The organism is Acinetobacter sp. ANC_7503, from assembly GCF_056780035.1.
In genome coordinates, this window is sequence record NZ_JBWYJA010000007.1 from 57672 (window position 1) to 115342 (window position 57671).

Below are 57671 nucleotides of genomic sequence, written 5' to 3' on the forward strand. Positions count from 1 at the left end.
AAGAAGTTCGTGCTGGTATGGAATGTGGTCTTGCAGTCAAAGGCTATAAAGACATCAAAGTGCTCGATAAAATCGAAGTCTATGATGTTCAATTAATTAAACGGAGTCTTTAATGGCGGGTAGTCAACGTCTTAAGCGTATGGCGGACACGGTTCAGCGTGAATTGTCTGAACTTATCCGTCAGGAGCTGAAAGATCCACGCTTAGGTGGTCTTGTGACCATCTCAGCGGTGAAAGTGAGCCCAGATTTAGGCTATGCTGAAGTTTATGTTACTGTCATGGGGCGTGAACTTGGTGATGAGCAAAGTGAAGCAGCAAATAAAGATACTCTAGATGTTTTAAATAAAGCATCAGGTTTTCTGCGTCATGAGCTGAGTCGTCGTATTAAGACACGTATCACACCTCGTTTACGTTTCCATTATGATAAAACTAATGCATACGGAAACTACATGTTTGGTCTAATTGCTGAAGCTGTGAAGGACTTACCTCCAGCTGACGATAAAAAAGACGAAGAGTAATTTCAAACAAAAAGCCACCTTAGGGTGGCTTTTTTTATCTTAATGTTTTTATATAAATTAAAGCCATAAAATAAATGCTACATTCAATTTTGAATTTGCGTATACAATATTTTTAATTAAACAAATACAAATAAATAATGAGGTTGATGTCATGCAAATTTTAAAAAAATCAGCTGTTGTGCTCGCATTATCAAGTACCTTGCTTTTCACAGGTTGTGGGTACAATACACTTCAAGCGAAAGATGAAGCGGTGACTGCATCATGGTCTGAGGTACAAAACCAATACCAGCGTCGAGCAGACCTTGTTCCGAATTTGGTGAATGTAGTTAAAGGATATGCAAAACATGAAGAACAAGTTTTAACTGAAGTCACAGAGGCACGTGCAAATGTTGCAGGGCTCAAAGTTGATAAAGAAGTCCTTGAAAATCCTGAACTATTCAAGCGTTATCAAGAAGCGCAATCACAAATGACAAGTGCATTATCACGTTTGCTGGCAGTGACTGAAAACTATCCAGATCTTAAAGCAAATGAGCAATTCCGTGATTTGCAGGTACAATTAGAGGGTACAGAAAACCGTATAGCAGTTGCGCGTAATCGCTATATTTCTACCGTCCAAGATTACAACACCTATGTTCGTCAATTCCCACAAGTCATAACTGCAAAAGTCATTGGTATGGATGCAAAAGAAAACTTTAGTGCCGAAGCGAGTGCACAAAAGGCACCGAATGTTTCTTTTGATTAAATCAATGATTAGAAGTTAATGAATATGAGCATGAGAACACAGCATCTTAGACACAATAGTATGAAATTGATTTCATGGCTATTTGTCTTTGTGATGACCTGTACATTGCAAACGGTTCATGCAGAAACTGCAACAGCAGTAGATCATGAGTCTGACGCGATTGTGCTGGGAAAAGTGATTCAACCCAACTCAACAAATCCATCATCAAGTGCTCAGCAAAATAAACCAACACCAGTATCTCCTGTTACTGTTTCAAATGATATGCAGGAAGGAGACTCACGACGTCAACTTCCTACATTAAATGAACCTGTGATAGATCAGGCGAATATACTTTCTCCTCAAGAAAAGTCGGAGCTTGATACAATAATTCGCGGTCTATATAGCGAGGGTAAGGCTCAAATTGGGATCGTCATCGTTCCAACAACTGGTCAGGAAGGTATCTTTGATTTTGCAATGCGGACTGCACAGACTTGGGGGTTGGGTTCTGCTCAACAAGATAATGGCTTGTTAATCGCGGTGGCGATTAATGATCGAAGATTACATATCGCAACAGGTTATGGATTGGAAGGAGTGATTCCAGATATCGTTGCGAGTCGAATCATTCGCGAACAAATCACCCCTTATTTTAAAGCCAATGAATTTGGACAGGGTTTAATTGCAGGGGTCAGAGAAATTGAACGAATTGTTAACCTTGATCCTGAAATTGCCCAACAGGCTGCTGAAGAGTTGAAACTTAGACAAGAACAAGCCTTAAAAGCGCAATATGCAAAAGAAAAGACATTTAACACGGTATTATTTATTTTGATCGCTGGTGTGATTGGTTCTTTTATCATTGGTAATCGTTTAAGTGCTTCGGTCGCGGGTGTTACTGCTTTTGCTGCGAGCATGATTTATGGTTCAGGGATTTTAATCAGCTTGATTGTGGGTATCGGAATTTTCTTTTTATTATTTACATCCATCGCACAGTTGATTTTCCAAGCATTTTTATCTGGCGGAGGACGCGGCGGCAGTGGCGGTCGAGGCGGATTTGGCGGTGGTGGATTTAGTGGCGGTGGTGGTGGCTTTGGTGGGGGAGGTGCGTCAGGCTCATGGTAACAAAAACTGAAACGACAGAAATTATCACTGAACCAAAGTTGCAACAAGCATCTCAACCGAGCTTCAAGCGCTGGATTAAGCACTTTTGTTATTTGCCTGCATCTAAACGTTATTTTTCCAAGATGGACCAAAATGCAATTGCAGAGGCAGTGAAACAAGCGGAGCAAGGTCATGTTGGTGAGATTCAAGTGGTCATAGAGGGATATATTCCATGTGCCTTGGCTTATTCAATGAATACTCGTCAGCGCGCCGAACAACTTTTTGCTGAATTGGGTGTGTGGGATACAGAGTTTAATAGTGGTGTACTGATATATTTAAATCTATGTGAACAGAAAGTTGAAATTGTGATTGATCGTGGGATTCAAAACGCAACAACGCAACAAGATTGGCAAGCAATCTGTGATCACATGATTCGTGAGCTTAAAAATAAAAATTATAAACAGGGTGTTATTGTTGGTGTGATGGAAGTCGGCGAAATTTTGAATCGTTTTTATGATGATAAAGTGCAAGATTTAGCAAATGAGCTCAGTAATCAGCCAATTATTTTAAATTGATTTAAGAAAAGTGACAAAAAATGTCACTTTTTTACATAAATTAACATTAAAAATAAATTTGAAAAATATTTATTGGCAACCTTGAAGCGTTATCCGAAAATAGCATCAGTTAGTTAGCAACAACAAAATCTATTTTGGGGATAGGTTGTTAACTTTGAACTTAAAAATTAGGAGAGATGTTATGAACGCTCAAAAAGGTTTTACTTTAATCGAGTTAATGATCGTTGTTGCAATTATCGGTATTCTTGCTGCGATTGCGATTCCTGCTTACCAGAATTATATTGCACGTTCACAAGTTACAGATGCAATTAGTTTAGCTTCAGGTTTAAAAACTCCTATCGTTGAGGTTATGAGCCAAACAGCTGTATGTCCAGATAATAGTGATGAGACAAAAGCTGCTGGTCTAGCTTTAGAAAACACAATCTCTAGTAAATATGTAGCGAAAGTTACAACTGGTGGTACTGCACCTGCTTGTACTATTACAGCTAAATTCAAAAAAGATGGTGTCAATGCTGGTTTATCTGAAGGATCTATTACACTTACAGCTGTAGACAATGGTGGTTCTACAGATTGGAAATGTACTACAACTGATATTGATCAAAAATTCTTACCATCATCGTGTGTAAAATCTTAATTAGTACATGTCAAAAGAGCATCGTTTGATGCTCTTTTTTTTATGACTAAATTGTTGGTTATGAGTATTATTGTATTTTTATATTTAGTGGTAGTGCTATTAGGATTTCATTTGGGTTGGGTCGCGAATCCATATGATGAGTCTAGGGTGCTACAAATCATCTTAATTGTAGTTTTAAGTTTTTGTTATCTTGTTAAAAAAGATAAAAAAGAAGTCACTTTAGATAAAACATTGCTATTTTTTTTTATTCTCATAGCTTTATGGTTGGCGGTTGGAAACTGGTTTCGAGTTGTAGATTTAATTCTATGGTTAAATTTAGGCTTATTATTTTTTATTTTTAAAAAATTTGATTTTCATTCAAAAGTAACTAGAAATTCACTCATTTTATTAATTATTTTAGCTTTATTTATTCATTTTTTTATACCATTAGTGTTTTATGACTTTATAGTGAATGGGAAACTTTATAGTTGGCAAATGAATTCAAGTTCAATTCGTATATTGAATAGTGTGATCGTTCCGTTTTTTTGGTTAAGTTTTTTTCTTAAAAGAAAAAATAAATATATCAATGTTCTCTATCCATTCATTTGCTACTTTTTTGGATTAGGCTTGTTCGTTGATGGAGCTAGATCAGCTTTATTGAGTCTAATCATACCTCTAGTTTTGTTGTTCATTTTAAATCAAGAATATAGAAAAGAAGCCTCTAAAACTTTTATCTGGTTATTCTTTGCATTTATGACCTACCAAAGTGTCTATTACATTTATAATTTCCTTCATGAAGTTGATCGGTCATTGAATATAGCAAGGTACTCAAGTTCACACCGTTCTGAAATGTGGACTTTTATGTTTGAGCAATGGAAGAAAAATCCTTTATTAGGAACAGGTGGGGGCTATTTAGCACAAATTCAGTATCAATATGGTCATCATATCCATAATGTTTATTTGAGATTAGTTTTTGAATGGGGGATATTGGGCATTATCGCGCTGGTATGGTTAGGGTATCATTTTATGCGATTATTGAAATCTAGCGTTGATGTTGTGCTCAAAATGGGTGTTTTATCAATTGCAATTGATGCGATGTTCTCAGGCAATTTTATTTATCCGGTTTCTCAAGTGATCTGCGTACTTTTTATTGCATTAACTTTTAGTCACATGAAGACACAAGTAGTGACTAATTCGAAATATGTAATTAAAGAAAAATACCTTTTTTTGCCAATTTTTATTCTCTATTGCCTAATGATTATGACACATCTTGGTTCGGATATTATTTGTGTGGGGTGTGGAAGTGCTGAAGGTCGAGCAGCCCCATTTTTTTGGGAACATGGCGGTAGTACAAAATTGGAAAGAGTCGAATAAATTTGACGCTTTCAATTTAATAAATGATTTAAGATAGCTCAAACATTTTTTAAACCTTGTTATGAAATACTTTGTTCTTGCGATTTTTTCGTTAGTGATGGCTTGGCTCCTCCCATACCATCGCTCGCCTTGGCCAACTTTTGGCTCAGAAATACTAACTTTTATTGCAGCATCATTTTTATTGTTAGGCTTAGCAAAGTTTAAACTAAACATACCAAAACCACAGCTCCTGTTGCTGCCTTTCTTAAGTATTCCACTTATTCAATTTATTTTCGGACAGAACATCTATTTCAGCAATGCTTTATTTAGTTTTGCTTATATTCTGTTCTTTATGTTGATGGTGATTGCTGGATATCAACTTTGCCTCGAGCAGAAAAAGAGAGAACAAGTATTTAAAATTACCTGTTTAACATTTGTTTCAGTCGGAGTTATCTCAGCTATATTTGCTGTGCTACAGTGGTTGGATATGCATACCTTCTTTTCAGGTATTATTTATTCATTTAACGGCAATCGCCCGTATGCGAATTTAGCTCAGCCGAATAATTTAGCGACATTACTCATTCTAAGTTTATTAAGTAGTATTTATCTATTTGAAAAGAAAATAATTTCTAGTTTTTTTCTTGTGCCAATGTCTTTAATCACACTGTTTGGTGTGGTGTTAGCACAATCTCGAACAAGTATTATCGTTTGCGCTTTTATTGTGATCTATTGGTTAATCAAACAAGTCAAAAAACAGAATCGATTTTCTCATATCCATCTCGCATTATGGGTTGGCTTATTTATATTACTTTCATCCAATTTAGCATCTCTTAATCAATGGCTTTTTGCTGTTACAGATACTCAAACTGCTGTTCAAGGCTCAGCAATAGTGGCAAAAGGTGCAGGTGATATTCGTCTAGATATGTGGCAACAAATGTTAGCTGCGATTCTGCATCAACCATGGTGGGGGTATGGATGGAATCAAACAGGCTTAGCGCAATACTATATTACCGATACTTTCCAAGTTTCACTTTGGTATAAAAGTGCACACAACATGATTCTAGACTTATTAGTCTGGAATGGATTGATTCTAGGTGGGTTTATTCTTCTGTACTTTACAGCTTGGCTACTTTGGCTCAATAAAGGGGTGAAGGATAATATCTCGATCATTGCAACATTAATGGTATGTGCAATCCTCATTCATGGCATGTTAGAGTTTCCTTTGCATTATGCTTATTTTCTACTTCCAGCAGGTTTCTTACTGGGCATCATTCAGGCGCAATATAAAAATTTGCCTTCAGTAAAAATGAATGGTCGAGTGTTCGCAGTGATTGCTCTTATCACGATTGTGGGAGCTTTAGTTACGACACGGGATTATTTTTTATATAAAGAGCAAAGTGTACTCGCATCAAAGACTGAAGCTTTAACAGTAGATCAACAACACACCATGCAAAAGCAAATTTGGTTGATTACTCAATTTAAAGAGCGTGTGTGGTGGATTGGACTAGATCCTAAAACTGAAATGACAGAACAACAACTTGCTGATCTAGAGCGAATGGTTGCAAACTTGGCATCAAAATATGATTTACATAAGTATGCACAAGTGTTGGCTTTTAATGGTATGGAGCAAGAAGCGAAGCATCAACTATGGATTTTAGAAACATTGCATAAGCAACATATTGAGTATGATGACTTATTGAAATAAAAAAATCCCCGAAAGGGGATTTTTTTATTTCAATCATTAAATTTGGCTTTGAATATAATTCTCTACACCAACTTGATCGACAAGATCGAGTTGAGTGGTCGCCCAATCTAAATACTCTTCTTCTTTTTCTAAAATCTCTTGTACTAAATCACGCGTAACGTAATCGAGTTGTTCTTCTGCTAATTTCACAGCAGTTTGTATCGTTTCAATGTTTTCTTTTACTTTCCGAACATCGCATTGCAGCACTTCGATTGTGTGTTGACCAATATAGAGCTTACCCAGATGTTGAAGATTTGGAAGACCTTCTAAAAATAAAATGCGTTCAATGATTTTATCTGCATGCTTCATTTGGCGGATAGATTCTTTATATTCCGCTGAACCGAGTTGTTCGATGCCCCAATCATTAAACATGCGTGAGTGTAAAAAATATTGGTTGATGGCTGTAAGATGGTGGTAAAGCACCTGATTTAACTGATGAATAACGTCACGGTTGCCTTTCATGATCTTAGCTCCAAACTCAAAATTCAGCCTATCATAGAAGGCTATCGATAGAGATTATCTTAACCCAACTTGCTAAAGTCTGACGAGTAATTTATTGAACAGCAAATGAAAATCGCAATCAAATACACTTTTTCAAAAAATAACCCCGCTGAGTCAAAGCGGGGGGAGAAATTGGAAATCTGAATTATAGTTATAGAATGAGTTCTTATTATTTTTAGCACATTCTGAATTAAGCGGCGATTGAAATTCTGGCAGCTATTTCAGCAAGTTCTTCATTAATAATACTGCGTGCTTCAGGAACACAGCGTCCGCAACAAGTGCCTAGATCAAGCAAGTCACGAATTTCACGATAAGATTCAGCGCCATTTGCCATAGCATCTTTAATATCTTGATCTGTAATTCCACGACATAAACAAACGTACATTTCTGCTCAACCACAAGGATAAATGCGATAGTTGATATTATTGATAATTATTATCGTTTGTCAATGAAATTCATTTAAAAATGCTGTTTAATTCATCGATTTTCTAGATAAAAAAATACCACCTCATAGGTGGTATTTTTTAAGATATTGAAATTATTTAGAAATAATCACAACACCATCCATTTCAACCAGTGCCCCTTTAGGTAAACTTGCAACGCCTAATGCTGCACGCGCTGGATACGGCTGAGCGAAATATTCACCCATAATTTGGTTTACCAATTGAAAGTGAGATAAATCAGTGAGGAAAATATTCAGTTTGGCAATATCAGCTAAAGAACCACCAGCAGCTTCACAAACTGCTTTTAGATTATCAAATACACGACGAATTTGAGCTTCAATGCCCTCAACCAATTCCATGCTATATGGATCTAATCCAATTTGTCCTGAAAGATAAAGTGTATCGCCGACAAGAATGGCTTGAGAGTAAGTACCAATTGCAGCAGGTGCATTTTCAGTATGAATGACTTGGCGGGACATCTATTTCTCCATTATTCAAATCTAGCTTCATCATAAAGGATGAACACTATAGGTGAAAGCTCTAATCTGTATTTGTTTAGCAGGCTTGTGAGACTTCTTCAACTGCAAGAGGAGCTGACATGCGTGAAATACGCGGAAAACCAAATTGCATGCGGAGTTCACGAATGATTTGCGCAATTTGCTGACGACTATGAACAACAATACTCAGATAGGTTTTTGATTCGTATTGTCGAACGGACTCGATTCCGATTTTTGATTTACGACAGATATAAATCAGTTGTGAAATTTGCTCATCACTTAATAATAGATCGATACACAAGTAAGCATTGAAGTTGATTTCTGATTCACCTTCATCTTTCCAGTGCAACGGCATAATATTTTCAGGGTGTAACTGTTGTTCGTGTAGAAGGTTCTTACAGCGAGCACGGTGAACAATAAGACCGCGGCGAGATAAATGTCCCTGAATAGGATCGCCTAGCACTGCATTACAACAATGGGCATATTTTACATCTACACCATCAGTACCTAAGATCAGGCGACTTGATGCTTGATCTTGATGATGATCTTGAGCAAAGAGATGGTTCGCCACAAGTTGTGGGAGCAAATCACCTACAGCAATTTGTTCAAAAAGTTGATTCTTGCTTGGAATATGGCGCCATTGTAATAGTTCAGTCCAATTTTGATCGGTTAGATCATGAATAGAGGTATTAAATAACTTTAATGCACGATTTAAGGCTTGTTGACCGACAAGGCGCTGTTCATCAATATCTTGATCTCGCAAAATATTTTGAATAGAGCGTCTGGCTTTTTGAGTGTTGATAAAGCTCAGCCAATCCGGGTTGGGTGAAGCGAGAACATCTGTAATCACCTCAATGACTTGACCACTTGAGAGTGGTGTAGAAAGCGGTTTGATTTCACCATCAATTTTACAACCGACTGCATGGTTACCTAGGAATAAGCTCGCAGAGTAAGCGAAATCTACTGCTGTCGCTCCTTGTGGTAACTCATGTAAGTGACCTTGAGGAGTATAGACCCATATTTTTTCTTGATGTAGATAATCTAATAGATCATTAAACGTGGTCTTTGCACAGTCGCCACCGACTAAGGTATGCAAATTCTGCATAGATGCTTGAATGGCAGATCGGCATGTTTGAGGAGCATTTTCACCTAATACCACCCCAAATCGCGCAGCCTTACGCATAAGTTCAGTTTGTATGGTGAGCGAAAGCGTTGTTTTCTCGCCTTTCAAACGCAGCATTAAGGATTGATTGCCACCTGGAAGAGGGCGGCGGATATGATCTTGGTAATTTAAAACTTGGAAGTTATCTTTTAACAACTCAACTAAACGATCGCAATCGGCAATGGTCTGGAGAACGATTTCAAACGCATGACTATGTGTGAGTTCTTGAAGGTTAATTTCGTTTTTAACAAAGTGGCGTAGCAATTCAATGTTATTGTTTTTCTTTTTAATCCGCCCAGGAATATTGGAGTTTTCCAAGAGGTCACTCAAATGCTTTTCCCAAATGGCTTGGTATTTACAGCGTTGAGGTTTGGTTTGCGCCAAAGCATCTTGAACATCATTGAACATATCTAAATCAAGATTTTGATAGCAGAGGTGTTCAAGGTTGTCAGCCATTTCATTCATGCCGACCAAACGCGCCATTGGCACGAATATATCAAAAGTTTCTTGCGCAATACGGGCACGTTTATCCGGTCTTAAAGCTTCCAAAGTCGTCATATTGTGGTAACGGTCTGAAAGTTTAATGATGATCACACGAGGATCTTGTAACGTGGCTTGTAGGATTTTTCGGAATGAGGCTGCTTTATTATATTCTTTGTCACTAGAGTGGCTTAATTTCGTAACACCATCGACCAGCTCAGCCACTGTTTTGCCAAATTTTTCAGTAATGTCTTCTTTGCTAAAGTCGGTATCTTCAATGACATCGTGCAGTAGTGCTGCCATCAACGTTTCTGGGTCTAGGCGCATATGCGCCAGAATACAACTTACGGCTATCGGATGCAGAATATAGGGTTCACCGCTTTTGCGTGTAATACCATCATGTGCCATGTCAGCATAATCGCAGGCCACAAGCACTCTGTCGACGTCCTTTTCAGATAAATACGCGTCGATGATGACTTTTAGCTGTTGCTTAGCTTGGCTGACCAATGGGCCTGGCATACTACACCTTTGAATCCGTGGAAGAGAGTAAAAAGTAAAAGACTTTACTAAAAATTCATATTGCTACAATGCTCTATTTTTAAATAGAGAATAGCTCTAATTTTTTTAACAAATTTTTTCAATTTTGTCGAATCATTCTCTAAAAAAATTCAATAAAAAAGCCTAGTCACTGGACTAGGCTCTTTTAAATGCAGGTCTTAAAGCTTATTGGAAAGAAAAACCATCTAAGTTTAAGTTATTTGCAGAAAGTGCTAAATCTAAGCTAGACGTTTGATAATCTTGCTCACGCTGTTTCAAGATATCTTTAGTGACATGACCTTCAGCGATTTCACGTAAAGCAACCACTGTTGGTTTGTCATTGTCCCATTCTACAGTTGGTTCGATACCTTGACGAGCAAGTTGACGCGCGCGTTTGCTTGCCACTAGTACAAGCTCAAAGCGGTTGTCTACATGGTCTAAACAATCTTCAACGGTTACGCGTGCCATAAGAGTTCTCGTATGTATGAAATTTTTTAACAGACTGCGCAGTATAAAATGCTTTGTCTATAGACTCAAGTTTAATCACGAATTCGGTGTGATTAATTTTTGAATTAAATCTTTATGTCGGTGAGCCTGTTGTGATAATGAAAGACGGTTCGCATTAATGACAGACTCAAGATCATGTAAAGCTTTATTAAAATCATCATTCAAGATGATGTAATCGAAGTTTACGTACTGTTGCATATCTTCTACCGCACAACTTAAGCGATGTTCAATCACTTCAACAGAATCTGTACCGCGGTTTGATAGGCGTTGGCGAAGATCAAATTGAGTAGGTGGAAGAATGAAAATTTGTTTTGATTCAGGAAAAAGTTTGCGAACCTGTTCTGCACCTTGCCAATCAATTTCAAGTAAAACATCATGACCCTTTGCAAGTTGTTCTTTTACAGTCGCTTGTGAAGTGCCGTAGTAGTTACCGAAAACTTCCGCGTATTCGATGAAACCACCTTGATTCACTTGCTCAATGAAAGATTCTTTGCTGGTAAAGTGATAATGCACACCATCTAATTCACCAGGGCGTTGACCTCGAGTAGTGTGTGAAACAGAAACGTGTAAATTGCTTACGCGCTCAAGTAGGGCTTTAACTAATGATGTTTTGCCAGTTCCAGAAGCAGCTGAAACGACAAACAAGAGACCCGACATGATATTTTTCCTGATATGATAAAATATCTTCTCTATTTTAGAGCAGAGTGCTTTTAAACTAAATAGCAATTCGCATTTGTTTTAAAAAATATTCTGATTCATTGACCAAATTTTAGCGATCGTTTGAGGGTCTTATGGAAATTGTTTTAGCTAATCCACGTGGTTTCTGTGCTGGTGTAGACCGCGCTATTGCGATCGTTAATCGTGCACTTGAAAGCTTTAATCCTCCCATTTACGTTCGTCATGAAGTGGTACATAACAAATTTGTTGTGGACGATTTACGCCAACGTGGTGCAATTTTTGTAGATGAATTAGATGAAGTTCCTGATGACAATATTGTGATTTTTAGTGCACATGGTGTATCAAAAGCTGTACAACAAGAAGCTGAGCGCCGTGGATTAAAAGTATTTGATGCCACATGTCCTCTCGTGACAAAAGTGCATATCGAAGTAACAAAATATGCGCGTGAAGGGATTGAAGCTATTCTGATTGGTCATGAAGGGCATCCAGAAGTTGAAGGCACCATGGGTCAATATGATCTAAAAAATGGTGGTGCAATTTATCTGGTTGAAGATGAAGATGATGTTGCTGCTTTACAGGTGAATAATCCTAATAAGTTAGCATTTGTCACTCAAACGACACTTTCAATTGATGATACTGCAAAGGTCATTGATGCATTGCGTGCTAAATTCCCAGCGATCCAAGGGCCGCGTAAAGATGATATCTGCTATGCAACTCAAAACCGTCAAGATGCGGTCCGTGATTTAGCGACTCAATGTGATGTCGTTTTAGTTGTTGGTTCTCCAAACTCTTCGAACTCTAATCGTCTTCGTGAATTGGCAGAGCGAATGGGTAAGCATGCTTATCTCGTAGATAATGCGGATGAGCTGAAAAAGGAATGGTTTGCTGAAACCACTAAAATCGGTGTTACTGCAGGTGCTTCAGCACCTGAAATTTTGATCAAACAAGTGATTCAGCGTCTACAAGATTGGGGCGCTACGTCACCACAGGAATTAAATGGGCGAGAAGAGAACATAACCTTTAGCTTGCCTAAAGAATTGAGAATTCAAGTTACTCAAGCTTAATAATGAATTATCAATGACATAGCAGGATAAGTGAACAGATTGCAAAAGCGTGATCTTATCCTCATTTTAATACCATTTGTCATAACTGTGTTGGTTTTATAATTATAAAATATTACTTTTGTAACATTAATAAATAAATACAAAAGTTTGAATATGAAAGACTTACAACGGGGCTTTACCATTATTGAGCTGTTGATTACCACAATTGTGCTATCAATCACAGCAACCATGGCTATTCCATCTTTTAAAAATATTGTTGCGCAATATCGCCTAAATTCAGATGTGCGTGAATTATCAAGCGTGCTGATGATGGCGCGTAATCAAGCAACATTGTTAAGAAAAGATGTGACTGTAGATCTTAAGTCGAATCAATCAGATAGCAGTACAATCTTTCATTGGACACCCAAAGCGCAAAATAAATTGACTTCATCACAAGAAAAAGTCACATTCTGGATGGATGGGGGAATTTCTGACTTTACATCTGACATAAATTTTTCTATTTGTAATAAGGTGTTAGGTGTTTCTAAAACGATAGCAATTACAAGAATGGGAACACAATATTTAAAAGCAGAGGGGACATGCTAATGCGTGCTGCGCAACAGGGGGTAGGAATGATTGAAATTCTAGTTGCCTTATTGGTTTTGGCCATTGGGGTATTGGGGTTTTCATTTTTACAAATGCGCGCAATTGATGCTTCACATGAAGCAATGTCTAAATTACAAGCCATGAATTTAGCGCGTGACTTATCTGAGAAGATACGTGCGAACTCAAATGCTTATACTCAGTATCAAGCCAGAATAAATGCAGAAACACAAACAACTACAGCCAAATCATGTGTGCAAAAAGGAACGACGAATCCATGTGTTCAAGCAGCCGATTTTGCCCATTATGATGCTGCTCAGATAATAAAAAATGCCAATGATCTTGGTATGAGTATCAAAATGCCGAATTGCCAAGTCAGTAATAATTTGCAATCTCGCCGATGCATTTACGTAGCCTGGGGAAAAACAAAACCTATCGATGATGCTTCTGCAAAAGATGCATGTACCCATGGTGGAAGTTATTTACCAAAAGCGCAATGCATCGTTATGGAGCTTTATTGATGCAGCATCTTAGGTATACACAAAAAGGTTTGACGCTAGTCGAGCTTATGATCGCTTTGGTGCTTGGATTATTGATTACCGCTGCTGCGGTACATCTGTTTTTTACAGGGCAGATGGGATTCACGATGCAGAAAGGGATGTCGGAGGTTCAAGATAACGGCAACTTTGGTCTGCGCTTTCTTACTTATGAAATTCGTAAAGCAAATTATGGTCAAGTAAATATCATTAATGATCGTTTGACGCATGGTGGCATTGTTATCACTTCAGCGCAGTCTCCAGTGGTGCCTACATCTGGTGATTTGGCATTTAATGCGACCAATATTCCCGTCAATATTTCACGAAATATTCCAAATACGGAGGTTGTGCCTGTATCGCAATCTGGTATGCCGAGTAATATAGAGTTGGTTTCAGCTGAATCTTCACAACCTGCTCAAGCGGGAATGAGCGACCAATTGGTCATGCAGTTTTATGCTGATACACAAGGTGTGGATTGTGAAGGTAATAATTACGATGCTGGACGATATATTGTTCAACGTTTTTTTCTACGTAAAGATGCAAATGCAAATATTCAAAAAGAACCACACGATGCATTGGTCTTGGCCTGTGAAGCAGGGTGGTACACGCGTAACAGCACTCAAATTTTAAAAAATTTTAATAATAAACAGACTGTCTTTGGAACAACGAATGGTGAAATTTTGATGCATCGTGTTGATCACTTTCACTATCTGTTGGGGATTTCTAATGAGGATAATACGGCACAGCAAAGATATATAAGTATTGAAGATTATAAAAAGCTCAATGTTTATCCACGTCCACGCATCAATTCAATACAGGTCGGTTTATTAGTAAGGTCATCTGAGAATGTAGGTCAAAATCAAGCAATTTCTCCTCATCAAGAATTTGAAGTTCTTGATCAAAAAGTAAAATTAAAAAAAGCACAAAAAACCGTCGCGACTAAATTTATTCGACAAGTCATTACACAAACGATCGCGATTCGAAATGGTATGAGTGTGATGGATTCAGCGGAGGGCTTATGATTCAACATCAACGTGGTGCAACGCTGATTGTGGTACTGATTATGTTAGTTCTGCTCACCATTATTGGTACTTGGGCGATTCGACAAAGTATGGTGAGTTTGAATATCACCACCAACAGCCAAGCGCAACAATTGTTAATGCAATCTTCCGATACTGTTTTTTATCGATTGGGGCATGGCGGCTATGCTGCCTCCAGTGGTAACCCTCTGAGCTTAATTGGTTACTCGATTCAGAATGAAGGTGACGAAGTCGTATTCTGTTTTAGAAACCAATCCAATAGTGCGATGTTTAATGTTTCCAACAGTAGTGTATTGCGTTGGAATGAAGCAATGAGTGATGTCTCAGTCGATGGTGTTTCTGGGTTTTGTTCCTTATCAAACGATGGGGATTATGCCAGTGCTCGTAAGGCGCAATTAACTCAGGTGTCTGTAATCGTAAGCCCTCCATCAGACAGTGATCATGATATCCCACTTTCAAACGCAAACGTTGGAACTGACACTGAAAGTATAGGACAACCTTCTGATACTAAAAAAATAACAGTCTATTCAACATCGCTCTTACCCGCATTGTCTTCGACAGATTTAACGGATGAAATCCATCTTTGTTTGCGCCGACCACATACAGCACCATTGGTGGGTAATGCACAAACCATTTCATCTTGTTTAAAGGATATTGGTGTGCCGTATAACACCCAAATTCAAAGTTACATTTTTGATGCTTATCAGCGCGCTGAATCTTAATGGGGATGTGTTGTGAATAAAAAGATAAAGAATCATTTTACAAAAAAGATGATTGCGCAAAGTATTGCAGTCGTGATGGCATTGGGTGCGATCCCAATGCAAATGAACGCCAGTGATCTACAAATTTATCAAAATCCTGTAGCAAAAAATAATCCGATTATCATGTTGGCGATTGATAACTCGATGAGTATGAGTGCAGTAGATGCAACTTATAAAGGTCAAAGTGTTAGCCGTTTAAATGCCTTAAAAAACTCATTGGTAGATGCCTTAAATGCAAAGGACTTATCAGGAAATTATCGTATTCCAGATAATGTTTATATTGGGGTGTCGGTGTTTACGTCAACGGGTGAAATAGGGACAACAGAAGATTGGTTAAGCTATGGTGAAAATGCTCGTTCATCTAAAATCTTACTAGAAGCAAAACAACTTACACCTGCTCACCGTACGGATTTAATCAATAAAATTAATAGTATTGGAGCCGTAGGTAGTACGCCCACACCACTATTACTCTCAGAAACTTATGCGTATTTACTAGGAAATCGTACCTTTGGGGCTAACCTAAAAGGCATCGATTTACTTCCTTCATCTAAATATTCTAATTATAGCCGTGGTTTATCTGGAGCATCATTTGCGCCAGCGGACATTCGCAAAGCGGATGGTAGTTATAGAGCGCCACTCAACAAGTTGAATAACAGTGATGCCCAATGTAGTACGCAAGGTGTTTTTTTCTTAACAGATGGGGCGCCAGTTGGTTTGAGACCAAAGACGGTACTCCCTGTCATGCAAAATGCGTTGGCAGATGACAGCTTTACTTGTGAAGGCTCGCCCTTAAAAGATGTCTATTACAATTACGGTAATGCCAAAGGTGCCAGTGGTGCCGCGACCTTCAATGGTGAGTTTAAGGAAATGGCGACGCAGCCATATCGTTTTTATGAAGATGATATTGGTAATGCTGTGTCAGCCAATCAAACCACCTGGCAAAACCGTAGTTCATGGGCTTGCGTAGGTAAGATGGTTCAGCGTTTGGCAAATCAAACACAGATGACCAGCGATGCGAATCAGAAGCGTGTTTATACATCTACTGTAGGTTTTGGTCCCTTATTCCAAAAGCATCCACGAGAAACCTGTCGTGATTATGACAATGACGGGCTATACGATCATTGTACTTTTGATAGTAGCTATACAGGTTCTGGAAATGACATTTCCAATAGTATGAATGCTCAAGCATTAAAACAGTTGGGGAATGTGATTGGTAAAGGGGATACCTACGGGACTCGCCAAGAAATTGGGGGGTATACCCAAGCGACTTCTGGTGAAGATATTCAGAATGCATTAAATACCTTCTTGGTTGCGGTCTCTCACGGTAACTTTGAGGCTGCTAGTTTTGGTACTTATGTGGTGCCATTTGACCGTTTATCAACAAGTTCAGCATATCCTTATGTGTTCGCACCGCAGTTTCAACCACAGGTGAGCACAGCAAATTCGGTATTGGCTTCCACACATCAATTATGGTTAGGGAACTTAAAGAAATACAGTATTAACGCTCAAGCTGTGATGATTGATCGTGCGGGGAAAGAGGTACTTGATCGATCAGGTGCAATACGAACCAATACGCAGGATTTTTGGAACAATACTGGAATAGATGATGGTTTGAGTGCAATTCAAGGGGGCGTGTTCTCTCGGATTGCCACACCTTCACCGCTAGCAGGTGTTACTGCTGCAGACAAAATAAAAACGCGTCCGTTATTCACCAATGCGACGATTGCCACAACGGGTGATCAAGCAAAACAATTGGTAGGTTCTGAGAATGGACAACTGACGAAATTAACGACACAGAATGTGCTGGCCGCGACCTATATTGATTCAACCAAGTCGGGGTGGCGACAAAATGTATATCAACCCTATTTACTGTCGGCTTTGGGTTATCGACTTGATAAAAACTACTTAAGTAGCTTACCTGCTGGATACATTTGGAATGATCTAAATAAGGTTAAAGATCTTAAGGTGATGCAGCAAATGGGAGGCGTTGTTCACTCGGAACCATTGTTGGTGACGCTCGAAGCAAAATATAACGCGGGGTCTGGTACTATATTAGCGAATACCCGTAATGCGACTCATCGAAAAGATTACGTGGTATTTGGGACGATGCAAGGATTATTGCATGTTGTGGATCAAGAAACTGGTGAAGAGGCATTTAGTTTCTTACCTCATGAAATGGTTCAAGATCCAAGTCGACGAGACGCGTTACTTGAACAGTCCAATACACTATTGTCATCTGCGCATCCTATTTATGGCATGGATGGATCATGGACTTCAGATGTTCAATATAAGATTGATCAGAACAACAATAAGTTTATTGCTGCGAAAGCCAACATTTATGGTGGTATGCGCATGGGTGGGCGTAGTTATTATGCCTTGGATATGAAAAATCCGAACCAACCTGAATTACTTTTCCATGTTGATCCAAGTTCTGGAACGATAAAGAGTAAATCAACATCAGTGAGCGGCACAAATCAATCAGATGCCTTAAAAGCTATGGGATATAGTTGGTCTAAACCTACCATTGCTAAAATTCGTTTTGACGGCAAAGTTAAAACGGTCATGATTGTGGGTGGTGGCTATGATATGGCTTATGAAACGGATGGTTATCAGCCTCAATCTGCATTAACTGGTCAACGAGCTAATCAAGGGGCGGGCGTCTATATTTTTGATGCTGAAACGGGCGAATTATTGTGGAATGCACGCTATGGCAACCAATCGAATCAAACCAGTGTTGATGTTAAGCATGCTGAGATGAAATATAGTGTGGTCAGTCAAATTAAAGCATTTGACCGCAATACGGATGGTTTGATCGATCACCTATATTTTGGTGATTTAGGTGGGCAAGTGTGGCGCGTCGATCTCAATAATCGTCTTGGAACGAATACAACCGCGTTTGGACGAGTGACACGTCTTGCTGATTTTAGTGCGTATCACCAACGTTTTTATGAAATGCCTGCTTTGACCATCCATGATCTGAATGGTGAGCGATTTGGTGCGGTGAGTATTGCGTCAGGAAATCGCAGCTTTCCTTTAAATACCAGCAATATTTATGACAATCGAGTCTATGTGTTACATGATTATGACTTGGCACAACCGAATTTATTTCAAGCGAATTTTGCTAAAACACAAAACCTTACCGAAGCTCATTTAACTGCATGGTCTAATTTATCAGGTACAACAGTGCCACATCTGATGAACCGTAATAAGCGTGGTTGGTTCTATGTGCTGCAACGAACAACGTCTAAAAACGAAACAGCGAATACTGGTACAGTTAAAGCATTAAATGGTTATATTGCGATCGCAAATAGTCAAAGTCATTCAGATTTATATGTGTCTTTATACAATCCAAATGATGCGTCGTCACAACAACCGAACCAATGTACTGGGGGCATTAAAGGAGCAAGTCGTACCTTAAAGCTTTGCTTGCCGTATGGTGTTTGTGGAGATGCTGGATCAACGTCTAATCTTCAAAATAAAATTGTGGCAGAAATCTCAGACACTAAGTCTGATGGGATTAGTAAGCTAAACAGCGTACCTATTGTCCAGAATGGTAAAAAGAAAACGACTTTGCTGGGCGGTGGTTATACCAACTACATCACAACCAAAGTGCTGAAAGCTTATAACTGGTTTGAGCGTCAGTAGGTGGTTACCATGAATCAAAAAGGTTTTACGCTGATTGAGTTGATGGTTGTTGTAGTGATAATTGCCATATTGATGACAATCGCAGTGCCATCTTACCAAAGTTATTTAAAACGTAATGCTGCTGCACAGGCTCAGCAAGAAGTATCCAAAATTATTGAACAACTTGAACGCTATAAAAGTCGTAGTTTTTCCTATCGAGGTTTTGATGCGAAGTATATTTACGATCAAGATACTTCAATGACGAGTATTTCCCTGCCTGATGCGAAGAAACCAAAATATGTGATTAGTATTGCCGATATCAGTGAAAAAACACCTAAAACCTTATTAAGTTCAGATCAGGGCTTGGGACGGGCATGGGGGATTCGAGCTGTACCAACGCAGACAGGCTATGATGCGTTTTTGGCGACGAGTCAGGGTATTCGTTGTAAAACAGAATATTTGGTGGAAAATGACTTAAAAGAAGTCAATGCATATACAGGATGTGGTGCAAATGCAAAACAATGGTAATTCAGGATTTACTTTAGTAGAGATTATGATTGCAGTGGTCATCATTGGAATTTTAGCCATGATTGCCTATCCGTCCTACCAAGAATATGTTCGTAAAACTAAACGTGTCGAAGTAAAAACCACATTGGCAGATATTGCAGCTCGACTTCAGCACTATCAGGTTGCGAATTACAGTTATATTAAACCGGATGGCAAAGCAGTCACGTTGGCTGAATTGGGATTTCAGACCAATGCGCAAAATCGAGTTGAAGTTCCGTATTATGATCCTGTCTATACGGTTGGTATATCAGATGTAACCAACAACAGTTGGGTGTTGAGTGCAGTGCCTGTGAGTGGAAAATTGATGCAAACAGATGGTCACTTTGTCATAAATGAAGCCAATGAAAAATGTTGGGTGAAAGCAGCTTCTTGTACACCTTCTTCAAGTACAAACTGGGATGGAAAATAAATTTAAATTCAAAAATGTGGATAAATAATTTTTGAGCTTTCAATCGGATCAAAGTTCACGTAAAATACTGCCCTCTATGAAAGGGGTTTGAAATGTATCGATGGTCGGTGCAGGGATAATCCGTAAAAACTATAAGGTTCTATCATGGTTGTTATTCGTCTTGCACGCGGTGGTGCTAAAAAACGTCCGTTCTATCAAATCATCGTGACTGATAGCCGTAATGCACGTGACGGTCGTTTCATCGAACGTATCGGTTTCTTCAACCCTACAGCTCAAGGTAAAGCAGAAAAACTTCGTTTAGATGCTGATCGTTTCGCTCACTGGGTTGCTCAAGGTGCTCAACCTTCTGAACGTGTTGCTTCATTAGCTGCTCAAGCTAAAAAAGCTGCAGCTGCTGTTTAATACGGTAGAAGCTAGCCCATGACACCAACACAGAATGTTCCCGAAGATCGTATTCAGATTGGACAGCTACGTTCAGCTTATGGATTAAATGGGTGGCTCTGGGTCTATTCCAACACAGAACCTATGAGCAACATATTTGACTATCTGCCTTGGTACATCGAGACCAAAGCAGGTTGGCAAATTGTAGATGTGAAACGTTGGAAGCCACATGGTAAAGGCTTAGTTGTTTCGCTGAAAGGTGTGAGTGATCGTACTGCAGCAGACAATTTAGTTGGCGCAAATATCTGGATTTCTAAATCGCAACTGCCTCAACCAGGCGTGGACGAGTATTATTGGTCTGATCTAAAGGGTCTAACAGTGTTAGGTCTGGATGATGAAGAGCAAGAAGTCAATCTTGGTCAAATCCACGAATTGTTTGAAACAGGTGCTAACGATGTGATGGTAGTTCGCGCAACTGCTGACAGTGTCGATGGCGAAGAGCGAATGATTCCATGGCATAAAGATGTGGTGCAACGCGTTGATCTCGAAACTGGTCGTATCTATGTCAATTGGGGCGTAGATTACTAATATTTTCGGAAATACGGGAGTCTGCGATGTTTTTTGCAGTCATTACGCTTTTTCCTGAAATGTTTGAAGCGATTACAAGTTTTGGTATTAGCGGTCGCGCAGCGAAACGCGATTTAATGCAAATTCATTGTATTAATCCTCGTGATTTTGCAACAGGGAACTACAAACGAGTGGATGAGCGTCCATTTGGTGGTGGTCCTGGTATGGTGATGATGGCTGAGCCATTGGCAAAAGCAATTCATCGTGCCAAAGAGCTTGCAACGCAAGCAGGTGCTGTTCATGTACCTGTGGTGTATATGTCGCCACAAGGTAAAACCTTAAATGAACCTTCAGTACAAGATTTCGTGCAATATGACGGATTAATTGTATTGTGTGGTCGTTATGAAGGTGTTGATGAGCGTTTGATCCAAAAATATGTTGATCAGGAATGCTCCATAGGGGATTACGTTTTATCTGGGGGAGAACTGCCTGCGATGGTTTTATTGGACAGTATTATTCGGAGACTTCCGGGTGCAATGTCTGATGAACAATCACACGTTCAAGACTCATTTGTAGATGGTTTACTCGACTGTCCGCAATATACAAAGCCTGATCATTTTGAAGGTTTGGATGTGCCTGAGGTACTAAAATCAGGTCATCATGCAAATATTGAAAAATGGCGTTTTTTGCAGCGCTATCAACGAACGCTTGAACGTCGACCTGAATTGGTTGAAAAAGTTGAGTTGACTAAGCAGCAAAAGAAATGGCTCAAAGATTCGCAAAAATAAATCTTTTAGATTTATTTAAGCAAATATGACCTCAAGCATATTGCTTGAAGTATTAAATAGGCTCTTTATGCATTGAAGCGGTCAAGCATAAAGGGAAAGTCAATCGGGTCTATGCGCCTTAGCCTCTAGCCCCAGTGGATATCAGACCTCTTCTGACCCACACATATTGGAGATACCCCATGAGCGGTAAGCATCCTTTAGTACAAGCTGTAGAAAATGCTCAGCTTAAACAAGACATCCCAGCTTTTGCACCAGGTGACACAGTAGTTGTCCAAGTAAAAGTAAAAGAAGGCGACCGTGAACGTTTACAAGCGTTCGAAGGCGTTGTAATCGCTAAGAAAAACCGTGGTTTGAACTCTGCGTTCACAGTACGTAAAATTTCTAGCGGTGTTGGTGTTGAGCGTGTTTTCCAAACTCATTCACCAATCGTAGCTAAAATCGAAGTTAAACGTCGTGGTGACGTTCGTCGTGCTAAACTTTATTACCTACGTGAACTTTCTGGTAAAGCTGCACGTATTCGTGAAAAGTTACCAGCTCGTAAACAAGGTTAATTTTAGCCTTGCTTCGAAGCAAAAAAATGCGCCTTTTGGCGCATTTTTTATGATCAAAACTTACAAACCTTGAATCTTCAAACGATTGGCATGTTGTCTAAAGATTGATACTGGATCAGGAGCAAAGAAGCCTTTAAGCCCAAGTATTTGATTGACTTCATCAAAATGATTTAAGTTGTAATTATCACGAATTACTTTGCCGTATTTAGCACTACAAATAGGCACGAGACCATCGTGATTGCGTTCATTAGGCATAATCGCTGTCCCTAAGACAGCAATTGCGGTATCTGAAATATCGAGAACATTGGTCACCTTTGAAGAACCAATCCAAGAATAATGATATACGCCGTTAGCCGTTTGTGATGAACCGTTAGAATTACAGTCTTTCGGGATCGCAGCAGAAGGGAACTTTTGATTAAATTCTAAAGAACCTTTTACAGAAAGATCATACATGGATTGTTCGTAATTAACGCTAAGACTTGGATTACCTTCCATAATTGAAATTGCAGGTGCCAAAATATCACCAATAACTAATTTTGCTACACTATTAAGCACTTTACTATTTACGAAAGTATCTCCTAGGGGAGAGCCCTTAATACTGCCTGCAACAGCAGTTAGAGAAGCAACTTTCTTAGGAGCAATGGCTTCAACGTAACGTACAGTAGGTCCTCCATGACTATGGCCGATCAAATTGACCTTGTCTTTACCCGTAATAGCTAAAGCTGTTTCTACTTGTTGTAACAGCTGCTCACCACGAACCACAGTTGATTCGACAGGAGACATTTGAGCGACAAAAACACGTGCACCATTTCGTGCGAGGTCAGGGGTAATTTGATAGAACTGATCTAAACCGAAATGTTCTGTACCAATGCGGCTAAAACCTAATGCAAAGCCATGGGCCATAACAATAGGGTACTTAGTTTGCGCATAATTGGTATTTACGTATTTAGCTTCGACATCGATCAGGCCGGAAGCATATGTAAGTTGAGATAATCCTACCAGACTTAGCAGAAGTGCTGGGATCATTTTTTTTGTTTTCATTTTTTCTTCCTTAAAAAGACAATATTTATTGTCAAAAAATATTGTAAAGAAAAACTAAACAAAAATAAGATAAATCCGACTAAATGTTAATCATTATTAAACTGAAAGAAAGGGTGAAAAGCTCACCCTTTGTGTTTAGGTTTTATAGCCCTTGGAGTTTAAGTCGATTTGCATGCTGACGATAAACATCTACAGCGCTTGGTGCAAAAATGCTTTTTAAACCGAGTAGATGGTTAATTTCATCTAAATGATTCCATTTATAATTATCACGAATGACCTTGCCAAATCGAGCGGAGCAACGCCCTACAATTCCATCTCCATCTTTTTCAGCCAAAAGAGAAGAAGCTAACATGCCATAATCAGATGGATCTAAAGCGGTATTAAATGGAGAGTTACCCATAAATGAATAATAATGAGTATTGTTGACACGATAAGCCCCTTCACCACATTGGGTTGTAGGTACACCATTTGGAAAATTCTGACTAAATTTGAGAGATTCTTTCGTTCCTAAACTTTGTAGGGCTGCTTTAGCATCATAAGGAAAGACTTTTGGATCAAGACCAGATGCGAATGTAATCACTGGCGATACCAGATTGTCAAAAATCGCGCGAGCAGGTGCTTCTAAAATATTACCTACCAGAACACCTTCTAGTATATCAGCCATTCTTGCTCCTTGATTTCCAGAAGCAATTGTCGTAACAGATGCGACATGATCAGGTATAACACCTGCAATATATCGAACAGTCTGACCACCATGACTATGTCCGATTAAATTCACTTTTTGCTTACCGGTAATGGCAAGTATCTCTTCAACTTGACTCAGTGCTTGTTCGCCTCGCACTTCACTTGAGTTCATCGTTGAAACACGTGTTTGCCAGATGTTTGCACCATTTCGAGCAAGATCAGGAGTGATCTGATAAAAGTAGTCAACACCGACCATACTACCAAAGCCAAATAAGCCATGGGCAAGCACAATAGGGTATTGGGTTTGTGCATAATTTGATTTAGGTGTTTTGACGGTATGGTTAACGGCTAAATCTTTAATTTGCGTTGAGGCTTGTGCAACAGGAAGAAAACATGAACCTATGCATAGGCTCATGACTATTTTTTTTAGTTTCATTTTCGATACTCATTCAGTGATTCGTTTATTTTTATGATTCAGGCGATATCCATCGCCATAATTTAAGATACTAAAATTGTGACTTAAGTCTACAAAAAAGAGATAAAGTGCAAATTTATTGATATAAATTGGATGGGTGACTCATTTATAGGATAGATATGTCATGCTAATGAGGGCTATTTAAACAGTCTGGACCCATCTAGAGATGAGTGCAGACAAAAAAATATATTAGAGACCTTGTTGTTTAAGGCGATTTGCATGTTGACGATACATCGAGACTGGATCTGGCGCAAAGACACTTTTTAAACCAAGCACTTGATTGACTTCATCTAGATGATTCCAATTGAGATCATCACGGATGGTTTTACCGAATTTCGCACTACAGCGTGAAACTAGTCCATCATTCTCTTGACCACCGTCAATTAATAGACTGGTAATTTTTAAAGCTGAGTCTAGATCAAGTGGGTTTGTGGCCGTTCCGATACCCGTAAAGGAATAGTTATATATTCCTTGTTCACGATATAAACCTTCAGAGCATGAGTTTTGAGGAACGCCTATAGGATATTTTTGATTAAATATTGCTGATCCTGCTAAGCTCAAACTATTGGCTCCCGCAAGTGAGTCATGAGGGAAGGATGCTGGATCAAGTCCCTGTGCCCAAATAATAGCTTTAGACAGTAGATTGACTACAGCCACAATAGGTGTTTCAAGGATTGGTGCTGTATCACGAATTTTTAATATAAAATCAGACACTGGTGAGCCTTGATGTGGCGCCCCAATCGCTGTCATTGATGCGACTAATTCAGGTCTTACACCTGCGACATATCGAATTGTGGGCCCGCCGTGAGAGTGACCGATTAGATTGACCTTAGGCGATCCAGTGAGTGCAATGACTTCTTCAACTTGATGTAAAAGTTGCTCACCCCGAATTTCTGATGAGTTAAATGGCGATACACGGGAAGCCCATACATTTGCACCGTTACGGGCGAGATCAGGTAAAATTTGATACCAATAATCTACACCGAGTGGATCAGTGCCAATACGGATAAAACCAGACATTCCGTGACTAAATACGATTGGATACTGGGTTTTTGCATAAGTAGTTTGAAATTTTGAAGTCACTTGTTCAGGTGCTGTAGCAGCGTAACTCGTGCCAATTAAACATGCGAAAGAGAGGCATGTCCCCAAAATAAATTTTCTCATCTCTATTCCTTAGATGGATTGAAATACTCGACAATTTCCGTTGTCACAATAAGAGTATAGCGAAGCAAAAGGAAAGAAAAGTGGATTTAAACTTTAGGGAACAATTTTTAAGATAAGCCTCCATAATTTCGTGATGAGCGTATGGAGGCTTGAGAAGATTATAGTCCTTGAAGTTTCAAACGATTTGCGTGTTGTCGATAAACCGATACTGGATCTGCTGCAAAAATGCTAGTCATCCCCATCATTTGATTGACCTCATCTAAATGATTCCAACGGTAATCATCCCGAATCGTTTGTCCGAAGCGAGCACTGCAAACTGGGACTAAACCATCATTTGCACCTTCCTTAGATACAATGAAAGATGCCGCTTGCATTGCATAATCCGATGGATCAAGGGCATTGGTAAACGGTGTATTACCAGTAAATGAATACATACGCATGCCATTGACTTGATATGCACCCTCACCACATTTTGTGGTTGGTACACCCGCAGGGAAACGTTCTGTAAATGCTAATGAGCCTGCTGTAGATAAACTTTTAGCCGAGGCAAGCGAATCATGTGGCAGGCTTTTCGCATTTAATCCTTGTGCCCAAACAATTGCTCCCGAGACAAAATTCATCGCTGTCGCAAGCACAGTATCAAGTCCTGTTCCTTCTGAACGCAAGATAAAGTCTGCCATAGGTGATCCTTTATTCACACCAGCGACAGTGGTCATGGATGCCACATGTTCAGGAATTGTTCCACCAATATAACGTATTGATGGTCCACCTTGACTATGCCCAATTAAGTTCACTTTTTGTGCGCCAGTAATGGCTAAAATATCTTCAACTTGTTGAAGCAGTTGCTCTCCACGAATTTCGTTGGAGTTGAATGGAGATACTCGTGTAGGCCAGACATTAGCACCATTACGCGCTAGATCTGGCAGGATTTGGTGCCAATAATCTAAACCAAAGCTCTCTGTACCAAGACGGACAAATCCTGTTAGTCCGTGTGCAAATACGATTGGGTATTTAGTTTTTGCGTAGGTATTGTATTTGCCAAGTGTCGAGGTTACAGGTTTCACTTCTAATGCAGAAGCATTAGATAATTGAGTCGTTAAGCAAGCTGCAGACGTAAGTAGGCACGCCATAATTTTGTTGTATTTCATCATCATCCTCAACTTTTTATTATCAAACCCTAATCCTAGAGTTAAATTGATTATAGTGATGTAAATCACATTTTAAATATCGAATAGATGAATGGTAAATTTTTAAGGTTAAAAAAGAGAGGTAGATTTGATCAATGAACTATCTTGATGAAGATTTGAATCTGCTTTCAAATCCAGCCTAATGAATTTGAAAGCAATTACTCAATTAAAGAGCTAGAGATTTAAAGTCCTTGTAATTTAAGGCGGTTGGCGTGCTGTCTATAAACTGCAACTGGGTCAGGAGCAAAAAATCCTTTAATTCCGAACAGCAAGTTCACCTCATCTAAATGATTCCACGGAAAGTCATCACGAATAGTTTTACCAAAATGGGCACTACAAACTGGAACGATGCCATCATTTTTTCCTGCTTTATGAACCGACAAACGGTCAAGTAGAACCATGACAGGGTCACCTAGATCCAAGGCATTCGTAAAAGGCTTGTTTCCTGTCATTGAATATAAATGAATTCCTTTTTCTTGATAAGCACCTTCGCCACAGTGGGTTAATGGTAAACCGAGAGGGAATTTTTGATTAAACAAGGCAGTTCCTTCAACAGATGTACTCACACCAGCGGCCATCGCATCATGTGGAAACGTATCAGCAGGAAGACCTTGCGCCCACATAATGACTTTACCAAAAGTGCTGATGAGAACATTCAGTAGCTCTGATGTTCCTGTTTTATCTGCGATTTTTAATACATCTGACGCGATGATTGTACCTTTGTTGGCACCGGCTACAGTCATCACCGATGCAACATGTTCAGGCATTACACCTGCGGCATAACGAACAGAGTTTGCACCATGACTATGACCAATCAGATTGAGTTTGTCAGCACCAGTAATCGCCATGACTTCTTCAAGTTGTTGAACATATTGTTCACCTCGGACTTCAGAAGAATTGAAAGGAGACATTCTAGCCGCCCATGTGTTTGCACCGTTTCTCGCTAGATCAGGTAAAATTTGATACCAGTAATCCATGCCTAGACTTTCAGTGCCCAAACGTATAAATCCAACCATCCCATGAGCGAATACAATAGGATATTTCGTTTTGGCATAGTCAGATTTGACACTTGAGACTTTGATCTGTTGAGCTTGAGTAGCATAAGTTGTCGTAGATGTTAGACATAGCGCTGTCACCAGCGAGCCTAGAATGTGTTTTATTTTCATTATTATTCCTAGTTTTTAGTGAATCTATGATGTTCTTCCAGATGAACATACAGAAGACCTTAAAAGATGTTATTGAATGCAACAAGATACAAAAAATGCCAATTTAGCTTGCCGAATTAACATATAAAAAGCAAAAAAGAATCAAAAGTTGAAATAATTAAAGGATTTAATCATTAGCAAATGTGTTCAAAAAGCATTATTTAAATTTTGTCGAGAGTCGCTGATGGTCGGAAAAGCTATTCTGATGAATAGCTTTCCATTTAACTGCGCTATTTTGTGCGTCTAGAGTCCTGTCAGTTTCAAACGATTGGCATGCTGGCGATAAAGTGAAATAGGATCTGGGGCAAATAAACCTTTGAGACCGAACATCATATTAGCTAAATCGGTATGATTTAGTTTGTAATCATCACGAATCACACGTCCAATATGCGTGCTACAGCGCCCAACCATGCCATCATTATCTTTATTGCCATACGCTAAAGGCCCTAGCTGCATTAAAATGGTATCGATATCTAAGAGGTTGGTGGTTTGTGCAACACCAGTCCAAGAATAATAAAAGATTCCGTTGTCTATTGGGCTGCCTAAACGAGTACAACTTGACGCGAGAGCTTTTGTTGGAAAACGTTCATTAAATGCAGCAGAGCCTGTTTCAGTTAATGATTTCATCGAAGCATCAAAGCTGATCGGCATATCAGGACGACCTTGTGCATAAGCAATTAATGGGGGAATGATGTAATCCCCTAAAATATTAAATATTGTTCGAGTTGCTTCATTATTTTGAATTTTATCTGCGACCATAGAACCTCTGAAAGTCCCTCCTACACCAGTAACAGAAGCAACATAGTCGGGTTTTACTGCTGCAACATAACGCACAGTCGGTCCGCCGTGCGAATGACCAATCAGATTGACCTTTTTCTGCCCAGTGATCGCAATTACTTCTTCAACCTGAGAAATTAATTGTTCTCCCCGAAATTCAGTCGTATGAGCAGGTGAGAGTTGTGCTGCAAAAACGCGTGCACCATTGCGCGATAGATCAGGTAAGATTTGATACCAATAGTCAATATTGAATGTTTCATTGCCTATGCGAGACCAGCCTAACCAACCGTGTGTCATCACAATAGGATATTTGGTTTTTGCGTAACTACCGATCTTTGTCTCATTTACTTCGAGTAATCCCGGACCTGCGTGGGCAGTAAATGAGCTTGATAAGCATAGCGTTGTGACGAATGCTAACGTCGTAGGTATCAATTTAAGTTTTAAGTTTTTCATCGCTCTTCCCTGTGAATGAATGTGTTCCTTGAAAAGATTAATCGGCAAAAGGAAGTTGACCGCCTTGATCATGAACTTGCTCGAATGTTTCTACCCGAAGTTGCTCTTGTGAATTATTAAAATGTTGAGAACGGAGGCGTTGTACAGCTTCCTGCTTTGCACTAGGGCTCATATTACTTTTGACAATGCTGTCACGCTCAGACAAATATTGATTGACTTTGCTTTTCCAATTTGAGCGCTGTCCATCAAGATTTTCTAGACGTTGTGTTGCTTCAGGACCGACTAAACTGAGACGCATTTGACGAATTTCTTCTGCACTACCACCACGAGCTTTAATTTCTGCAGTTAATTGACGAAGATCTTCGAGTTGAGAAAGTTGTTTTAAATTTTCTTTCCAATCTTCAGGTAGATCATTGAAAAGTTCTTTTAATTTATCGGCTTTTTGTTTTTCCGATAAATTTTTATCTTCCATGACACTCATGCGAGCCAAGGTATAATCATGATATTCATCTTCGATACCAAATAAACCTTCAATTTCATAGTCTGAAAAAAATTGTTTACGCAATGATTTCATCTGATTAAAAATAGCTTTGTAATACTGCGCACTTTCTTTGTCATGGTTTGGTGGTGTTAGGTCACCCATTTTTTCACGATATTGAACATAGCGTGACCATAAATCTGTCAGTTGACCTAGTAATGGTTCTTGATAGGTGCTTTGAGCAAATTTAATAAAATCAGCCTTGATTTGCGGAATCTCTTTTTCGCCGTATTGGGTAATAAAAAACTCAAAACAGTTCTTAGTATTTTCATTCACAATCAAACGGTTGGCGTTATCGGTTTGGATTTGACAATTGATTTGAATATCTTGCTGACTTTTACTTGCAAAGCTAGAACCATTCACGGTTGTACTTTGTTGTAGCGCCATATTTTCTGATTGAATTTCGGCATCTTGTGCTGCTCGTTGTGAGTTTTCAGCAGATTCAGCTGAGTCAGGTTTCAACCATTGAAAGAGAAGGAATAAAACGATCAGACACGCCACAATCAGCAGTGTAATTTTCAATTTAGCTTTTGAATTCATTTCACATCCTATGAAATCATTTAGTTATTATTAATGGTGTAGAATAATTTGCCACAAATGTCACATTTTATGCATAAAAATTTAATCAATATTCGATAAATGGATTTGATAAAATAGCAGTATTTTACTGATCTGAATATTATCTAATGTCTGCTAAATCTCCAAAAATTACTCGACGTCATATAAGTGGTGTATTTCTACTCAACAAACCTTTGGGGATTAGCTCAAATGCAGCATTGCAAAAAGTGCGTTGGCTCTATCGTGCTGAAAAAGGTGGTCATACTGGCGCTTTAGATCCATTAGCATCAGGCTTACTCCCGATTTGCTTAGGTGAAGCGACCAAGTTTTCACACTTTTTACTGGAATCTACTAAACGTTATCAAACGACGATTCAATTGGGAAATAGTACAACTACAGGTGATGTCGAGGGTGAAGTTTTGCTCGAAGCACAACCGATTGAACTTAACGAAGATAAAATTCAAAGCGTGATTCAGCAATTCGTTGGAGACATTCAACAAGTTCCTCCAATGTATTCTGCTTTAAAGAAAGAAGGTCGTCCTTTGTATGAGCTGGCGCGTAAAGGAATTGAAATCGAACGTGAGGCTCGTCCAATTCATATTTTCGCGATTGAACTGATGTCTTTCACTCAAGATTCAATTACTTTGGATGTGACATGCTCAAAAGGAACGTATATCCGAGTATTGGGAGAGGATATTGCTCAAGCTTTAGGAAGTTATGGGCACTTAACATATTTACATCGTATTCAAACTGGACATTTTGGTATTGTGCCAGAGTACACCATTGAATACTTAGAAAGTCTAACTGAACAACAACGTGAAGCATTGTTGTTACCTGCTTATGCGCCTGTGGATCATTTTCCAAAAGTTCAAGTACCAGAAGGTCGTGCAGAATATTTTTGTCGTGGGATGGAAAGCAATATTGATCATCCTGCCGAATCTCAAGTCCTCGTTTTTGACGAAAAAAAGTGTTTAGGTTTAGCTGAAATTACTGATAAAAAACGTCTAGTTCCTAAACGTGTATTAAATTTATAAGCGAACTCAATTATGGAATTAGACATCATCCTCAGCCTGATTTTTTTTGCATTTTGCGCAGGCGCAATTGATGCAGCAGTCGGTGGTGGTGGTCTCATTCAGATTCCAGCATTGATGAGTGCTTTTCCTCATATGGCGCCAGCAACATTATTTGGCACCAATAAGCTAGCTGCGGTTGTTGGAACAGCAACATCTGCGTGGACTTTCGCTAAAAAAGTTAAGTTTGAATGGAAGTTATTACTGGTGGTGGCGATATGTGCTGCCATCAGTTCTTTTGCGGGAGCTGCCAGTGTTTCCATGATTCCGAAATCAATCTTGCAGCCCTTTGTCTTGGTGATGCTGATTGTGATGGCAATTTACACATTGTCAAAGAAGGAGTTTGGACAGGTTCATATTGCACAAACGGTAAACACTAAAATTCTGATCTTGGCTGGAATAGGAAGTTTGGCGATTGGGTTTTATGACGGATTATTCGGTCCGGGAACGGGAAGTTTTTTTATTTTTTATTTTATTCGATATTTACAAGTCGATTTTTTGCATGCAGCAGCTTTGGCCAAGATTGGTAATGTGATGACCAATTTAGCCGCTCTTACATTCTTTATTCCTGCAGGCCACATTTTATTTGCAGTAGGTGCCATGATGGCTGTCGCTAATATGATCGGCTCGATTGTCGGGGTGAAGTTGGCGCTTAAATACGGTAGCGGTTTTATTCGTATTCTGTTTTTAATTCTAGTATCTATTTTAATTGTTCGATTAAGTTATCAGATGTTCTTAATGTAAACCATTCTCAACATTAAACTTTTTTATACAAATCGCTTCTTAAACCTATCTCGAAGTTATCGCCTAAGCTCTTATAGTAAGTTGAGTGTTTTGAAGATCATTCAAGTTTTTCTTTTTTCAAATCATATTTATAAGACAGGATAACAAGATGAATATTTTTGAAGCTTTACGTGAAAGTCATGATGTTCAACGTGAACTTGCTGAGAAGTTGGTTCAAACTTCAGGGGATACGCCAGAACGCCGAACATTATTTGAACAGCTAAAAAATGAATTGTTTGCTCATGCAGTGGCAGAAGACCGATACTTCTATATTCCACTGATGATGACCGATTCAGGTTTGAATATTACGCGTCATGCATTGGCTGAACATCATGAAATGGACGAATTACTTGAGCAACTCACAGAAACTGAATTCAGTAATCCAGGATGGCTAGCCATCGCAAAAAAATTGTCAGAAACCGTGCATCATCATCTTGAAGAAGAAGAGCATGGTTTTTTTCAGCAAGCAGGAAAAATTCTAGAGGATAAACAAAAAGAGAGTTTGGCTAAAAAATATCAAACTGAATATAAGAAATATAAGAAATTAGATAAAGACAGCTTGGTTTAATCCCATGATAAAAAAGATGGCAGATGCCATCTTTTTTATGTTTCTATGCTATGTGATTTCATTTTAGCAGCGCGATAAGTAACACCAATTGATGCAATCATAATACAACCCAAAGCAACGGCTTGTAATAAGGTAATGTGTTCATTCAACAGTAACCAACCTGTCAATGCGCCTAATGCTGGTGACAAACTTGATAGCGTTCCATAAGACATTTTACTTAAATTCTTCAATGCCAATAAATCCAATGCATAGGGAATGGCTGTAGCCAAAAGCGCAATGACGATGGCTTGTGGCCAATATTCAAATTGAACTAATGCGTATGGATTATGAACCATACTGATCGGTAATAATGTCAACGCTGAGAGGACGATTGCAATGCTGAGAGCATGCATGCCGATATTCTGCCGAACGACTTTCTGTCCAAAATAAATATAGAATGCCCAACAAACGCCCGCACCAATGGCCATAGCAGCCCCAAGATATGAAAAGTTAGTCGCATTGGCATCTTGCCAAGGCACCATCAGTGCTACACCGAAAATTGCCAGGATGACCCAAATGTAATCACTTCGTTGTTGAATTGATAGTAAAGCCAAGGTGAGTGGTCCTAAGAACTCAAGTCCTACTGCAATCCCTTGCGGTAGTTTTCCTAATGATGCATAAAACAAGACATTCATCAAAGCGACTGAACCACTATAAAAGAGAAGATCTTTCCATTTTAAGTAAGGAAGGCGACGAAGAATTTTCCATGAACGGAACATCAATACAACCATAATTGATGCAAAGCATAGACGTAAAGTGACCACAGTAAATGGATCTAAAACTTCAAAAAGCTGCTTTGCGAAGGATGCACTAATTTGATAGGCGATCATGGATAAGACCATGAACAGCACGGCAGTGAGTTGAGCATTTGGCATTGGGAAAACGAAGCCGAATTAAAAAGAGTGAGACTGCTCAAATTTTAACATTATTATGATGACCACAGTGCTTCAATCCATCATGGAAAATGTAGTTTAAATTAAGTATGAGATCATTTTTGTTTGGCGTGTTGAGTGGTATAGGTGCAGCCAATTGAGGCACAAATGATGGTAAACAATGCTAGCCATTGATTCCATAACAATTGCTCACCCAAAAATACAAACCCAGATAATGCGGCAACAGCTGGTTCAATACTCATCAGGGTACCGAAACTTAATGTTGTTAGATTTCGTAGTGCAATCATTTCTAAAGTAAAGGGTAAAGCACTGGCGAGTAACGCTAAAGTGATGAATAACATTAGATGATTAATTTCAAATACGCTTGCTGGCAAGCCGATACTGAGGGCGATCGGCATGAGAATGATACTTCCAACAAACATGCCTAAACATACGGTGTGATTACCTGAAACTCCCGAAGGCCGCTGACCAGCAATAATATAAAGTGCCCAACATGCGCCAGCTGCCAACGCAAAAAATACACCAAGTAAATCCAAAGGTTGTTTGGCTTGGTCAAAGGGAAATAAAAGGATCAGTCCAATAATGGCCAAACTAACCCAAATAAAATCAAACTTTTGACGCGCATAATATAAGGCCACACTGAGTGGACCAATAAATTCAAATGAAACTGCTAAACCGAGTGGAAGACGATCAATGGCAAGATAGAACAACATATTCATGCCAGCTAATGCGACACCATAACTGACAATGGCTGTCCATTTAATTTGTTTAAATTGAATTTTCCAAACTTGAAAAATAAGCGCCAAAATCACAGCACTAAATGTCAGACGTAGAGCTGACACAGTAATGATCGGGAATTGTTCAAATAAAACTTTTGCTAATGAACCACTACTTTGTAGACTGATCATGGCAATCAATAACAAACCGAGTGCTTGTAACTGCGGGTTTATTTTTAACAAAGACATGGTTTTAAATGTATGGTGGTTAGATTAGAAAGGGATATCTTTCATCTAAGTTGGCGGAGCCAACGTCAACTCAGATGAGACACCATAAAAAAACCACAGCTCGAAAAAGCTGTGGTTTTCCAAATGTATTAGAGATTAGAACAATACGCGAGCGCGGATTGTACCTTCTACGTTATGAAGTGTATCAAGTGCTTCAGCAGAAGCTGTAGCATCAACGTCCATGACTAAATAACCCACATCACCTTTGGTCATAAGAGACTGACCAGAGATGTTAATCCCGTGTTCAGCAAACAGGTTGTTAATTTTAGACAACACGCCTGGAATGTTTTTGTGAATGTGAAGTAAACGGTGTTTACCTTCAGTCAATGGAAGCGCAATTTCAGGGAAGTTAACTGCTGACAATGTCATACCTTTGTCAGAGTAAGCAACGAATTTCTCTGCAACTTCTAGACCGATGTTTGCTTGAGCTTCCATCGTAGAACCACCCACGTGCGGTGTTAAAATCACGTTCGGGATATTACGTAGTGGAGAGATAAACTCTTCACCGTTCGCTTTAGGCTCTTTCGGGAATACGTCAACAGCAGCACCAGCCAAATGACCTGATTTCAGAGCATCAGCTAAATCTTCAATTACTACACATGTGCCACGTGCAGCATTGATGAAGATTGAACCTTGTTTCATCTGAGCAAATTGCTCTTTGGTCATGAAATTACGTGTAGAAGGAACATCTGGCACGTGTAGTGATACAACATCAGCATTGGCAAGAAGTTCGCCCATTGAGCCAACTTGGCGAGCATTACCTAAAGGTAATTTTGTTACTGTATCAAAGTAAATCACTTTCATACCCATGCTTTCAGCAAGTACAGAAAGTTGTGAACCAATTGAACCGTAACCCACAATACCTAAAGTTTTACCGCGTGTTTCAAATGAACCTACTGCAGATTTGTTCCAACCACCTGCATGTGTATCTGTAGATTTTTCAGGTACACGACGAAGGAGAAGAATAGCTTCAGCTAATACAAGTTCAGCAACAGAACGAGTATTTGAGTATGGTGCGTTGAACACTGGAATACCACGGCTCATCGCAGCATTCAAGTTCACTTGGTTTGTACCAATACAGAAACAACCGACCGCGATCAATTTATTCGCAGCTTCAAAAACTTCTTCAGTTAATTGTGTGCGCGAACGAATACCGATGAAGTGAGCATCTTTAATCGCTTCTTTCAGCGCTTCACCTTCAAGCGCAGTTTTACGATAGTCGATGTTGGTGTATCCAGCAGCATTCAAAGTGTCGATTGCGTTTTGGTGAACGCCTTCTAACAATAGGAAACGAATTTTATCTTTAGGCAAAGAGAGATGTTGGCTCATTACGGCTCCGCTACAAAGGCCAAATTTAGTTGCAGTATGATAGCATACGTGAGCGTGCTATATACATTTCCTTTATGACTTGAGCTATGGATATTTTTGCAAGATATAGTCCTTATCAGACAAACTGCGGTTGAATTAACTGCATCATATCTAAGTAACATTCGCAAAATGTCTGATTTTATCGGGGTTTCATGGGAAAATGCTTTATAATGCACAATCGTGAAATTGACTCATCCAGTCGTGGTGATATTTTCTTCACATTCGCTTAACAAATACGCTTTTAAAATCTTGATTAAAGGTTTGTTTTTTAAGCAATCTACAACTTGTATCTTTCTTGCTAGGTCTGCAAACGATGAATGCTCCAGTTGCTTTAACCCCAGAGTTATTGACTCAATTAACGTCAATTGTTGGTGAAAACCGTATCAAAACTGATGCGGACAGCCTACAAAATTGGGGACGCGATCACACTAAACATTTTGATCCAAACCCATCAGTCATCGTTTTTCCTTCGACGACTGAACAAGTTCAGGCAATTGTGAAACTAGCAAACCAATTTAATGTTGCTGTGACACCATCAGGTGGTCGTACTGGTCTTTCTGCAGGTGCTGTCGCTGCCAACGGTGAAATCGTGGTCAGCATGGATAAGATGAACCAAATTTTGGAATTCTTCCCAGCAGACCGTATGGTACGTGTACAAGCAGGTGTGGTCACTGAGCAACTTCAGAACTATGCTGAAGAACAAGGTATGTATTATCCAGTTGATTTCGCTTCAGCTGGTTCATCACAAATCGGCGGTAACATCGGTACTAATGCAGGCGGTATTAAAGTCATTAAATACGGTATGACACGTAACTGGGTACTCGGTCTTACTGTGGTCACTGGTAAAGGTGATGTGCTGCGTTTAAACAAAGGCATGATCAAGAATGCGACAGGTTATGCGTTGCAACACTTATTTATTGGTGGTGAAGGTACGTTAGGCTTAGTGACCGAAGCGGAAATTAAACTTGAGCGTCAACCACAAGATTTGCAAGTGATGGTGCTCGGTGTACCTGACTTTGATGCCGTGATGCCAGTTCTTCACGCGTTCCAAGCGAAAATTGATTTAACTGCGTTCGAGTTCTTCGGTGAACTTGCGATGCAAAAAGTATTGGCAAATGGTCACGTGCAACGTCCATTTGAAACCGAATGCCCATTTTATGTATTGCTTGAGTTTGAAGCGCCATTTGAGCCAATTATGGACAAGGCAATGGAAATCTTTGAGCATTGTATGGAACAAGGTTGGGTACTTGATGGCGTGCTTAGTCAAAGCTTAGACCAAGTAGAAAGCTTATGGCGTCTGCGTGAAGATATTTCTGAGTCAATCGCACCATTTATCCCATACAAAAATGATATTTCAGTGCTCATCACACACGTACCTGCATTCATTAAAGAAATTGATGCAATTGTTGCTGACAATTATCCTGACTTTGAAATCTGCTGGTTTGGTCATATTGGCGATGGTAACTTGCACTTAAATATCTTAAAGCCTGAAAATTTAACCAAAGATGAATTCTTTGCGAAATGTCAGGTGGTGAACAAGTATGTATTTGATACTGTGAAAAAGTATGATGGTTCAATTTCTGCGGAACATGGTGTAGGTATGACGAAGAAGCCATATCTTGAGTACACACGTTCAGCTGAAGAAATTGAATATATGAAAGCGCTCAAACAAGTATTTGATCCAAATGGGATTATGAATCCAGGTAAATTATTTGATTTGTGAAACAAAATCTATCTATAAATAAGGTCTAAAAAACAGCATGCTTGTCATGCTGTTTTTTTATTTCATGAGAAATTTTAATGTTAAAAAGAATAATTTTTCTAAGTGCAATTGCACTTTCACTTAATGCATGTATAGGTCAAAAACAGTCGAATGAGATCAATACTAAAAATCATAATTCTGAAGCTGGTCAAGTAGAAACGTCGAAACAAAATGCCAATTCTGTTCAAAACTCTCCTTTAGATCAAGTGTATCGGAAAATTCAAAGCTTTGAAGATATGAGAACAGTAGATTTACAACAGGAATTCGATACACCTGAATCTGGAAAATCTCATGCAAAAGTAACTGTCACCTATGGTGGACTAGCGGATGACTCTGTTTCTGCACAACGTGAAACTTACCAATTTGAATACATCAATAGTGAGTGGAAAGAAATATCAAAAGATGAAACTTGGAAATGTGGTCGTGGACCAGATACTACAAACTTTCATAATAAATTATGCCCTTAAAAATTTACTTTCGAAATTTTCCATAAAATTGTTACGAGCGTCATTTGAACTGTTTAAATTCAAAAATGTAGCATCAATATGCTGCATTTTTTATTCGTATTTCTCGTTCTATTAATCATTTTTAATGAGCTTTAGAAAAAATAACATACATATCTGTTCTTTTTTGTCACAACAGTTCAGAACATCATATGTAAAAGATCAATGGCGAACTGAGTAAAACAATGATGATGAAAATAATGACCACAGTTGGTCTAGTTAGTATGATGCTCACGGGGTGTGCTACTACGAAAAATGTTATTTCTAAAGTACATGGGAATGACACTCCTTTAGAGCAAGTCTTGAAGCTACATCCTGAATTACGCAATGAGCTTGCGACTGTTGAATTACGTCAGTATTTTAATCGTGCCGAAGCACCGACCGTAGCCGAAGTCAAAGTGACACAAACAGGCTTGATGGATGACTCAATTGCTGCCGAGCGCTTTATCTATAGTTTTAAATTGAACGATGGTAAATGGCAGCAAGTTAATAAGAAAACGGAATACAAATGTGTGCGAGGAAAAAATACAAAATCTTTCCAAACTGCGCTTTGTCCATGACATCAGACCAGAAATTCGGTTTAAAAAGGCATAGTGAGTTATGCCTTTTTTATTGCATGCACTATTGAGTCGAATAAGGATGAGTAGACGAGAAGCGCCACTCACGATAGCAAATATAGCCCATCGCTAAAATGGGAAAAATCATACATAAGAAGCCAAACAACATATAAGTAATCGCACCTAATATTGCACCTGAACTGAAGGATAAAATAGTCGGTAAGATTTTTAGAATATTTTGTTTGGCAACTTGTTTGCGTTCTTCTGATACATGAGGCGCCCCATAAGCAATAGTACAATCAATGGTTAGTTGAGCAAGATTGCCCGTCATTAAGGTTGAGGTAGCCATTGTAGATAGTAATGTTCGGATAATGGCATTTCGAATTCCCATTGCAGCAATGCCCAATGTTGCGGTAAGTATTGCGCCAAATTCAGCCAAAGTATAAAAGGGGCTGAAATTAAGTCCCGCCAGCATGAAGAGCGTTAACAGTATTGTCTCTGCAATAAAGAACCCCAGTAAGATGTTCGGATACTTGTCTTTCCAACGTTGTTCACACCACGCAGTAATACCAATCGTAACTACGAAAATGCCAATAAAAAGAGCCCACAGTCCTAATCCTCCCAAGATCGTTTCTTTGCCTGCAGTCACGATATAGCCAGTAACATGATTGGTATAAATGCCAAATAATGAAATAAATCCAACGGTATTTAGCCAACCACCGACGAGCGATAGAATCGAAGCTTCATGATGATGTCGCCAGCGATTTTTAATTGGTATGTAGCATTTTGACATAGTTCTAAAAGCTCAAGGTGTACTGAGAGATTACATCGACAAAACAAGTGTTTTATCGAGTCTGCAGATCCTTTGCTTTGTGGAATTAATCCACATGAACATTAAGTAATTAAAAGTTTCATATTGATCAGTGGTGAATGTTCAGATTAGATGATTTCTAACATTTTATATGTTTCAAATTGCATCAAATTTTGATGACAAAAATATTTCAATTGATAAAACACAACTGAAAGCATCATAAAATTAACGTAGAGGGAAATCTAAAACCGCATTAAACTAAAGTCATTCAATAAATAAGATAAAAAATGAAAACACTCGCTTTTATCCATCGTAACGACAGTCATTTTTCAGTTGGAGACTTTAATCCGGTCGTGTCTGTTTTTTCACACTATGAACTCGGAAATACAGTATCCCCATTTTTACTTCTCGATCATATTGGTCCCGGTATATTGAAACCCTCTCAACTGCGTAAAGGTGTTGAAGAGCATCCGCACCGTGGTTTTGAGACAGTCACGTTCGTGTATGAAGGTGAGTTAGAGCATTGGGATTCGCAAGGTGGTGGAGGTGTTATTCAGAAAGGTGATGTACAGTGGATGACTGCTGCATCAGGCATTATTCATAAAGAAAAATTTAGTGAGTCATTTTCCCGAGAAGGTGGACGATTTGAAATGATTCAGCTGTGGGTGAATTTGCCAGCAACTGCAAAAAAATCGAATCCGCGTTATCAAAGCTTACTTAAATCTAACATCCCAGTTGTAGATTTAGCTCATAATGCGGGTACTGCGCGTGTCATTGCTGGTGCCTTTATGCAAGTGAAAGGACCAGCATTAGTCCATAGTCCTTTGCTGGTTTTGGATTTGGATTTAAAAGCAGGTCGCACACTCACATTACCAGCAGGACATTTGGATACCACACTGATGTATATGCGCCGTGGTAAAGTTGAATTTGGTACAGATGATGAATTACTGACTGATCAGGGAATGGCGGTGTTTTCAAGTCATGGTGAAAATGTTGAATTCACCACATTGTCTGATAGCAAAATTTTATATCTCATGGGGCAGCCGCTGAACGAGCCTTTAGTCGGGCGTGGTTTTTATGTCATGAATACGCAAGATGAGATTGTTGAAGCGATTGAGGAAATGAAGCATGGTACTTTTTTGAAAAGCCATGCAATTGATGCCAAATGATGTCAATGTTTGGGTGAGAAATTGATTTAAGATAAAGGCTAAATTTTCGTTTAATTTTCAGACTTTCTTTCTCAATTCAGGGTTACAAAAACGCAAAATTTTGTCATGGCATTGTGATGCATTTCACGTAAACTACGCTTCCAAAAAATATTCAAACATGTGAAAAAAAACATGCAAAAGGTGAGTAAAGCAACCTTAAGTCGGGCAACAATTATGTTTCCTTTGGCATTGGTGCTCTTCGAATTTTCAGTCTATATCTGTAATGATCTTGTACAACCTGCGATGCTTACGATTACACGTGAGTTTGGTGTAGGCAGTGAGTGGGCGCCATCATCCATGTCTTTCTTTTTATTGGGTGGAGCATGTTTGGCGTGGTTTTTAGGTCCGTTATCAGATCGCTTAGGTCGTAAAAAAGTACTCCTTGGAGGTGTTTTCTTTTTTGTGGTCTGTTGTTTGCTCATTTTATTCACCCAGTCTATAGAGCAATTTCTTGCATTTCGTTTTTTACAAGGGATTGGGCTGACCATTATTTCAGCTGTGGGTTATGCTGCCATCCAAGAAATTTTTGAGGAAAGGGATGCGATTAAAGTCATGGCTTTAATGGCGAATATTTCATTGATCGCACCATTACTTGGTCCTGTGCTAGGCGCATTTATGATAGACCATGTGTCTTGGCATTGGGGTTTCATTGGGATTGCCTTTTTAGCAGCCTTAAGTTGGTTTGGTCTTAAAGCAAAAATGCCTGAGCAGCATTTGAGTATTCCAAAGCAACCATTAAGTTATGTATGGGATGATTTCAAAGCCATTTTTAAAAATAAAAAATTTATGGGCTTGGCTTTGTCAGTACCCATGGTCTCAATTCCACTAATTTTGTGGATCGCTATGTCACCTGTAATTTTGGTCGAACAGCTCGGTCTGACCAATATGCAATATGGCTATGCACAGGTGCCTGTATTGGGTGGTTTAATTATTGGAAATATAGTCTTGATTCGTGTCATTGATCGCTATGCAGTAGGAAAGACCGTGTTAGTTGCATTGCCGTTGATGTTGGTTGGAACGCTTATTGTTCTGGCAGGTGCGATTTGGCAGGATTATTTGTTATGGTGCTTAATTATCGGTATGACCTTAATCAGTTTTGGTGAGGGCTGCAGTTTTTCTGTGCTTTATCGTTTTAGTTTAGATGCATCTGAGGTATCTAAAGGAACTGTTGCTGCCGCAGTAGGCATGATTATGATGATTGCATTCTTTGTTGTGATCGAAATTGTACGCATTATGTATGAATCTTACGGCACGATGGCATATGCATTGGCTTGTTTTATCCTTATTGCACTGTGGTTTAGTGCTCCAAGAAAAATTGTTCATCAGATCATGCAAGAAAGAGCCACTTCAGCATAAAAAAATCCTCCTTGTGGAGGATTTTTTAATCATTGTATTTGTTCGAGATGTTTGAGTTTACGATCAAAAATAAAAGGGGCAAAGGGTAGAACGGAAGCTATCAGCCCAAGAATAAATACATTGATAGACCACTTTTGCTTCTCGCATACCACAAATAATACGACTAAAAACAACAAAAATAGAACGCCATGTCCCATACCAATATATTTCACATAAATAGGCTGATCTAACATATATTTCATTGGCATGGCAAAAAAAAGCAGTAGTAGGAATGAAATCCCTTCAAGTAAACCAATAATACGTAAGGACTTAATATTCATTCTAAACCCCACAAAAGAAGACATCCTATTTTACCTAATCGTTGTTGAAGCAAAGTTAGAATCTATGTGGACTAGATCGCATTGTTTAAGGGAAATATAATTTATAATAATCGTTTTTTATGATAGTAGATTTAAAAATAAGCTAATATGTCAATCATGTCTATAAAGATGGATATGAAGTGATACTCACAACATTTTATAGATCATCAGCGAAATAAAAAAGGACTAAGCTAGAGCTTAATCCTTTGATGAGTCTTGAGTGTAGCTTAGCGTATAACACCACATGCTACACGATCACCCCCACCACCTAGTGGTTTAGGTTGGTCTGAATAATTGTCACCACCTGCATGTACCATGATGGATAGACCTTGAATATCTGCAAGTGTAAGACGTGGTGCAATCACTTGTGTTTTTGCATTACCTGACGCGTCAACGTTCAATACAGGTAAGTCACCTAGATGACCATCGTTTGGCGTACCATGCCCAGGCGCTTGATTTGGATTGTAATGTCCACCAGCGGCAAGCGCAGCACCCATTTTTCCATCTTTTTCAGCAGGCTCACATGAGCCTTTTTCATGGATATGGAACCCGTGATATCCAGGTGATAATTTAGTTAAGTCCGTTGTGATCACAAGACCTTTGTCACTATCTTGGAAGCTAATCGTTCCAATTTGATCATGAACTCCTTGAGCACTCACCGCATTTACAGGAATGGTTTGGATTTTAGTGTTGGATTCTTTGGATGCAGATGTATTTTGCGTTGCTGCACATCCCACAAAGCCTAAACTCAGCAATGCACTGAGCATAGAAACTTTGAATGCTGAAACTTTCGATTGCATTTGCATGCTGTTCTATCCTTGTTCCATGTAAGTGATAACGCATTGAAACAAATTTGGCATTTAGCAACAAGAACGATTTAAGTATTTGATTGTATAGATTTCTTATCAGTAAAAATAAAACACCACTTATGAGAGTGGTGTTTCATTGTCTTGATCGTAGGCCATCGTGGCTTTAGGCACGGGTTCTGGTTCCAGTGTTTCATGTAACCATTCACGCCAAATGGCTAAAAGAATGGCGAGAATTACAGGACCAATAAAGAGTCCAACTAAACCAAAGCTCGCTAAACCACCCAATACACCAAACATGATCAATAAGAACGGAATTTGAGTAGCACCTGAAATGACCAAAGGACGAATGACATTATCGGCTGTACTCACCACACAAACGCCCCAAGCCATTACGCCAATCGCCTCAACGGTCTGTCCTTGTGAAAATAACCACAGTGAAACAGCACCATATGCCACTGGAGGACCAAAAGGAATCAGCGCCATGATAAAGGTCATAATGGTTAAAAGCATTGGATTTGGAACACCAGCAACGTAATAGCTGATTCCTGCCAATATCGACTGTGCAACGGCAGTCAAACCAACACCATATACCACTGCACGCGTTGTTTCAGAGATCGTGTCGATATAATGTTGGATGCGTGGACCAATGACTTTCTCCATCGCTTTACTGACCTGTTGAACAATCGTTTGTCCATCACGGTAAAAGAAAAAGAGAGAGAGCATGGCAAAACCAAGTTTGACTAAATTTTTGGTAATTTCGCTAATCACGAATTTACCATAATTTAGATGTCCTTGAATCCATACACTAATATTACTAAAAAGTGCATTTGGGTCGGCATTGATGTCACGTACAATTCGAGAAACTTCTTTACCTACAATGGGTAACTCACGTATCACGTCAGGAACGGTGATATGACCAGAAGCCAGTTGGCGCTGTAAATCAAAGAATAAGTTTCGGCCTTCATGTTGAAGTAAGAAGATAGCAAAGGTGAACGGTAAACCGACAACGAGTGCCAATAAGAACGTCATAACAGACGCACCCAATGTAGGTCGATTACCACACCAAGCGAGAATACGTTTGTATAAAGGCCAAGTCATATAGGCGATAATACAAGCCCATAACACAGGTACGATAAAGTATTTGACAATGTCATATCCCAAATAAAGCAGAATAAAAAACAAGCCAAATAAAAGTACACGCTGTAAAGTTGGATTAAAATCTTGCACTAAAGTCTCTGATCTATATTCTTGATTTTCAAACGTATCTGCCGCACATCTGATTCATTTCGAGTATGCATTTAACATCATATATGAAAATGAAAAAAAAGTGCGATGACAATCTGTATTCTTTATTTAGAACCAATTACTTGGATCATCAATTAAAACATCTAACAAGGGTTGCCATTGTTGTTGTATTGATAAATAAGTTTTTTGATTTTTATCAAAAATATTGAGACCCTGCATCGCCAATTGACCATAAGCAGTTCGTTCAGAAATCCAAGCAACAGGTTGTTGTTCAATCTTGGCAAAGAACTGTTGGATCTCTTGAGCACTCTGACTATTTGGTTTGACACGATTTGCCACCAAATGAACTTGAACTTTACCTTTCCGAATACGTTTAATGTCATGAATGTGTTTTAAGAAACGACGCGTGCTGTCGATATCAAAAAAAGAAGGTTGCAGAGGTGTGACCACTGCATGACATTCTGCAATTAATTGTTCTGCATGTTCGCCTGTTAATGCACCTGGAGCATCAATAATCAGATAATCAAGATTCTTCGGTGCATCACCAATCGATTTTTCATGGCGCCAATCTAAACTTTGAATGTGTGTTGCTGATTTTGGGCGCTGCTTTAACCATTGCAATGCAGATTTTTGATTGTCCGCATCCGCCAATGCAACTTTATAACCTTTCTGTGCGAGTGCTGTCGCCAGTGTAATCGCAGAAATTGTTTTTCCACAGCCACCTTTTTGGTTGGCAATCAGTATCGTTTTCATGAGTTTAAAATTATACATGCTTCAAATAAGGTCTGATCTTAGCTTAGCATTAAAATCAGCCAAAACGCGCATACATGACAAAAGTTTAGTTCTTGTTTAAATTGTCCGCATAACAAGTCATAGAGAACGTCAATGTCCATTTGGATGGCAATGTTAATAGGCGCCTGTATTGGCGTGGTAATCACCACAATGATGTTGAGCTCAACCCGCAATGGCCGTATCAAAGCAGAATATGAACAATATATTGCAGAGCTTGAACTTGAGCATCAACGCGCATTAGCTGCTGCTCAAAAACGCAGTGTAAATACCAGTCGTGCGGTGCTGAAAGGTAAAATGGCTGAACAATTAGCACCGATTATGCCTGAATTTCAATATTTACCCAGTGATGCTAAATTCTTAGGTGATCCTGTCGACTATGTGGTATTTGATGGATATACAGATTTCCGTGATGGTGATGGCGCAGCAGAAGATATTGAAGTTGTACTGATTGATATTAAAAGTGGTGGAGCACGGCTCACCAAAGGTCAGATGGCAATTGCGAATGCAATTGCCGAAGGGCGTGTGCGTTTTGAGACGATCCGTATCGACTTTCAAGACTAACTTGGATTACTCATCCACTACGTAGAAGTGATCAGTTGGTTTTAGTCGCTCGAGCAAGCATCATGCGACGACCTACTTTGGGCACTTCTTCTGCTTCGAAATAATCGAGTTCAGAAATCTCAAAGCCAGCATCAAGCAGTGCTTGCTCGATATTTCTGTTCAAATGACAACCATCAGCAATCACTTTCTGTACAGGCGTTAAAAGATCTTGAAGACGCTTTAAACTCTTTTGCTGTTGTGCATCGTAAGCGACATGTTCAACCAAATGCAAAGTGCCACCGATACGTAATACACGTTTAATTTCATGTAGAACTTGTTGAACATGACTCACACTACACAATGTCCATGTGCTGACCACATGTTGAATAGATTGATCTTCAAAAGGTAAATTTTCCGCTTTAGCATGAACATGTTCCACATGGAACGGTGCATCTTGAATACGCTGTTCAGCTAATTTGTATACATCTAAACTCGGTTCAAGCGCATAGAGACTGTCCACAGCTTGATAAAATGGCAGGTTAATTCCTGTACCAAAACCAATTTCTAATACCTCACCTTGAATCGGAAGCAGAAGACGGCGTCTGCTATCCATCATACTTGGTAACTGCATGACTTGATTCAGAATATGAGGGAATACTCGTTGCTGATAAAATTTGTAGATCATTTTTGTTCTTAACATCTTCCATTATTTGATTATTTTACACGTTGAATACACTTTTAACAGTAGACAAAATTGTGACTAAATCACGATAGATTGTTACTGTTCATCAATTTCCTTTTCAGAATGAAGTTCTAAGATAGATCATATAGATGTAGGTTAAATACAATTCAGTCGGATGTTGTCCAGAGTAGATGTATGTGCTGCGGTTGGGTTGTTTTTGATACTTAGCAAGAAGGATGGATGTCTGTTGAAAAAGTTAGTTCTCGCATTATGTATCGCCCTTGGTGGTGTTTCGGCTTATAGCTCTGCCAGTGTGAAGTCGAGCGACTTTAATATTGCCAATGGTTTGCCCCCAGCTTCGGCAGATCAAAAAATTTCGGTACTGGAACCTTTTGAAGGGGAATTTCGTATTCTTGGTTCAAAAGAATATACCGATGATCCGCAAGCCCAATTTTCACCCATCGACTATGCCGTGACCCGCGGTATTTTCACAGAACCTGAAATAGCACGACAAATTTCGATTAATCAGTATGACCGCTATTTAAATTGGAAAATGGCAAAACCACCGATTCCCCCACGCTTAGCAACACAGTTGGTGAGTAACATGCACATTATCCCGGCTAATCCAGAAATTGCGAAAGAGATTAAGAAAGTTCAACGTGGTGATCTGGTGCGCTTAGAAGGGGAATTGGTTCAAATTAATTCCAAAGATTTGGTGTGGAAGTCAGCTTTGGATTGGAATGGTATCGGCGATGGTGCATGCAAATTAATTCGCGTCGAATCAATTGAATGGTTAGAAAAGCGCAATATTTAAATATGATTTCAGATAGATGAGTTTGAAATGACTTTCAGCTCAAAGTCTTCATCATTAGAGAAAGAGAGAGTGGGATCATGAGCGTTGGCAAGACATCCTTATGGATAAGTTTATGTATTGGCGTACTCGGGAGTAGTCTTGCCGCATGTCAAAATCCAGTCTCTGAAGTGCAAGCGGAGTCCCATCACTACACTGATCAGCAAAATTGTCCTGCACTATTGGTGATGAAAGTGGGTGAAACCTTAGAATTTAATGCAGCAGAAAATCCAAGTACGGGTTATCAATGGCAAATCATGCAACCGCTTCGTCTCTTTAAAGTTGAAGAACAATATTTGGCGACTGAAAAATCAAAAGCGATGGTAGGCGTTGGAGGTGAAAAGACAGTGAAGCTGACTGCGCTAAAGCCTGGTCAGGAACTCATTGAATTGGCGTATGTGCGACCTTGGGAAGTTGCTCAAGACCGTACTCAAACAGATGCCCCAACATCGTGGCAATGTCGAGTACGTATTTCTTAAGCAGGCAGAAGACTGCTTCTAAAATTGTGCTGTACTTTTACTATGTACGCTATTGTTCTTTCGTGACACTAGTATTTTGACTCCAATGCTGGAGTTGGGCTTTCGCAGTATAATAATCACTCATATTTCGAATTGCATCTTTAGGATTTCGAAGCTCATCTTCGGGAGACTGTTCGAGCTCTTGATAGACCTCAATCTGATTTTCCCAGTATTGATAAAATAAGCCTTGAATATATCTACCTTGTTCCGTCTTAAGATCTAATTCTTTCAACATATTGAGGGAGGACTGAATGAGATCTCGTTTACGCTGAAACTCCATATCCGCATTTAAATTGCCATCTGTTTTTAATTGCTGAAGTTCTGCGTCTAGCTCATCACTTAATTGCTCAAAACTTTGCTCATATTGATTCAGCAAAGCAACGTCATGTGCGTCATTTGGAGTGGATTCAAACGATTTGATCGGCTGTGCTTCAATTTGTGTTTTCAATTCAACAGATGGATCAACGGATTCTTTTTGTTCGGTCTGAGGGTTTTGTTCTGTTTTTTGGCATCCAATCAGCATGAAAGGCATACTCAAGCAGAGTGCAAATATCGAAAGTTTAATAGGGTGAAGATTTGCCGTCATGAGAGTCAAACCTCTGTTGGTTTTTTAATGAATGATCGAGATTAAGTTTAGTTTATCGCGCACGATAGTGATAGGCATAAGTGATATAAGGAAAGGAAACTTCATCATGGGGCATGAGTCCCGTATGTTCAAATACGATCGATTCAAATGCTGTTTTCATTTTTGCTTGGTCTGCCGCTGACATTGCCGCAATAAAACTGGTAGATAGGAGTCGTTTGCTGACGACCTGTTCAACACTGCCGACTTGATGCTGAGTGAAGGTACTTAAACTTTGGTATTCAAATAATTCTTGCTGCTGAAATACATTTTGCCATTGGTTGCTGTGAAAGCGTGGCGTATTGGACTCAAAAGGTGCGATGTAATCCGCCAATGCTTTGACCCAATCCACTGAGATATCTCGTTGGTTCCAGACTAGACCTAAATGTCCTTGAGGTTTAAGAAGGCGATGCATTTCTTGCAATGTTTGGCGTCCAGCAAACCAATGAAATGACTGTGCGCATAAAATAGCATCAACACTATGCGTTGATTGCGCAATTTGATGGCTTGATGCTTGTAGTGTCTTCACCTCAGGATGTACTATTTTCAATTGTTCGAGCATTGCTGGAATCGGTTCAACGGCGATTATGTTCGAGGTGACTTGTTTTAGATAGTGCAGGAATTTTCCTGTCCCTGAACCTAAGTCAATCGCAACTGCATCAGGATGAATATTCAACTCATCTTTCAACCACGTGACGATAGCCTGTGGATAATTTGGTCGGACTTGTTGATAAAGTTCAGCCGCAGAACTAAACCCATTTTCAGCAGCAGGATGAAGTGAATGTGTCATATTTTGCGCTTTTTAATCTGAACAGTATCTATAAAATATGACACCGACAATGTGATGTAAGCAAGTGAACGATTGATTCATTTTGCAAACCAGATGATGAGAACCCTTTTTTGGAATTGCAATGGATAAGCAAATAGTATTTGAAGACGAACACATCAGAGCAATTTATTTAAAAGGAACAACAGAAACATTGGTTCTCTCTTTTGGTGACTTGATCAGTCGTGCCAAAGGCAATGCCATTAATGCTGAAAAATCCTTAGCCAAATATGACTACAATGTCATAGGTATCATGCCAAAACAAAAGTCATGGTTCCCATCACAGAGCATGCAAGCTTTGATCGAGCAAATATCGCCTTTGTTGAATCAATTTCAGCGTGTCGTGGCTTATGGTGGTTCTATGGGCGGCTACGCAGCGATTAAGTACAGTAAGTTATTGGGCGCAGCACGTGTGGTTTCAATGGTGCCACAATATTCAATTAATCCTGCTGAAATTGAAGACCGCCGTTATACTGATTTTTACGATCCTAAGGTCAATGCTGACATGCAAATTGCCGCTACAGATATTGCGTGCGATGCAGAATATATCGTGGTTTATGATCCTTACTTTGATCTGGATCGCGAGCATTATGAAAAGATTAAGCCACTTATTCCTCAACTCAATACACTTCATTTACCTTATACGGGTCATGATGCGGTTGCTGTATTAGCAAATTCTGCGTTATTGCATGATTTTATTGAACATGAATTTGATGCAACCTACTTTTATCGCCAGATTCGAGCAGTTAAAAAGAACAGTAAATTTTACTATCGAAGCGTGATCGCACATCTGCTTGGCACCCACAATGAAGCATTAGGTAATATTTTAAAAACCATCGATCTACAACTAGACAGTAGCTTTTTTGATGCCAGTCTTAAACAGACGATTACACGTATCTTACTGACCAATAAAAGAGTTGATGAACAAGATTTACAAAAGCTTGGTATTTCGATTCATTTGCCATTTGAAAATAAAACACAACTTCATGACAGCTTTGGCAAAGTCTTGGTCTTTAACGTGATCACCCAAAAATTAGAAAGCTATGAACAACATGTGATTGATATTAATGGTAAGTACATTATTCCATTACATGTGGAAAGTACTGGATTGGCCCAGATTGAAATTAAAAAACAGCACTATCTCATTTGTATGAATGATCGCCGTGTCACCAAATTGATCAAAATGGATGATGCGCTGAGTGCGGATATGAGCCCTTTGATTGTGAAAAAGGGCGAAGGTTTCTTTAGTATCAGTTATAAGCATCTCTATATGCACTGCGATGAGTTAGGAAACTGTATTTTTGAATCAGACACTGTTGGTGAGGCAGAAAAATTTTCAGTGGAGTAAGGCTGAATTTTTCATAGCAATTGATCAAAGCGCTTCGGCGCTTTTTTTGTCTTTAAGTAAAAAAATATAGAGTGTGTGATAGATCTCAATCTGTCGTAAAAAGCGATATTGTTTAAAATTTACCCGTGTTTATTTTGTAACGAAAGCGATGGAAAGACTCTGTTTCATTGTTAAGATCAGGCAATATATAACGAATTTAAATGATTCAAATGATGATGTATTTATGAATATCGGAATATTCATGCATCTTTCACGTGTCTACTTGAGCACAAAAAACCCATATAAATGGAATTTAGGTGGGACAGATGAATAAAAAGAAAATTGTAAAAACTGAAACAGGAATGAATCCTCCAAAACAATCGCGTACACATCGCCGTGTTATGCAGGTGATTCAAACTGCTGAAAAACTTTTAGTTAAAATGGGCTTAGAGTCAATTTCAATTCCTGAAATTGCCAATGCTTCAAAAATTCCAAGAGCCAGTATTTATCAGTTCTTTCCGACAAAATATGATCTGTTGCATCATATGGCACAGTTGCATTTGCAGAAACTGGTAAGCTTGCTTAAGGAAGCTGGTTTAAACGTCATACGAGAACATCCGCACGAAAGTATGTCGGCTTATGGTCGAATGGTGGCTGCAGCTGTGATTGAGACCACTGCCAAGTTTTATAATGAATCTGCTGTGGCCCGATTATTGATTTTATCAGGACCCCTGAACCGACAAGTATATTTACGTCATCAAATGGAACTCAAACAGTTCAGTCAAGATTTAAGAGATGCACTTAAAGCAATTCGGGTAGATGATTATTTACCGCAACAACCTGACAGTATGTTGATCATTATTGAAATGATCTTTACTTGTATGAAACATGGTTATTACACAGAAGATCGGATTTCTGAACGTATTTGTGAAGAAGCGTATCGTTTGGCAACGGCATATTTAAATGCGCTGAAAGAAGATCAATTTTCCCTAAAAGCACAGCGTGCAGCAACGACGCAATCTGAGACAAAAAAACAGTCAAATCAGCTATTGTTGACCTACAATTAAGCTTACAATCAGTTGAATTATCATGAAAATCTTGCAGTCGAAATGCAGATCAATATTGCTGAGGTTCAACGTGAAAGCTGTTTTTTTGGATCAATTCTCTCTCGATCAGAATGATTTAGATTTTTCGGGGTGGTATCAAGTCTTTGATGAGGTAACATTCTTTGAGCGCACTGATCCAGATCAAGTGCTTGAACGCATTGCGGATGTAGATGTGGTGGTGACCAATAAAGTGGTGATTACGGCAGACATGATGCAACAACGACCGCAGCTTAAATTAATTTTAATTTCAGCCACAGGCACCAATAATGTCGATTTAATCCAAGCAAAAGCTCAAAACATTGTGGTATGTAACTGTCAGGCATATGGTACTGCCGCTGTAGCTCAACATACCATGATGTTGATGCTGAACTTGGCAACGTCTTTTATTCAATATGATCGTGCAGTTCGTGCGGGTGAATGGAATAAAGCATCACAATTCTGTTTATTAGATTTCCCCATTGCTGAATTGAATGGTAAGACCTTAGGGATTTTGGGCTATGGTGAGCTTGGTCAAGCCGTAGCGAAATTGGCTGAAGCCTTTGGTATGAAGGTGATTGTGGCTCATTTACCAGGACGACCTGCAGCCGCTGATCGTGTCAGTTTAGAAAGCTTGCTGCGTCAATCAGACTTTATTAGCTTACATTGTCCATTAACTGAAACAACACGCGACTTAATTGATGCAGAAGCATTCAGTCTAATGAAAGTAAGTGCATATTTAATTAATTGTGCTCGTGGTGGCATTGTGAATGAACAAGCATTGGCGGAAGCACTAATCAATCGGAGAATCGCAGGGGCAGCGACTGATGTATTGAGTATAGAACCGCCTCAGCAAGGCAATGTGTTATTGAATTCGGATATCCCTAATCTCATTATTACACCACACAGTGCATGGGGAAGCGTTGAAGCACGTCAACGCATTGTGCAACAAGTACAGGAAAACGCAGCTGCATTTAAAGCGGGTCAGCCGATCCGTCAAGTCAACTGAAGTTAAGCAATAAAAAAAGTGCTGTGAGAAGCACCTTTTTTCTTGAAGAGATATAAATAAACTCAACCTAATAAATAAACTCCACTTAGGTTTGAATAAAACGACATGGGTTAACGTGGGACACCTGCATCACTGTCATCTACAGCTGGACTAGAGGTGGTAGCTCCACTATTAGGTAAAGCAACACTTTGACGCTGAATGGTCGGTTCTGCTTCAGGTGCTTGATTTTGACTTGCTAGCGTGGTGTTGGCTGATTGCGCAGTTTCAAGGTTGACTGAATTTTCTTGAACGGGTAAAGCGACCGATGCAGTAGTTGGAGCAGGGGAGGCAGTGACAGCAGGTGCTGTCGTTGGGTTAGGTTGACTCAAACTGCCTCTTTCGATGGGAACACCACCTGCTCCGACGAGGTTCTGTTTAACATGCTGCACAGATTTAACAGTTGTATCTACGCCTTGACGAGCACCGTCACGTAATGCAACCGCTTTTTCATTGGTGAATTCTTTGGTGTTTTGCCAAGCTGAATCGACGGATGGTTTGATTTTAGCAATACCACGCTTGGTCGCATCATCAACGGTGTTGGCTGTATTTTGCAAAGTCTCTTGTGATTTGACTGCAAGTACTTTGGCTAAATTTGGATTGTCACCGTAAGCAGGATTGTTGCCTGTTAAAGTAGAGTCTTGAGCAAATGTAGTTGCTGAGTATAGCGTAATACAACTTACCAGCATCGTTTTCATTATGTTCATGAAGGATCCTCTTCTCGGTTCTGTATGGGTGGCGCTGTGACTCAATCGCCTCATCTGTACAAAACGTTTGAATTTTTTATCAGTTTCCAAGCAAACTACATGAGCGATGGGGCTGTTTCAATGTTGAAATGTATCTGTAACGTTGTGCTTCGGCAGTTTTAATGACTAAAGCTACAATTTTTATTCATCTTGTATCGCTTAAAGGCTCTTAGGATACAACGCTACATCGTGTGCATTCGATCGTGGACAACAAAATTAAAAGTAAAGTTTATCATCCGATTCTAAGACAGGTGTTGATCAAACCAATATATTCAACATAAAAAAGTCTGAGCATGGATTCATGCTCAGACGCTGTTTATAAGAAATCTAAAAATTAATGCTTCAGATATTGAGTCGGGACTTTTGGTAAAACTACGCTCGATGGGTATTGTGAATTCGAATAGATCGAAATCGATCCCAAAAGCGATGAAGTTAAACTTGGTAATGGGGCAACGCCTTTCCATACATCACTGGAAACCACCGAAATTTGAATACGATGTCCTTTAGGAATAAGCGCAGCAGTTGCTGGAATCTCAACATTGACCAAGACTGGCTTGTTTTTGTCCAAAGGTTGAATATCAGATGCTTTAAATGTATGCCAAGGTTGAATCATTTGTCCTTTGATATAACGAGAACGTGATTCGTCAACTTTACGCATGGACGCTGTGATAATACCCGTGCTTAATGTTTTAGCATTGCCCGTTCTTGGGTCCACATCGGATACACGTACGACTAAACCACTGTCTTTAGAGCTGGATGAAATCCACAAGTCAGCTTGTATCGGTCCATTTAAATAATAGTCTTCAGTTAAAGGTACTGAGTTAAAGACTGAAGCAGGAATATTCGCCAAGTTGCTATTTTCCAGACATGGGAACGGTAGGATAGACGTTGCACCAATGAGAACTTGTTCAACAGTACTTGAGCATAAACCGAAAGTTGGCGCTTGTAATAAGTAGTTTTCACCAGAGCTTGACGTTGGTCGATCTTTTGCAAGATTTCCACGTGTATTTAAGAATAAACGATCAGGTTCTAATGCTACATGCGGCCAATCCGTACTGACGACATAATCTTCATAACCGTGCACCCATTGTGTGACGTTAGGTAGAGTTTCAGCGCCAGTGTTGATGCCTTTTAAATATTGATCAAACCATTGAAGTTGCATTTTGTCTAAACGCGGTACATTACCTTTAGGCAAACTTGGGAAAAGTTGTGCGGCTTGAATGTGTGCCCAAGGTCCAATAAAGGTTTTTACTGTGGTATGACCTTTTAATGCTTCATGCCAAAGCGGTTCACTGCGTTGGAACAAATCACGTGTTCCCCCGACAATAAAAGTCGGAACTTTAATATTATTGGCTTGTTCTAACAGCGATCTTTCTTGCCAAAAGTCATTATCAAAGGCATCAGCTTTGCCTTTTAGAGCATTGGCAAAAAGCGGTATTTGGAATTCTGTACTGTTAATAATTTTATCGAGTGCGGTCAGTTTTCCAGTAATCGGGTCTTGAACCAAGGTATCAATCGGTAAAGTACCCAACAGTGTAATCAAACTCATCCAAAGTGGAATGAAGTTCGTATTTAGCTGTCCACCATTGAAAAGAATATCGCGGTACGCATCACCCATAGGTACGATTGGGAACGCTGCCTTGATCGCTGGATGTTGTGTCGCTGCACCCAGCATCGCCGTGATTCCTAAATAAGAAACGCCATATAAGCCGACATTTCCATCAGAGAAGCTTTGTTTACTTGACCAGTCAATAATTTCATAAGCATCTTGTTGTTCGACTTTGCCAAAAGCTTCCCACTTACCTGTAGAGTTACCTGTTCCACGAACATCTGCAACGACTGTTGCGTAGCCACGTTTCACCATTTCAGGGTCTGCACCACCTGCTATTGCTGAAACCTTACCTGCAACCCCTGCGCTATAGGCCGTTTGAATAACAATCACAGGGAATTTTGCATTGATAGGACGACCTGACTCATCGGCAGGGAGCGTGACATAAGTGGCGATTCGCGTTCCATCACGCATGGTAATCCACTGTGCTGGCAAGGTCACCGACTTAGGATATTCAGCAGGTCGATCATACAATTGCCATTGAGCATTGGCATTGGAAAGTAATGGGACTTGAGGTTGACTCGGAGATTGTCTAGTTCCGAGTCGAGTGTTTTTTAATGCAACGGGAGTACCTGGGAGTGTGACATCTGGGGAGGTCACTGGGTCGGGTTGAGGACTTAAATAGCTTAAGTCTGGTGTCACATTTGGAGTTGGATTAATTGTTTTATTCACTATGCCAATGGTGGTCGCAAATATCGTGACGCCGATGCCAACAGCAGCATAGAAAGAATTTAGCAACTTCATTACATAATTCCTTTTTGTTTTTCATTTTTGTAGTCGTGCTTGAGTGAAGAATGAAATATGCATAAAGCCAAATCGTTCCATTCATTTTATTTTTATGTCTCCTAATCTGATCAAAAAAGATAATTCAGATTAGGCTTTGATGTTGTATCACTGTTTAGTTTAACTAACAAGTTGGGGTCTTGCTGTTTGTCGGATTGGCAATGATGTTTTGATTAAGTATTTTATTTTTAATATAAAAAAATATTGATTGGGTCAGTTTAAAAAATACAACTGTATATAAATTAATCATAATTTAGAAGATATTTCTTCTATCTGATTTCTAAAGAAAATTATAAATTGTGAGCATTTATGCCAATCAGGAGCTTTTATTGAAACTGTAGAAACTCAGCGCTATGTGAGACTTTCACCTTTATGAAAAATCGTGATTAATCAAATTTTTTTACTCTGATATCTGAAGCAATACTGATTTAGGCAAAATATGCGCAGCTTTAAATCAAAGTCATTGCTCGAATAGATGATTTATATTTTTCTTAATCAGAGCACCAAGTTGAGGATCAAATCCATCTACCAAGAATCGGCTAATTAATCCTTCTATTAATGTGTAAATTAATTCGGATAAGTCTTGCCGGCCCATATTCAAGCAATGTGTTGATATTAATTCTTTTATCCATTGCTTATGATTTTGAGCAACTGAGATTATAGATTTATCGTCTTGGTTCGATTCAGCGACAGCTCTAACAAATAAGCATCCTTTAAAGGAGTCTTGTTGAAACCACTGCATATGCCAATCAAAAATTTTGTTTATTGCCGCAAGACCTTCTGATTTGCCGATATATTGAAACAAACTCGCTTTAAATTTTTCATCACGAGCTTTGAGAACGGATTCAACCAACTGCATCTTATTTTTGTAGTACGTGTACATCGTGGTTTTCGAACACCCTGATTGATTTCGAATTAAGTCTACACCTACGCCAACAAAGCTATTTTGGTTAAATAGTTTTTCTGCTGTATCAAGAATTTTTAATGCTGATTTTGACATCCTTGCAATCCTGAAAATAAAAATAGTACAGATCTGTACTATTTTTATTTTATCTGTATTATGCTTTTAAAACAATATTAAAAAGGCGATATCAGTATGCTTTCAATTTTTGAAGGAAAAGAAAAACTTACTGCTTTTCCTAAACCGCACGAAATGATTCGGAGCTTTATTGGAGGAACAATTAGTATTTTTTTGCTACTTTTGTTGAGTAAATTAACGGGAAATATTTATATCATGGCGCCTTTTGGCGCAACTTGTGTAATTCTTTATGCAGTATCACAGTCGCCATTAGCTCAACCTAGAAATGTGATTTTCGGTCATTTTATTTCTGCTTTTATCGGTCTATTTTTTCTTAAGCTCTTTCCTGATTCGATTTTGACTATAGCTTTATCAGTCGGGTGTGCGATTGCCTTAATGCAATTTTTTAGATGTGTGCATCCTCCAGCAGGAGCAAATCCATTGGTCATTTTATTAACAGCAGATTCAATCAGCTATGGATGGAATTTCCTCATATTTCCTGTGCTTTTAGGATCTGTGGC

62 protein-coding genes (2 of these 62 cut by a window edge) are annotated in these 57671 nt (G+C 39.2%); 35 read left to right on the plus strand and 27 right to left on the minus strand.

The features are described from left to right. The 8 genes from infB to AC1M9M_RS09050 form a co-directional block, all read left to right on the plus strand. Positions 1–113, plus strand: the 3' end of a protein-coding gene (gene infB / locus AC1M9M_RS09015; RefSeq protein WP_180028666.1) for a translation initiation factor IF-2. It extends 2602 nt beyond the left edge of the window; the window shows 113 of its 2715 coding nt (coding positions 2603–2715); the start codon falls outside the window, past its left edge; its stop codon occupies positions 111–113. Then, the gene (locus AC1M9M_RS09020) at positions 113–517 is read left to right on the plus strand and encodes a ribosome-binding factor A (RefSeq protein ID WP_035266025.1); all 405 of its coding nucleotides are present in this window, start codon (positions 113–115) and stop codon (positions 515–517) included. Before infB ends, AC1M9M_RS09020 begins: the two co-directional genes overlap by 1 nt. A 151-nt stretch (positions 518–668) precedes the next feature. Continuing rightward, the gene (locus AC1M9M_RS09025) at positions 669–1259 is read left to right on the plus strand and encodes a LemA family protein (RefSeq protein WP_481588600.1); all 591 of its coding nucleotides are present in this window, start codon (positions 669–671) and stop codon (positions 1257–1259) included. A gap of 60 nt (positions 1260–1319) precedes the next feature. Then, positions 1320–2354, plus strand: a complete 1035-nt coding sequence (locus AC1M9M_RS09030) for a TPM domain-containing protein (protein WP_481596163.1) — start codon at positions 1320–1322, stop codon at positions 2352–2354. Continuing rightward, positions 2348–2908: a TPM domain-containing protein gene (locus tag AC1M9M_RS09035; protein WP_481596164.1), complete on the plus strand. Its 561-nt coding sequence runs from the start codon at positions 2348–2350 to the stop codon at positions 2906–2908. The genes AC1M9M_RS09030 and AC1M9M_RS09035 overlap by 7 nt, the downstream gene beginning before the upstream one ends. Positions 2909–3089: 181 nt before the next feature. After that, complete coding sequence (locus AC1M9M_RS09040; protein WP_481596165.1) at positions 3090–3542, plus strand: pilin; 453 nt, start codon at positions 3090–3092, stop codon at positions 3540–3542. Positions 3543–3602: 60 nt separating this feature from the next. Then, positions 3603–4895 (plus strand): O-antigen ligase family protein, encoded by a 1293-nt coding sequence (locus AC1M9M_RS09045; RefSeq protein WP_481596166.1) that lies wholly within the window; start codon positions 3603–3605, stop codon positions 4893–4895. A 61-nt stretch (positions 4896–4956) separates the two neighbouring features. Beyond that, positions 4957–6579 (plus strand): PglL family O-oligosaccharyltransferase, encoded by a 1623-nt coding sequence (locus tag AC1M9M_RS09050; protein ID WP_481596167.1) that lies wholly within the window; start codon positions 4957–4959, stop codon positions 6577–6579. Positions 6580–6615: 36 nt separating this feature from the next. Here the strand turns inward: AC1M9M_RS09050 and bfr are convergent, their stop codons facing one another. From bfr to gmk, 6 genes are all read right to left on the minus strand, one after another. Continuing rightward, positions 6616–7080, minus strand: coding sequence for a heteropolymeric bacterioferritin subunit Bfr (gene bfr / locus AC1M9M_RS09055; RefSeq protein WP_035264352.1), 465 nt, complete (start codon positions 7078–7080; stop codon positions 6616–6618). A 229-nt stretch (positions 7081–7309) separates the two neighbouring features. Next, a complete protein-coding gene (locus AC1M9M_RS09060) occupies positions 7310–7504 on the minus strand; it encodes a bacterioferritin-associated ferredoxin (protein ID WP_035264349.1) in 195 nt (64 codons plus the stop codon). 153 nt (positions 7505–7657) lie between these two features. Continuing rightward, positions 7658–8041 (minus strand): RidA family protein, encoded by a 384-nt coding sequence (locus tag AC1M9M_RS09065; RefSeq protein WP_035264336.1) that lies wholly within the window; start codon positions 8039–8041, stop codon positions 7658–7660. A 76-nt stretch (positions 8042–8117) separates the two neighbouring features. Further along, on the minus strand, positions 8118–10220 hold the full coding sequence (locus AC1M9M_RS09070) for a RelA/SpoT family protein (protein WP_481593371.1): 2103 nt from the start codon (positions 10218–10220) through the stop codon (positions 8118–8120). A gap of 204 nt (positions 10221–10424) precedes the next feature. Then, positions 10425–10706 (minus strand): DNA-directed RNA polymerase subunit omega, encoded by a 282-nt coding sequence (gene rpoZ, locus AC1M9M_RS09075; RefSeq protein WP_035264331.1) that lies wholly within the window; start codon positions 10704–10706, stop codon positions 10425–10427. Between the two features lie 75 nt (positions 10707–10781). After that, entirely contained in the window at positions 10782–11402 is a 621-nt protein-coding gene (gene gmk, locus AC1M9M_RS09080) for a guanylate kinase (RefSeq protein WP_035264330.1), read from the minus strand. Positions 11403–11536: 134 nt separating this feature from the next. Here gmk and ispH point away from each other — a divergent pair, with 134 nt between their 5' ends. The 12 genes from ispH (at position 11537) to rplS (ending at position 22293) form a co-directional block, all read left to right on the plus strand. Next, positions 11537–12487, plus strand: a complete 951-nt coding sequence (ispH, locus tag AC1M9M_RS09085) for a 4-hydroxy-3-methylbut-2-enyl diphosphate reductase (RefSeq protein WP_092766665.1) — start codon at positions 11537–11539, stop codon at positions 12485–12487. Positions 12488–12640: 153 nt separating this feature from the next. Next, complete coding sequence (locus AC1M9M_RS09090; protein WP_481596168.1) at positions 12641–13072, plus strand: pilus assembly FimT family protein; 432 nt, start codon at positions 12641–12643, stop codon at positions 13070–13072. Further along, entirely contained in the window at positions 13072–13590 is a 519-nt protein-coding gene (gene pilV / locus AC1M9M_RS09095) for a type IV pilus modification protein PilV (RefSeq protein WP_481587374.1), read from the plus strand. Before AC1M9M_RS09090 ends, pilV begins: the two co-directional genes overlap by 1 nt. After that, positions 13590–14627, plus strand: a complete 1038-nt coding sequence (locus AC1M9M_RS09100; RefSeq protein ID WP_481588610.1) for a PilW family protein — start codon at positions 13590–13592, stop codon at positions 14625–14627. Before pilV ends, AC1M9M_RS09100 begins: the two co-directional genes overlap by 1 nt. Further along, a complete protein-coding gene (locus AC1M9M_RS09105) occupies positions 14624–15367 on the plus strand; it encodes a pilus assembly PilX family protein (protein ID WP_081403224.1) in 744 nt (247 codons plus the stop codon). The genes AC1M9M_RS09100 and AC1M9M_RS09105 overlap by 4 nt, the downstream gene beginning before the upstream one ends. A gap of 12 nt (positions 15368–15379) precedes the next feature. Next, entirely contained in the window at positions 15380–19051 is a 3672-nt protein-coding gene (locus AC1M9M_RS09110; RefSeq protein WP_481596169.1) for a PilC/PilY family type IV pilus protein, read from the plus strand. A 9-nt stretch (positions 19052–19060) separates the two neighbouring features. After that, positions 19061–19558: a type IV pilin protein gene (locus AC1M9M_RS09115; protein WP_180028919.1), complete on the plus strand. Its 498-nt coding sequence runs from the start codon at positions 19061–19063 to the stop codon at positions 19556–19558. Beyond that, positions 19542–20006: a type IV pilin protein gene (locus AC1M9M_RS09120; protein WP_481596170.1), complete on the plus strand. Its 465-nt coding sequence runs from the start codon at positions 19542–19544 to the stop codon at positions 20004–20006. Before AC1M9M_RS09115 ends, AC1M9M_RS09120 begins: the two co-directional genes overlap by 17 nt. Positions 20007–20150: 144 nt before the next feature. Further along, complete coding sequence (rpsP, locus tag AC1M9M_RS09125; protein ID WP_035264308.1) at positions 20151–20408, plus strand: 30S ribosomal protein S16; 258 nt, start codon at positions 20151–20153, stop codon at positions 20406–20408. Positions 20409–20426: 18 nt separating this feature from the next. Next, complete coding sequence (gene rimM, locus AC1M9M_RS09130) at positions 20427–20975, plus strand: ribosome maturation factor RimM (protein WP_035264305.1); 549 nt, start codon at positions 20427–20429, stop codon at positions 20973–20975. A gap of 26 nt (positions 20976–21001) precedes the next feature. Then, on the plus strand, positions 21002–21742 hold the full coding sequence (gene trmD, locus AC1M9M_RS09135; protein ID WP_481596171.1) for a tRNA (guanosine(37)-N1)-methyltransferase TrmD: 741 nt from the start codon (positions 21002–21004) through the stop codon (positions 21740–21742). 179 nt (positions 21743–21921) lie between these two features. Then, complete coding sequence (gene rplS, locus AC1M9M_RS09140; protein WP_004787066.1) at positions 21922–22293, plus strand: 50S ribosomal protein L19; 372 nt, start codon at positions 21922–21924, stop codon at positions 22291–22293. A gap of 60 nt (positions 22294–22353) precedes the next feature. Here rplS and AC1M9M_RS09145 read toward each other — a convergent pair whose 3' ends face one another. From AC1M9M_RS09145 to AC1M9M_RS09175, 7 genes are all read right to left on the minus strand, one after another. Beyond that, a complete protein-coding gene (locus tag AC1M9M_RS09145) occupies positions 22354–23334 on the minus strand; it encodes an esterase/lipase family protein (protein ID WP_481596172.1) in 981 nt (326 codons plus the stop codon). A 142-nt stretch (positions 23335–23476) separates the two neighbouring features. After that, the gene (locus AC1M9M_RS09150; protein ID WP_481590092.1) at positions 23477–24454 is read right to left on the minus strand and encodes a lipase family alpha/beta hydrolase; all 978 of its coding nucleotides are present in this window, start codon (positions 24452–24454) and stop codon (positions 23477–23479) included. 228 nt (positions 24455–24682) lie between these two features. Continuing rightward, on the minus strand, positions 24683–25657 hold the full coding sequence (locus tag AC1M9M_RS09155) for an esterase/lipase family protein (protein WP_481592260.1): 975 nt from the start codon (positions 25655–25657) through the stop codon (positions 24683–24685). A gap of 158 nt (positions 25658–25815) precedes the next feature. Next, positions 25816–26805 (minus strand): lipase family alpha/beta hydrolase, encoded by a 990-nt coding sequence (locus AC1M9M_RS09160; protein ID WP_081403225.1) that lies wholly within the window; start codon positions 26803–26805, stop codon positions 25816–25818. A gap of 221 nt (positions 26806–27026) precedes the next feature. Then, entirely contained in the window at positions 27027–28010 is a 984-nt protein-coding gene (locus AC1M9M_RS09165) for an esterase/lipase family protein (RefSeq protein ID WP_092766675.1), read from the minus strand. Positions 28011–28292: 282 nt separating this feature from the next. Continuing rightward, entirely contained in the window at positions 28293–29279 is a 987-nt protein-coding gene (locus AC1M9M_RS09170; protein WP_481596173.1) for a lipase family alpha/beta hydrolase, read from the minus strand. A gap of 37 nt (positions 29280–29316) precedes the next feature. Continuing rightward, positions 29317–30357, minus strand: coding sequence for a lipase secretion chaperone (locus tag AC1M9M_RS09175; protein WP_481590088.1), 1041 nt, complete (start codon positions 30355–30357; stop codon positions 29317–29319). 146 nt (positions 30358–30503) lie between these two features. Here AC1M9M_RS09175 and truB point away from each other — a divergent pair, with 146 nt between their 5' ends. From truB to AC1M9M_RS09190, 3 genes are all read left to right on the plus strand, one after another. Beyond that, positions 30504–31409, plus strand: coding sequence for a tRNA pseudouridine(55) synthase TruB (gene truB, locus AC1M9M_RS09180; RefSeq protein WP_035264283.1), 906 nt, complete (start codon positions 30504–30506; stop codon positions 31407–31409). Positions 31410–31421: 12 nt separating this feature from the next. After that, a complete protein-coding gene (locus AC1M9M_RS09185; RefSeq protein WP_092766679.1) occupies positions 31422–32189 on the plus strand; it encodes a sulfite exporter TauE/SafE family protein in 768 nt (255 codons plus the stop codon). A gap of 148 nt (positions 32190–32337) precedes the next feature. Then, positions 32338–32796 (plus strand): hemerythrin domain-containing protein, encoded by a 459-nt coding sequence (locus tag AC1M9M_RS09190; protein ID WP_035264279.1) that lies wholly within the window; start codon positions 32338–32340, stop codon positions 32794–32796. Between the two features lie 35 nt (positions 32797–32831). Here the strand turns inward: AC1M9M_RS09190 and AC1M9M_RS09195 are convergent, their stop codons facing one another. The 3 genes from AC1M9M_RS09195 to serA form a co-directional block, all read right to left on the minus strand. Then, a complete protein-coding gene (locus AC1M9M_RS09195; protein ID WP_481596174.1) occupies positions 32832–33710 on the minus strand; it encodes an EamA family transporter in 879 nt (292 codons plus the stop codon). 113 nt (positions 33711–33823) lie between these two features. Beyond that, positions 33824–34693 (minus strand): EamA family transporter, encoded by an 870-nt coding sequence (locus AC1M9M_RS09200; protein ID WP_481596175.1) that lies wholly within the window; start codon positions 34691–34693, stop codon positions 33824–33826. 135 nt (positions 34694–34828) lie between these two features. After that, complete coding sequence (gene serA / locus AC1M9M_RS09205) at positions 34829–36061, minus strand: phosphoglycerate dehydrogenase (RefSeq protein WP_035264273.1); 1233 nt, start codon at positions 36059–36061, stop codon at positions 34829–34831. 352 nt (positions 36062–36413) lie between these two features. Here serA and AC1M9M_RS09210 point away from each other — a divergent pair, with 352 nt between their 5' ends. The 3 genes from AC1M9M_RS09210 to AC1M9M_RS09220 all read left to right on the plus strand — a co-directional run bounded on the left by AC1M9M_RS09210 (position 36414) and on the right by AC1M9M_RS09220 (position 38925). Next, on the plus strand, positions 36414–37823 hold the full coding sequence (locus AC1M9M_RS09210) for an FAD-binding oxidoreductase (RefSeq protein ID WP_180028909.1): 1410 nt from the start codon (positions 36414–36416) through the stop codon (positions 37821–37823). Between the two features lie 77 nt (positions 37824–37900). Beyond that, complete coding sequence (locus AC1M9M_RS09215; RefSeq protein ID WP_481596176.1) at positions 37901–38329, plus strand: hypothetical protein; 429 nt, start codon at positions 37901–37903, stop codon at positions 38327–38329. A gap of 236 nt (positions 38330–38565) precedes the next feature. After that, a complete protein-coding gene (locus tag AC1M9M_RS09220; RefSeq protein ID WP_228133217.1) occupies positions 38566–38925 on the plus strand; it encodes a hypothetical protein in 360 nt (119 codons plus the stop codon). Positions 38926–38986: 61 nt separating this feature from the next. On the opposite strand, the gene AC1M9M_RS09225 is transcribed toward AC1M9M_RS09220, so the two are convergent. Next, positions 38987–39715, minus strand: coding sequence for a YoaK family protein (locus AC1M9M_RS09225; RefSeq protein ID WP_180028907.1), 729 nt, complete (start codon positions 39713–39715; stop codon positions 38987–38989). Between the two features lie 305 nt (positions 39716–40020). Here AC1M9M_RS09225 and AC1M9M_RS09230 point away from each other — a divergent pair, with 305 nt between their 5' ends. Together AC1M9M_RS09230 and craA are read left to right on the plus strand one after the other, a co-directional pair. After that, complete coding sequence (locus tag AC1M9M_RS09230) at positions 40021–40902, plus strand: pirin family protein (protein ID WP_481596177.1); 882 nt, start codon at positions 40021–40023, stop codon at positions 40900–40902. Positions 40903–41073: 171 nt separating this feature from the next. After that, positions 41074–42297: a chloramphenicol efflux MFS transporter CraA gene (gene craA / locus AC1M9M_RS09235; protein WP_481596178.1), complete on the plus strand. Its 1224-nt coding sequence runs from the start codon at positions 41074–41076 to the stop codon at positions 42295–42297. 29 nt (positions 42298–42326) lie between these two features. Here the strand turns inward: craA and AC1M9M_RS09240 are convergent, their stop codons facing one another. The 4 genes from AC1M9M_RS09240 to AC1M9M_RS09255 all read right to left on the minus strand — a co-directional run bounded on the left by AC1M9M_RS09240 (position 42327) and on the right by AC1M9M_RS09255 (position 45463). Then, a complete protein-coding gene (locus AC1M9M_RS09240) occupies positions 42327–42617 on the minus strand; it encodes a DUF3817 domain-containing protein (RefSeq protein WP_481596179.1) in 291 nt (96 codons plus the stop codon). A gap of 266 nt (positions 42618–42883) precedes the next feature. Then, positions 42884–43462 (minus strand): superoxide dismutase family protein, encoded by a 579-nt coding sequence (gene sodC, locus AC1M9M_RS09245; RefSeq protein ID WP_035264260.1) that lies wholly within the window; start codon positions 43460–43462, stop codon positions 42884–42886. 120 nt (positions 43463–43582) lie between these two features. Then, positions 43583–44692 carry an AI-2E family transporter gene (locus tag AC1M9M_RS09250; protein ID WP_035264258.1) on the minus strand — a complete coding sequence of 370 codons (1110 nt, stop codon included), beginning with the start codon at positions 44690–44692 and terminating at the stop codon, positions 43583–43585. Positions 44693–44818: 126 nt separating this feature from the next. Continuing rightward, positions 44819–45463, minus strand: coding sequence for a ParA family protein (locus AC1M9M_RS09255; RefSeq protein WP_481596180.1), 645 nt, complete (start codon positions 45461–45463; stop codon positions 44819–44821). A 132-nt stretch (positions 45464–45595) separates the two neighbouring features. Here AC1M9M_RS09255 and AC1M9M_RS09260 point away from each other — a divergent pair, with 132 nt between their 5' ends. Continuing rightward, positions 45596–46063 carry a Holliday junction resolvase-like protein gene (locus AC1M9M_RS09260; protein WP_481596181.1) on the plus strand — a complete coding sequence of 156 codons (468 nt, stop codon included), beginning with the start codon at positions 45596–45598 and terminating at the stop codon, positions 46061–46063. Between the two features lie 31 nt (positions 46064–46094). On the opposite strand, the gene AC1M9M_RS09265 is transcribed toward AC1M9M_RS09260, so the two are convergent. Further along, positions 46095–46727, minus strand: coding sequence for a class I SAM-dependent methyltransferase (locus AC1M9M_RS09265; RefSeq protein WP_035264378.1), 633 nt, complete (start codon positions 46725–46727; stop codon positions 46095–46097). 244 nt (positions 46728–46971) lie between these two features. Between AC1M9M_RS09265 and AC1M9M_RS09270 the strand changes: the two genes are divergently transcribed. Beyond that, entirely contained in the window at positions 46972–47538 is a 567-nt protein-coding gene (locus tag AC1M9M_RS09270) for a hypothetical protein (protein ID WP_481596182.1), read from the plus strand. A gap of 77 nt (positions 47539–47615) precedes the next feature. Beyond that, positions 47616–48053, plus strand: a complete 438-nt coding sequence (locus tag AC1M9M_RS09275) for a protease inhibitor I42 family protein (protein ID WP_481596183.1) — start codon at positions 47616–47618, stop codon at positions 48051–48053. Positions 48054–48102: 49 nt separating this feature from the next. Here AC1M9M_RS09275 and AC1M9M_RS09280 read toward each other — a convergent pair whose 3' ends face one another. Together AC1M9M_RS09280 and AC1M9M_RS09285 are read right to left on the minus strand one after the other, a co-directional pair. Continuing rightward, the gene (locus AC1M9M_RS09280) at positions 48103–48678 is read right to left on the minus strand and encodes a hypothetical protein (RefSeq protein WP_481596184.1); all 576 of its coding nucleotides are present in this window, start codon (positions 48676–48678) and stop codon (positions 48103–48105) included. Between the two features lie 52 nt (positions 48679–48730). After that, on the minus strand, positions 48731–49504 hold the full coding sequence (locus AC1M9M_RS09285) for a class I SAM-dependent methyltransferase (protein WP_481596185.1): 774 nt from the start codon (positions 49502–49504) through the stop codon (positions 48731–48733). Positions 49505–49625: 121 nt separating this feature from the next. Between AC1M9M_RS09285 and AC1M9M_RS09290 the strand changes: the two genes are divergently transcribed. From AC1M9M_RS09290 to AC1M9M_RS09300, 3 genes are all read left to right on the plus strand, one after another. Further along, positions 49626–50888: a hypothetical protein gene (locus AC1M9M_RS09290; RefSeq protein ID WP_481596186.1), complete on the plus strand. Its 1263-nt coding sequence runs from the start codon at positions 49626–49628 to the stop codon at positions 50886–50888. A gap of 305 nt (positions 50889–51193) precedes the next feature. Further along, positions 51194–51934: a TetR/AcrR family transcriptional regulator gene (locus AC1M9M_RS09295; protein ID WP_481596187.1), complete on the plus strand. Its 741-nt coding sequence runs from the start codon at positions 51194–51196 to the stop codon at positions 51932–51934. Positions 51935–52004: 70 nt separating this feature from the next. Continuing rightward, positions 52005–52958 (plus strand): 2-hydroxyacid dehydrogenase, encoded by a 954-nt coding sequence (locus AC1M9M_RS09300; RefSeq protein WP_481596188.1) that lies wholly within the window; start codon positions 52005–52007, stop codon positions 52956–52958. Positions 52959–53068: 110 nt separating this feature from the next. On the opposite strand, the gene AC1M9M_RS09305 is transcribed toward AC1M9M_RS09300, so the two are convergent. The 3 genes from AC1M9M_RS09305 to AC1M9M_RS09315 all read right to left on the minus strand — a co-directional run bounded on the left by AC1M9M_RS09305 (position 53069) and on the right by AC1M9M_RS09315 (position 57132). Next, positions 53069–53701 carry a hypothetical protein gene (locus AC1M9M_RS09305; protein WP_481596189.1) on the minus strand — a complete coding sequence of 211 codons (633 nt, stop codon included), beginning with the start codon at positions 53699–53701 and terminating at the stop codon, positions 53069–53071. Between the two features lie 373 nt (positions 53702–54074). Continuing rightward, on the minus strand, positions 54075–56093 hold the full coding sequence (locus AC1M9M_RS09310; protein WP_481596190.1) for a CocE/NonD family hydrolase: 2019 nt from the start codon (positions 56091–56093) through the stop codon (positions 54075–54077). A 499-nt stretch (positions 56094–56592) separates the two neighbouring features. Then, positions 56593–57132 carry a TetR/AcrR family transcriptional regulator gene (locus tag AC1M9M_RS09315; RefSeq protein WP_481596191.1) on the minus strand — a complete coding sequence of 180 codons (540 nt, stop codon included), beginning with the start codon at positions 57130–57132 and terminating at the stop codon, positions 56593–56595. Between the two features lie 96 nt (positions 57133–57228). On the opposite strand from AC1M9M_RS09315, the gene AC1M9M_RS09320 reads away from it, so the two are divergent. Next, positions 57229–57671, plus strand: the 5' portion of a protein-coding gene (locus AC1M9M_RS09320) for an HPP family protein (protein ID WP_481596192.1). The gene runs 91 nt beyond the window's last position; 443 of the gene's 534 nt are visible here — the first part of the coding sequence; the start codon lies at positions 57229–57231; the stop codon falls past the right edge of the window.

Coding starts and splice junctions, on each gene's coding strand:
- AC1M9M_RS09020 (WP_035266025.1), top strand. CDS start 113: ATGGCGGGTAGTCAACGTCTTAAGCGTATGGCGGACACGGTTCAGCGT.
- AC1M9M_RS09025 (WP_481588600.1), top strand. CDS start 669: ATGCAAATTTTAAAAAAATCAGCTGTTGTGCTCGCATTATCAAGTACC.
- AC1M9M_RS09030 (WP_481596163.1), top strand. CDS start 1,320: ATGAAATTGATTTCATGGCTATTTGTCTTTGTGATGACCTGTACATTG.
- AC1M9M_RS09035 (WP_481596164.1), top strand. CDS start 2,348: ATGGTAACAAAAACTGAAACGACAGAAATTATCACTGAACCAAAGTTG.
- AC1M9M_RS09040 (WP_481596165.1), top strand. CDS start 3,090: ATGAACGCTCAAAAAGGTTTTACTTTAATCGAGTTAATGATCGTTGTT.
- AC1M9M_RS09045 (WP_481596166.1), top strand. CDS start 3,603: ATGAGTATTATTGTATTTTTATATTTAGTGGTAGTGCTATTAGGATTT.
- AC1M9M_RS09050 (WP_481596167.1), top strand. CDS start 4,957: ATGAAATACTTTGTTCTTGCGATTTTTTCGTTAGTGATGGCTTGGCTC.
- bfr (WP_035264352.1), bottom strand. CDS start 7,080: ATGAAAGGCAACCGTGACGTTATTCATCAGTTAAATCAGGTGCTTTAC.
- AC1M9M_RS09060 (WP_035264349.1), bottom strand. CDS start 7,504: ATGTACGTTTGTTTATGTCGTGGAATTACAGATCAAGATATTAAAGAT.
- AC1M9M_RS09065 (WP_035264336.1), bottom strand. CDS start 8,041: ATGTCCCGCCAAGTCATTCATACTGAAAATGCACCTGCTGCAATTGGT.
- AC1M9M_RS09070 (WP_481593371.1), bottom strand. CDS start 10,220: ATGCCAGGCCCATTGGTCAGCCAAGCTAAGCAACAGCTAAAAGTCATC.
- rpoZ (WP_035264331.1), bottom strand. CDS start 10,706: ATGGCACGCGTAACCGTTGAAGATTGTTTAGACCATGTAGACAACCGC.
- gmk (WP_035264330.1), bottom strand. CDS start 11,402: ATGTCGGGTCTCTTGTTTGTCGTTTCAGCTGCTTCTGGAACTGGCAAA.
- ispH (WP_092766665.1), top strand. CDS start 11,537: ATGGAAATTGTTTTAGCTAATCCACGTGGTTTCTGTGCTGGTGTAGAC.
- AC1M9M_RS09090 (WP_481596168.1), top strand. CDS start 12,641: ATGAAAGACTTACAACGGGGCTTTACCATTATTGAGCTGTTGATTACC.
- pilV (WP_481587374.1), top strand. CDS start 13,072: ATGCGTGCTGCGCAACAGGGGGTAGGAATGATTGAAATTCTAGTTGCC.
- AC1M9M_RS09100 (WP_481588610.1), top strand. CDS start 13,590: ATGCAGCATCTTAGGTATACACAAAAAGGTTTGACGCTAGTCGAGCTT.
- AC1M9M_RS09105 (WP_081403224.1), top strand. CDS start 14,624: ATGATTCAACATCAACGTGGTGCAACGCTGATTGTGGTACTGATTATG.
- AC1M9M_RS09115 (WP_180028919.1), top strand. CDS start 19,061: ATGAATCAAAAAGGTTTTACGCTGATTGAGTTGATGGTTGTTGTAGTG.
- AC1M9M_RS09120 (WP_481596170.1), top strand. CDS start 19,542: ATGCAAAACAATGGTAATTCAGGATTTACTTTAGTAGAGATTATGATT.
- rpsP (WP_035264308.1), top strand. CDS start 20,151: ATGGTTGTTATTCGTCTTGCACGCGGTGGTGCTAAAAAACGTCCGTTC.
- rimM (WP_035264305.1), top strand. CDS start 20,427: ATGACACCAACACAGAATGTTCCCGAAGATCGTATTCAGATTGGACAG.
- trmD (WP_481596171.1), top strand. CDS start 21,002: ATGTTTTTTGCAGTCATTACGCTTTTTCCTGAAATGTTTGAAGCGATT.
- rplS (WP_004787066.1), top strand. CDS start 21,922: ATGAGCGGTAAGCATCCTTTAGTACAAGCTGTAGAAAATGCTCAGCTT.
- AC1M9M_RS09145 (WP_481596172.1), bottom strand. CDS start 23,334: ATGAAAACAAAAAAAATGATCCCAGCACTTCTGCTAAGTCTGGTAGGA.
- AC1M9M_RS09150 (WP_481590092.1), bottom strand. CDS start 24,454: ATGAAACTAAAAAAAATAGTCATGAGCCTATGCATAGGTTCATGTTTT.
- AC1M9M_RS09155 (WP_481592260.1), bottom strand. CDS start 25,657: ATGAGAAAATTTATTTTGGGGACATGCCTCTCTTTCGCATGTTTAATT.
- AC1M9M_RS09160 (WP_081403225.1), bottom strand. CDS start 26,805: ATGAAATACAACAAAATTATGGCGTGCCTACTTACGTCTGCAGCTTGC.
- AC1M9M_RS09165 (WP_092766675.1), bottom strand. CDS start 28,010: ATGAAAATAAAACACATTCTAGGCTCGCTGGTGACAGCGCTATGTCTA.
- AC1M9M_RS09170 (WP_481596173.1), bottom strand. CDS start 29,279: ATGAAAAACTTAAAACTTAAATTGATACCTACGACGTTAGCATTCGTC.
- AC1M9M_RS09175 (WP_481590088.1), bottom strand. CDS start 30,357: ATGAATTCAAAAGCTAAATTGAAAATTACACTGCTGATTGTGGCGTGT.
- truB (WP_035264283.1), top strand. CDS start 30,504: ATGTCTGCTAAATCTCCAAAAATTACTCGACGTCATATAAGTGGTGTA.
- AC1M9M_RS09185 (WP_092766679.1), top strand. CDS start 31,422: ATGGAATTAGACATCATCCTCAGCCTGATTTTTTTTGCATTTTGCGCA.
- AC1M9M_RS09190 (WP_035264279.1), top strand. CDS start 32,338: ATGAATATTTTTGAAGCTTTACGTGAAAGTCATGATGTTCAACGTGAA.
- AC1M9M_RS09195 (WP_481596174.1), bottom strand. CDS start 33,710: ATGCCAAATGCTCAACTCACTGCCGTGCTGTTCATGGTCTTATCCATG.
- AC1M9M_RS09200 (WP_481596175.1), bottom strand. CDS start 34,693: ATGTCTTTGTTAAAAATAAACCCGCAGTTACAAGCACTCGGTTTGTTA.
- serA (WP_035264273.1), bottom strand. CDS start 36,061: ATGAGCCAACATCTCTCTTTGCCTAAAGATAAAATTCGTTTCCTATTG.
- AC1M9M_RS09210 (WP_180028909.1), top strand. CDS start 36,414: ATGAATGCTCCAGTTGCTTTAACCCCAGAGTTATTGACTCAATTAACG.
- AC1M9M_RS09215 (WP_481596176.1), top strand. CDS start 37,901: ATGTTAAAAAGAATAATTTTTCTAAGTGCAATTGCACTTTCACTTAAT.
- AC1M9M_RS09220 (WP_228133217.1), top strand. CDS start 38,566: ATGACCACAGTTGGTCTAGTTAGTATGATGCTCACGGGGTGTGCTACT.
- AC1M9M_RS09225 (WP_180028907.1), bottom strand. CDS start 39,715: ATGTCAAAATGCTACATACCAATTAAAAATCGCTGGCGACATCATCAT.
- AC1M9M_RS09230 (WP_481596177.1), top strand. CDS start 40,021: ATGAAAACACTCGCTTTTATCCATCGTAACGACAGTCATTTTTCAGTT.
- craA (WP_481596178.1), top strand. CDS start 41,074: ATGCAAAAGGTGAGTAAAGCAACCTTAAGTCGGGCAACAATTATGTTT.
- AC1M9M_RS09240 (WP_481596179.1), bottom strand. CDS start 42,617: ATGAATATTAAGTCCTTACGTATTATTGGTTTACTTGAAGGGATTTCA.
- sodC (WP_035264260.1), bottom strand. CDS start 43,462: ATGCAAATGCAATCGAAAGTTTCAGCATTCAAAGTTTCTATGCTCAGT.
- AC1M9M_RS09255 (WP_481596180.1), bottom strand. CDS start 45,463: ATGAAAACGATACTGATTGCCAACCAAAAAGGTGGCTGTGGAAAAACA.
- AC1M9M_RS09260 (WP_481596181.1), top strand. CDS start 45,596: ATGTCCATTTGGATGGCAATGTTAATAGGCGCCTGTATTGGCGTGGTA.
- AC1M9M_RS09265 (WP_035264378.1), bottom strand. CDS start 46,727: ATGATCTACAAATTTTATCAGCAACGAGTATTCCCTCATATTCTGAAT.
- AC1M9M_RS09275 (WP_481596183.1), top strand. CDS start 47,616: ATGAGCGTTGGCAAGACATCCTTATGGATAAGTTTATGTATTGGCGTA.
- AC1M9M_RS09280 (WP_481596184.1), bottom strand. CDS start 48,678: ATGACGGCAAATCTTCACCCTATTAAACTTTCGATATTTGCACTCTGC.
- AC1M9M_RS09285 (WP_481596185.1), bottom strand. CDS start 49,504: ATGACACATTCACTTCATCCTGCTGCTGAAAATGGGTTTAGTTCTGCG.
- AC1M9M_RS09290 (WP_481596186.1), top strand. CDS start 49,626: ATGGATAAGCAAATAGTATTTGAAGACGAACACATCAGAGCAATTTAT.
- AC1M9M_RS09295 (WP_481596187.1), top strand. CDS start 51,194: ATGAATAAAAAGAAAATTGTAAAAACTGAAACAGGAATGAATCCTCCA.
- AC1M9M_RS09305 (WP_481596189.1), bottom strand. CDS start 53,701: ATGAACATAATGAAAACGATGCTGGTAAGTTGTATTACGCTATACTCA.
- AC1M9M_RS09310 (WP_481596190.1), bottom strand. CDS start 56,093: ATGAAGTTGCTAAATTCTTTCTATGCTGCTGTTGGCATCGGCGTCACG.
- AC1M9M_RS09315 (WP_481596191.1), bottom strand. CDS start 57,132: ATGTCAAAATCAGCATTAAAAATTCTTGATACAGCAGAAAAACTATTT.